A 54,811-nucleotide genomic window follows, 5' to 3' on the forward strand; every position below is an offset into this window, starting at 1 on the left:
GACATGATCTTCCAGCGAGAACTCATAGAACAGCGCAGCTTGCGCCTCTTGCTTCGGTCCCAGCATCCTCAATCCTCCCGCTCGATACGGGAATTGAATCAGCAGTCCACCTGTCGATCAAGCAGGAGTTTTTCAACAAAATAGGCTCAGAGCTGACATTGGCGCAAGGCGTCCACTCAAACCGCTTCCATTAACGCCACATGCCGATCCGTAAATGCCTGCCGCACCTCAACCGGTGGGCGCAGCTTGATCTGCAGCGCTTCCATGACCGCTCTGTCCGGGCGGCCGAAGAATTTGGTGGCCTCGGCCTCGGAAAATCCGGCGATTTGGGTGGCCTCCATCCAGGCGCTGATCTTGTCGGCCTTCTTGATCTGCCGCTTCACGATTGTGGGAACGGCGGCGGGCAGGCCGAAGCGGATGTGGATCGCGGACGCCAACCGGTCATCGAGCTTGCCATAATCGGGCCCGACGGCGGATTTCACCGGTGAGATCATGTCGCCGATCACGTATTCCGGCGCGTCGTGCAGCAATGCTGCCAAGCGCCATTTCGCGGGCGCTTTGGGGGAAATCCGGCCAAAAAGTGCCTCGACCAGCAAAGAATGTTCGGCCACGGAATAGGCAAAATCACCCTTGGTCTGGCCGTTCCAGCGGGCCACAAAGGCCAGTCCGTGGGCGATATCCTCGATCTCGATATCCACAGGGGTCGGATCCAGTAAGTCCAGTCGACGCCCCGATAACATCCGCTGCCAAGCCCGTGTTTGCGTTGCCATTCAGCCACAGCCTTTCATGGTTGCCATGTTTTTGCCACATTTCGATCGCACAATGTTCTCTATCCTGATCACGCATTGCGAACAAATTATTGAGCGCCCGTGGTTTGAAATTCGGGTACGGGATCACGATATATTAATCGAGGGGGACGCATATTTTCCTCCCTAAGCGGCCCTCTCAGACAGAAACCTGTAACGAAAGGAGCTTGCCATGTTCAAGCGTTTGTTGGGTGTTGCCCTGACTTTCGGTATGGCCGCCACCGCGCCGCCTGCCCTTGCCGCCTCTTGCGGAGCCCGCGACAATGTTGTCGCCAATCTGAAAGACAAATATGCCGAACAATTAAAGGTCGGTGGTCTTCAGAATGTACGTGGCTCACATTCGGTGATGGAGATCTGGACTTCTGAAGAAACCGGCACATTCACCGTTCTACTGACTCAGGCCAACGGCATTTCCTGTATTGTCGCCGCCGGCACTGATTTTTTCGAAGCCGTCCCGGCTGTGATTCCGGACGGTACGCCAAGTTGACCCGGGGCCAGTTTTAGCGAACGCGTCCCCTCCCCCTCTCCCCCAAACATAGGCCAATGCGGTCGTCGGCGTCCCAATCTCGTGGGGCTTGCTGCGCTTTGAGAGCTGCCGGTGCGACGATTCTATCGCAGCACGTCCAATTCGCCCTGAAAGCGGTCAAGAAACTTCGCGGTCTTTTTGCTTGATGCCAGGTGTCGGATCAACATCTTGCGCATTTTCCAGCTGTTTGGCGCCAGGGTCGCGGCCTCGGATCGGATGATGTCGGTATCCGGGAAGTACCTCGCGGCAAACCGTCTGAACGAGTTTGCGAATCTCGGACTGAGTTCGCCCTTCGGATCCTTCCACGGTTTTGTGCCACCGATGAAATGTACCAGATTGGGCTCTTGCTGCATCGCAAACAGGCGCGAAGACCAGGTGAACTGCCAGTTCCACGCCGGATTGAGCTCGGCCCATTCGCCCTGCAGTGTTGCATTATACAGATTCTGGTCATGGCGGATCATCACATCGGCCTTGGCCTTGCCCAGGGCGACGCACCGGTTAAGCAGGTCCTGTGCGTTGTAACGCGCCACATCCATCAGAATGACACCCGCGTTGAAGTACCGCGCGGTCGGCAGATCGAGGATCTTGAACTGTCTCGGCCTGCGGTTGGGTGTTCGCCACTGCATGTTGTCGCGAACCGCGGCAATCGGGTAGGGCGCGAAATCCAGCTTCAACAATGCGCCGAAATCCCCGCCCTGTATGAAGATGTCACTGTCCAGGTACAGGATGCGGTCATACTCTTCGGCAAAGGCCTCTGGCAGGGCAAGCCGCAAGTAAACGTCATGGGATTTGCCCGGGTCCAGCCGCAAGCCCTGGAACAGATCTCCGGTCTGTACGTGGCAGAGTCGGATGTCGAGATGCGCAAGGCTTTCGGGGATGGTGACTGGACGCTCGCCGTAGCACAGGCAGATGTCGAAATCGCGGTCTGGATGCAGCGCGGCGATCTGCGAGATCGCGTGCGCAGCGAAGACGAGGTAGTTCTGATCGCAGCAGAACATGATTGCCCTGCGCGCGCTTGCAGGACGCGAAGCCGTCACTTGTGGCGTTCGTGTATTAGATCCCATCAAAGATCCTGATCCAGTAACTGTCAGTTTTGGCGTGGCTGACGGTATCTCAGAATTGAGTCCGGCGGCAATATGGATTCGCGTTGTGAGGTTCTTGTTTGAATGATAGAGGGCTTTTTCAAATGAGCTGGAGTATTCCGATGAGCACAGACTACGTCGTCAAAGACATTTCGCTGGCCGAATTTGGCCGCAAGGAATTGGATATTGCTGAAACCGAGATGCCGGGGCTGATGTCTTTGCGTGCGGAATATGGCGAGGCCAAGCCCCTGAAAGGCGCGCGCATCGTCGGCTCGCTGCACATGACCATTCAAACAGCAGTTCTGATCGAAACGCTGGTGGCGCTGGGTGCGGATGTGCGCTGGGCGTCGTGCAACATCTTCTCGACCCAGGACCATGCCGCCGCGGCCATTGCCGAAGCTGGTGTTCCGGTCTTTGCCATCAAGGGTCAGACCCTGGAAGAGCACTGGGACTACCTCGACAAATCCTTCTTGTTCGACGACGGCCCCAACATGATCCTGGACGATGGCGGCGATGCAACGCTATACATCTTGCTTGGCGCACGTGCCGAAGCGGGCGAAGACATCATCCCTGTTCCCGGCTCGGAAGAGGAAGCGGCCATCAAGGCACAGATCGCCAAGCGCATGGCGGCCTCGCCCGGTTGGTTCACTAAGATGCGTGACCAGATTCAGGGCGTGTCCGAAGAGACCACCACTGGCGTGAACCGCCTGTACCAGCTGGTCAAGGACGGTCAGCTGCCCTTCCCGGCAATCAATGTGAATGACAGCGTCACCAAGTCGAAGTTCGACAACAAATACGGCTGCAAGGAATCGCTGGTCGACGGTATCCGCCGCGCCACCGACACGATGATGGCGGGCAAGGTTGCCGTCGTCTGCGGCTATGGCGATGTGGGCAAAGGCTCTGCCGCCTCGCTGCGCGGTGCCGGTGCCCGGGTGAAAGTGACTGAGGTCGACCCGATCTGCGCCCTCCAGGCCGCAATGGACGGGTTCGAAGTCACGCTGCTGGAGGACGAAGTTGCCAGCGCCGATGTCTTCATCACGACCACCGGCAACAAGGACGTGATCCGCATCGAGCATATGCGCGCGATGAAGGACATGGCCATCGTTGGCAACATTGGCCACTTCGACAACGAGATCCAGGTGGCCAACCTGAAAAACCACAAATGGACCAATATTAAGGAACAGGTGGACATGATCGAGATGCCCTCGGGCAACCGTATCATCCTGCTATCCGAGGGCCGCTTGCTGAATCTCGGCAACGCCACTGGCCACCCGTCTTTCGTGATGTCGGCGTCCTTTACAAACCAGGTATTGGCCCAGATCGAGCTGTTCACCAAAGGGGATCAGTACGACAACGAGGTTTATATCCTGCCCAAGCATCTGGATGAAAAGGTGGCCCGCCTGCATCTGGACCGGATCGGCGTCAAACTGACCCGGATGGACAGCGAACAGGCTGCCTATATCGGCGTGAAGCCCGAGGGCCCCTACAAGCCCGAACATTACCGGTACTGATCCGGTCGGCGCCGGGCGGTGTGACTGCCCGGCCCCTTAGGTGCCTCAACGCAAGGAAGGCATGAAATCGCCGCGCCCCTGCGGCGTCATGTCCAGCACATTCCAGAGCGGCCAGACCGTGTCCATGTGGCGCGGGTGCCAGGGGCTGGGTTCAAACAACATCTCTGACCCCCAGAAATGATGAATACCGTCTTCGTCACGGCAAAAGACATTCATCATCGGCATCTGACTGCCCTCGGAACTCTCTGCTAAATAGTCGCTTTGATAGGTGGTCCCCAAGGCCGAGTAGATGGGCAGCGCCTGCCAGCCCATATGCGCGGACAAAGTGGCCAGCTTTTCCGGTGTGTTCTGCGCGACGATGACAAGCGACATCCGCCGTGCCAGTTGCGCGGCATGACCACAAAACCCGTCCAGCAGCGACGAGCAGGCGGGGCAGGGCGCATCCGCATTGGGGCCATACATCAGCGAATAGATCGCCAGCGTTTCGTGATCGCCGTACAGTGATGACAGCGGCGCAACAGAGCCATCCAGAGCCGCAAAACCGTAATCCTCGGCAATGGTCCCACCCTTGGGCAAGTTGCGCCGCAGCGCCGCGACCTCTTCGGTCTTTTGGCGCAGCTCCAGTTCGGAGCGCAGCAGCGCGTTGCGCGCGTCGCGATAGGTGGGGGTCTCATTGGGAAAAGATGCGGTCATGTTCGGGCCTCCCGGTCTGTGCAGTATGTTATTTAACTAAAATGTAAAATAAAATTTATGGATTCGCAACAGCTCGAGGCGGAGCCGCTGTTAGGGGGAACCGAGCGGAATTTTCCCTTTGTGCGGTTTGGCTGGCTGATTAGCCTGCGCGGCGGGAATGACATCCCCGCTCACACACAATAACCAAGGGAGACTGGAAATGGGAAAGCGAGACGAGTTGATCGCGCAATATGCCAATGATCTGAATGACAAATGCGGGATTGACCCCGACATGGACCTGCTGACCAAGGTCACCATCGGCTGCGGCCCGGCGATCTACGACGCGGATGCCGCTACTGTTGCGTCCAGTCAGGACAGTGAACTGGAAACGGTCAAGAAGAACTTTCTGATCAAGAAGCTGGGTCTTGCCGACGGGCCTGAGCTGATGCAGGCCATCAACTCGGTTGTCGAGACCTATGGAAAATCCGAGAGAAATAAGTATCGCGCGGTTGTCTATTACATGCTGACCAAGCATTTCGGCAAGGAATCGGTCTACGGGTAAGCGTGCCCCAAGCCTGAAAGCGCCCGCCGGGGACAGTGGGCGTTTCGCATTTTAACTCAATCTGAGATGCTTTGAGTTTGCCAATTCCGGCGAGTTGTCGGATAGTGAATCCAAGGACCAGGACGGTCAAACCTTCAAATTTTTTCGCGTGTGGTGAGTAGGGAGCACGTGGGGACGGGGAAGGTTCTGTATCGTCAGGACCTTCCCCAATATACCGTCAAATCCCTCAGAACAGCGTTAGAACCAAGCCCATGATGCCGCAGGCAAGCGTGGCGTACCCGCCATCGATCAGCGTCAGCTTGAACGGCCGCATGGCATACATGTTGTTCAGCGCGATCCAGGGCGAAATGAAGAACAGTCCGACCCCGATCCCACTGACCAGACCCGCGCCAAGTGAGGCAATACCGCTCATCCGGAACACATGGCTCATCATGCCGGCCACGATCAATTGCAGGACAAAACCGAGCGCAAAGATCTTGGGGTTCATCCCGCCTTCGGGCTGTCCATCCGGCCCGCGCGGTACGCCCGAGGCCTCCATCCACGGCTCGGCCAGTTTCATGTACCAGACCGACCCGATCGCAAATGCCGCAACCGCAGCGACGAGTATGTTGAGCAGTTCCATGTGTGAATTCTCCGCTATTGGCCCTGCCCAAAGGATGCCTGATCAGTCCGCCTCTGTCTGCCCCAGGCCGCAGATTTTGCGCCATTCCGCTTCCGTCACCGGCTGCACTGACAGGCGCGAGTTCTTGACCAGCACCATCTCACCCAGCGCCTCTTCGGCTTTGATGTCGTTCAATGTGACCGGTTCAGTGAAGGGCCGGATTGCCTTGATGTTCACACATTCCCAGCGCGGATCGTCGGTGGTGCTGTCGGGATGGACCTCGGTGCAGACTTCGACGATGCCGACCACGGCCTTGTCCTTTTGTGAATGGTAAAAGAAACCGCGATCGCCCAGCTTCATCTCGCGCATGAAATTGCGGGCCTGATAGTTGCGCACGCCATCCCATTCCTCGCCCACGTCTCCTTTGGCGACCTGCTGATCCCAGCTCCAGGTCGATGGTTCGGATTTGAAGAGCCAATATGCCATCACCCGATCACCTTCTTCCACACGATCAGGTCGACCGAATGAAACAGCCCCGCCTTGGCATAGGGATCGTTGTCAGCCCAACCCTGGGCTGCCGCCATGTCCGCCACATCCAGAATAATCAGCGATCCGATCATATTGTCGCCATCCAGCAATGGACCGGCCTGCGCGACCACACCGGTGTCCTCGATATAGGCCAGATGCGCCGCGCGGTTATCCAGACGGGTTTGCAGCGCACCATCTTTGTCGCGCGCGATCAGGGCAATCAGCATGTCATTCCTCCTTGAGCGGTCGTGCCAGAAGTTGCGCCATTGCCGCATTTGGGGTCAAGGCGCCATCCAGCAACCCGGTCACACAGCGCGAGATCGGCATGTCGATCCCCATCGCATCGGCCCGCGCCACCACGGCATAGGCAGTTGCCGCCCCTTCCACCGTGACCGACGGGTCGAACGCCTCGGACTGGCCTAGCGACAAGCCAAGGCGATAATTCCGCGACAGGTCCGAGGTGCAGGTTAGCGCCAGATCGCCAAACCCGCTGAGACCGGCCAGCGTTTCCGGCTGCGCACCGCAGGTCAGCGCAAAGCGCTGCATCTCGGCATATCCGCGCGTCATCAGAGCGGCGCGAGCACTGTCGCCCAGACCGGCGCCCATCACCGTGCCGCAGGCAATCGCCATCACGTTCTTCAGCGCTCCTCCAAGCTCGGCCCCGATCGTGTCACTGGTGCGGTAGATCCGCAGATTGGCTGTGGTAAGATCGTGCTGCAGCGCCTCACACAATTCTGCGTCCGCGCAGGCGAGCGTCAGCGCTGTGGGCAAGCCAAGTGCGATGTCATCTGCAAAACTGGGACCCGTTAGAAGGGCGGTGCGACCCCCGGGCAGTAGGTCGGACATGACAGCGATCGGGCCCAGCCCGGTTTCCAACTCGATCCCCTTGCAGCAGGCGACAAGCGCGTGATCGCCCAGAACCTCCAGATGTTCGGACAGAAAGGCACGCAATTTCTGCATCGGAACCGCCAGCAGCAAAGTCCGGCTCTGCGCCGCAAGGGACAAATCATCGGTGACGCGCAGCCTCTCGGGCAGAGTTATGTCGGGCAGACGCGGCGCATTCTCGCGGCTAATCTGCATCGCATCCGCCTGCGCCCGCGATCTGGCCCAGAGCGTCACCGGCCCGTTCCCCGCAAGCGACACTGCCAAGGCGGTGCCGAAAGCACCCGCCCCCAGAACCGAAACGCTCATGCCTTTGCCCCTTTCTTGCCGCTGCCCAGCAAGGCTGGGCTTGACTTGTCCAGCGGCCAGCGGGGCCGCGCGACAAGGTCCGTGCCGTCGCGCGCGCCAGCGCGGAACCGCTCCAGCCCCGCATAAGCGATCATCGCCGCGTTATCGGTACATAGCGCGAGAGGTGGCGCCAGAAAACGCGCTCCGGCCTCCTGGCAAAGTGCCTCCAATGCTGCCCGGATCGTCCCGTTTGCGGCAACGCCTCCGGCGACGGCGACGACCGGTTCAACGGGGTTTTCCCCAATATAGAGCCTAATCGCCCGGCGAGTCTTCTCGGTAAGTGTATCCGCGACCGCCTGTTGGAACCCGGCGCACAAGTCGGCGCGGTCCTGTCTGGTCAGACCGCCCTTCTCGGCGACGATCTGATCCCGGGCGCGCAGTACCGCCGTCTTCAGACCCGAGAAGGACAGGTTGCAATCGGGCCGGTCAAGTAACGGGCGCGGCAAGCGGAACCGCTTCGGATCGCCCGTCTTCGCGTTTGCCTCCACCGCCGGGCCGCCGGGCTGGGCCAGACCTAGCAGGCGTGCTGTCTTGTCGAACGCTTCGCCCGGAGCATCGTCGATAGTGCCGCCTAGACGGGTGAACTCTTCAGCACCGCGCGCAATCAGATATTGGCAATGCCCGCCCGAGACGAGCAGCATCAGGTAGGGAAAGGCAACCGCATCGGTCAGACGCGGTGTCAGCGCGTGACCGGCCAGATGGTTTACGCCGACCAGCGGCAGCCCGGTCGCGGCGCTCAGTCCCTTGGCGCACATCACGCCCGACAGAACTCCGCCGATCAGCCCGGGCCCGGCAGTCACCGCAACAGCGTCCAGATCCGCAAGTGTCACCTGTGCTGCTGCCAGCGCATCGGCGACCGCGACATCAAGCTTTTCGGCATGTGCGCGCGCGGCGATCTCGGGCACGACGCCGCCGAAATCCGCATGTAGTTCGGTCTGGCCATAAACGATCGAGGACAGGATTTCGGGTGTGTGGCCCTCGGCCTGACGTACGATCGCCGCTGCCGTGTCGTCGCAGCTGCTTTCCAGTCCCAATATGGTCAGATGTGGTGTCATGCATCCCCGGGATTGCATCGGATATACGCTGCGGGGTAGCATCCCGCGTTCCGGCAAACAATCCCGAGGCGGAAGGCCACGACAAGATGCATCTGCTGATGACACGCCCACCCGCCGCCTCTGAACGGTTCATCGCCGGCTTGCCCGCCACGGTTTCGGCCCAGTTCTCGCCGGTCTTTTCTCCAATGATCGAGATTCGCCCGCTGGATGTTGCACCCGACCTGTCGGGCGTCGGCGCGCTTGTCTTCACATCTGCCAATGCGGTTGCGGTGGCCAGCGAATTGATCTGCAGCCGCGACCTTGTCTGTTATTGCGTTGGTCCCGCGACCACAGAAGCAGCGCGCGGCGCAGGCTGGCACGCGACACAATCGGGTGACACCGCGCAGCAGCTGATCGCAAACCTGACACGCATCAGACCCGACGTGCAACTGCTGCATTTGCGGGGTGTGCACGCGCGCGGAGATATTGCCGAAAACCTGTCGCGCGCGGGCGTTTCGTGCGACGAAAAGGCGATTTACGATCAATCCCTGCTGCCTTTGAGTGATGCCGCGGCGGGCGTTCTGGCCGGGCCTGCGCCGGTTTTGGCGCCGTTCTTCTCGCCGCGAACAGCGCGACAATTTGCCGAAACGGCCAACCCGCGCGCGCCTCTTTGGCTGACCGCGCTCAGCTCTGCAGTGGCGGAACCCCTTAAAACATTGCCCTTTCAGGATCTGGCGGTTGCCGCGGCCCCGAACAATGCTGCGATGGGAAAAACCGTCGAAATGTCCCTCAAACGGGCGAACCGGGTTGAGGGCCGCTCGGACGCGCATTAGTCTTTGCAAGGGTCTGGTGTTTAATAATTTTTAGAATCACGGGGGAAATGCTCGGTGGCCGGTAAAAAAGAGACTGAGATCAGCAAAGATACCTCATCCGAGGCTGACCCGGTGGAGGCAGCCGAAAATGCCGATGCTACAGAGCTGCCCGAAGGTGAGGCCAGCCAGGCTGTTGACGTGGATGAGGCGGTGGATGACCTGACTTCCGAAGCCGAAGCCGAAGCCGAAGCCGAAGCCGAAGCCGAAGCCGAAGCCGAAGCCGAAGCCGAAGCCGAAGCCGAAGCCGAAGCCGAAGCCGAAGCCGAAGCCGAAGCCGAAGCCGAAGCCGAAGCCGAAGCCGAAGCCGAAGCCGAGATGAGTTTCACCCCGAACTATGTGGAGAACCCCGCGGCCCAGCCAGAAAAGAAGTCAGGTGGTTTTGCTCCTGCGCTTATTGGCGGAGTGCTGGCCGCCGCGATCGGCTTTGTCGCGGGGCAGGCTGGTCTGTTCGGGTCGGGTTCGGACACAAGCGCGCTGACCACACAGGTTACTGCACTTGAAACGCAGCTAAGACAGCAGACCGACGCGCTGAGTGCGCTCGACCAGAAAGTGAGCGGGACGGATACCGCCGGTCTGAGCGACAAGATCGACGCGCTGACAGCGCAGATTGATCCGATGACAACCGATCTGGGAACGCTGAGCACTCAGATTCAGGACTTGTCGAAATCCCTGCCGAATCTGGAAACGCGGCTGAGCGATCTGGAAAAACTCCCTGTCACAGAAGGAGCCTCGAAAGAGGCGGTGGCCGCTTATGACGCGGAGTTGGCAAAGCTCAAGGACACCATGGCCAGCCAGCGCGCCGAGGTCGAATCGATGATGAAGCAGGCGCAGGACCTCAAGGCGCAGGCCAGTTCCGATGCGCAGTCCGCCGCCAATCGCACCGCCGCCGCACAGTTGCGCGGTGAGCTGGAAAGCGGTGCGCCTTATTCCAAGACGCTGGATACGCTGAAATCCGGTGGCGTCGATATCCCTGACGCGCTGACGGCATCGGCCACAGATGGCATTGCAACAATGAGCGCCTTGCAGGAGAGCTTTGCGCCCGCTGCGAGGGTGGCACTTGCTGACGCGCGCGAGACCGAGAAAGGCACCGGTTTGATGGCCTTCATTCAGCGCCAAACCGGCGCACGTTCGGTCGCACCGCGCGAAGGCTCCGACCCCGATGCGGTCCTGTCCCGGGCCGAGGCGGCGCTGACGCAGGGCGATGTCTCGACCACGCTCACCGATCTGGATGCGCTGCCCGACGCAGCCAAGGCGGCGCTGTCCGAATGGATTGCGCGCGCGACCTCTCGTCAGGAGGCGCTTAGCGCTGCTGACGCCCTGGCATCCAGCCTGAACTCGAACTGAAGGACGCGCCATGCTTTGGTCACTGCTCAAAATTCTCGTTCTGGTGGCGATTATCGCGCTGTTGGCGCTGGGTGCCGGGTATCTGATGGATACACAGGGCGGCGTGCAGGTCACGATCGCCGGGACGGAATATACACTTGGCCCGCTGCAGTCAGTGCTGGCGCTGATCGTGCTGGTCTGCCTGGTCTGGCTGGCCTTCAAACTGCTGGGCCTGCTGATCGCGACGCTGAAATTCCTCAACGGGGATGAAACCGCGATGTCGCGCTATTTCGACCGGGGCCGCGAACGCCGCGGTTATCAGGCGCTGGCCGATAGCGTGATGGCGCTGGCCTCGGGCGAAGGCAACGTGGCGATGGCAAAGGCAAGCAAGGCCGAAAAACTGCTGCAAAAGCCCGAGTTGACCAACCTGCTGGTGGCGCAGGCGGCAGAGTTGAACGGCGATACCAAGCGCGCCGCCGAGACCTACAAGAAATTGGTCACAAATGACGCGACCCGCTTTGTCGGCGTGCGCGGAATCATGAAGCAAAAGCTGGCCGACGGGGATGAAGACACCGCACGCAAGCTGGCGGAAAAGGCACTGGAACTGAAGCCGAAACATGGCGAGACTCAGGATGTGTTGCTGACCTTGCAGACCAAGGCGCAGGACTGGGCCGGTGCCCGGTCAACACTCACCGCCAAGCTGAAATCCGGAGCCCTGCCGCGCGATGTCTATAAGCGCCGCGATGCGGTGCTGGCCTTGTCCGAAGCAAAGGAGTTGCTGGACGAGGATGGAACTGTCGACCAGCAGGAACGTGCGATCGAGGCCAATCGACTGTCGCCCGATCTGGTGCCCGCTGCCGCCATGGCGGCGCGCGCGCATATCGCCAAGGGCAAGCCGCGCAATGCAACCAAGATCCTCAAGAAAGCCTGGGAGGTCCGCCCGCATCCCGACCTGGCCCACGCCTTTGCCGAGATCGTCCCCGACGAGACCCCCTCAGACCGGGTCCGCCGGTTCTCGGCACTGTCGCGTCTGCATCCCAACGATACCGAGACCCGTCTGGTCATGGCCGAGCTGAACATCGTGGCCGAAGACTTCCCAGAAGCGCGCCGCGCGCTGGGCGATCTTGTCGAGATGGAGGATGCGGATGCGCGCGTCTTCACCTTGATGGCTGCGGTCGAACGGGGCGAGGGCGCATCGGATGCGGTAGTGCAAGGCTGGTTGGCCAAGGCGCTGACTGCGCCGCGCGGGCCGCAATGGGTCTGCGATAATTGTCACGACATCCAGCCTGAATGGGCGCCGACCTGCAACAATTGCCACAGCTTCGACACGCTGACCTGGACCGCGCCGACCAAACAGGAAGTTGCAACCGCAACTGGTGCACAGATGCTGCCGCTGATCCTGGGCGCGCTGGAGGACAAGTCCGACGAAGTAGAGGACGCACCCGAAGATGTCGCGGATGAGGCAACAATTCTGGATGGTGAAGTTCAGCCGTCTGATACGTCAGAGGCCGAATCCCGACCCGCCACCTGATCGCCGCGCTCCGTTTCAGGATTTGGGGCGCATCGACCGCCCTTCGTGGAAAAGATGCACCTTGGCCGGATCGGCGGTCAGGGTGACATCAGTACCGCGCAGATCGCGCTGGATGCCCGGCAGCTTGGCGATGACCGGATCGGCCCCCGCGACCGGCTCAAAGTAGAGCAGTGTGACTTCACCCAGAGCTTCGGTGATATCGACCTTGCCCTTGAACAGGTATTCGCTGTCTGTGGGCCTCATATCCTCAGGTCGGACGCCGATATTGACTGCTTTTCCACTGTCGGCATCGCTGGTCCGGATGTCCGAGATAGCGCTGCCGCCACCGTCCAGCGTCACAATGGTGCGGGCGCCAGTGCCGGTGATCCTGCCGGGCAGCAGGTTCATCGCGGGCGAGCCGATGAACTGGGCGACAAACTCGTTCTCGGGCGTTTCATATAGCTCCAGTGGGGTTCCGACCTGAGCGATGCCCTTGTTGGCCAGCACCACGATGCGGCTTGCCAATGTCATCGCCTCGACCTGATCGTGGGTCACATAAATCATGGTGCGATCTGGCATCGCCTCTTTCAGCCGTGCGATCTCGATCCGCGTGGCGACGCGCAAGGCGGCATCGAGGTTCGAGAGCGGTTCGTCGAAGAGGTAAACTTTGGGATCGCGTACAATTGAGCGGCCGATGGCCACACGCTGGCGCTGCCCGCCGGATAACGCCTTGGGCAGACGATCCAGATACGGCTCTAACTGAAGCACTTTGGCGGCTTTTTCAACGGCTGCGTCGATCTCGGATTTCGATTTCTTTGCGATCTTCAAGGCAAAGGCCATGTTGTCGCGCACCGTCATATGCGGGTAGAGCGCGTAGGACTGGAACACCATCGCGATACCACGCTGCGCCGGTGGCACGTCGTTCATGACCTCGCCGTCAATGGTCAGCTCGCCGCCGGTGATCTTCTCCAACCCGGCGATCATCCGCAGCAAGGTGGATTTGCCGCAGCCTGACGGTCCGACAAAAACAATCAGCTCGCCGGTCGTGATATCCAAGTTGATGTTGTTGAGAACATTGACGTTTTCGGCATAGGTCTTTTCTACATCGGTGAGTTTCAGATCGGCCATGATGTCAGTTCCTCACCTGTTTCACGATCAAATAGTCCCAAGCCCCGAGCACGGCGCGCTGCCCTCCGGGTTCCGCCCTTGGGCGCACTGACTGCCATGACCCGTCGGGCAATGGGACCTCCACGGTGCCGTCACCCAGGTTGAAGGCGCAGAACAGCGTCTCGGTTGCGTTTGCGCGGGTGAAGCTCAGCAAGTCGCCATCGGCGCGCAGATCCGTTTGCGTACCGGTTTGCAACGCAGTATGAGCCCCGCGCAGCGCGATGGCACCCCGGTAATGGTGCAGCATCGCACCAGGGTCCTGTTCCTGTCGGTCCACCGCCACTTCGGCATGAACCGAGCTGACCGGAAGCCAGCTTTTGCCGTTGCCGAACCCGGCATTTTCCGCCTGGCTCTGCCAGACCATGGGGGTGCGGCAGCCGTCGCGACCCTTGAATTCGGGCCAGAACTCGATGCCATACGGGTCTTGCAGATCCTCGAAACTCACATCCGCCTCGGGCAGGCCCAACTCCTCACCCTGATACAGACAGACCGAACCGCGTAGGCACATCATCAGCGTGGTGTAGCAGCGCAGCGCCGCGTCGCTTAAACCCCAGCGGCTGGCATGGCGCTTCACATCGTGGTTCGAAAAGGCCCAGCAGGCCCAGCCATCGGGTGCTGCGGCTTCGAGGTCGTCGAAAACCCCGGCAATAAACGCCGCTGTGGCGCGCCGGCCTTCCAGAAACTCGAACGCGTAACACATATGCATACGCGCGGCGCCCGCGGTGTATTGCCCCATGATCTCAAGCCCGCGTTGGGCGTCGCCCACCTCGCCCAGACAGGCACGGGCATCATAGGCATCGGTCAGCGCCCGAAGCCGTTCCAGAAATGCCAAGTTTTCGGGCTGGCTTTTGGAATAGAGGTGGTCCTGATGGTTATAGGGGTTCACCTGCGGTGCGATGCTGTCATTGCGGTCTTCAAGCGGCAGGGGTGGGTTGTCGCGCAGTTCCTTGTCGTGGAAATAGAAGTTGATCGTGTCCAGTCGGAACCCGTCCACGCCGCGATCCAGCCAGAACCGGGCCACGTCCAGAAGCGCTTCCTGAACCTGAGGTTCATGGAAATTAAGGTCCGGCTGCGAGGTCAGGAAGTTGTGCAGGTAGTATTGCCGCCGCCGCGCGTCCCACTGCCAGGCTGAGCCACCGAAAATCGCCAGCCAGTTGTTGGGCGGCGTTCCATCGGGTTTCGGATCGGCCCAGACATACCAGTCGGATTTCGGGTTTTCGCGCGACGCCCGGCTTTCGGTAAACCACGGATGCTGATCCGAGGTATGGGACAGGACCAGATCGATCATCACTTTCAGCCCAAGTTCATGGGCGCGGGCCAGCAGCGCATCAAAATCCGCCAAAGTTCCGAACATCGGATCGACATCGCGATAATCGCTGACGTCATAGCCGAAATCCTTCATGGGCGATTTGAAGAAGGGCGAGATCCAGATCGCATCTACGCCAAGCGAAGCGACATATTCCAGCCGCTGCGTGATCCCGTCCAGATCGCCGATGCCGTCGCCATTGCTGTCCTGAAAGCTGCGTGGATAGATCTGATAGATCACCCCGCCGCGCCACCAATCCGAGGCGGTTTCGACCGGAACACCCGGTTGAGGAGCCATTTGAGCGTTCATGAATTTACCCTATTTGACAGAGCCGGCCAGCAATCCGCGGACCAGGTATTTTTGCATTGCGAAGAAGACCAGCAGCGGCACGGCAATCGACACGAAAGCCGCCGTGGCAAGGATTTCCCAGTTGCCCCCGCGCGTGCCCATCAGCTCGACGATCTGCGCGGTCATCACCGTGGTTTGGCCCGAGGCGTCGATCAGGAACACCTTGGCAACAAGCAGGTCATTCCAAGTCCACAGGAACTGAAAGATCGCGAACGAGGCCAGTGCCGGAAAGCTCAGCGGCAAGATGATCTTAGTGAAGATCTGAAAATCCGTGGCCCCGTCCACCCGCGCATTTTCGATGATGTCGCGCGGCAGACCGGCCATGTAGTTCCTGAGCAGGTAGATTGCCAGCGGCAGCCCGAACCCGGTATGAGCCAGCCAGATACCCAGATAGCTTTTGCCGATCCCCACTCCAAGATGCAGTTTCAAAAGCGGGATCAGCGCCAGTTGCAACGGCACTACCAGCAGGCCCACCACCGCCGCGATCAGTAGCGCGCGGCCGGGAAAATCCATCCAGGCCAGAGCGTATGCGGCAAAGGCGGCGACCAGAATGGGGATGATCGTGGCGGGGATGGTCACCGTCAGCGTGTTGAAGAACGCTTTGGTCATTCCGTCCGAATTGGCCGGATCGAACAGGATGTTTTTGTAATTCTGGAAGGTCAGTTCGGGCGACGTAGTTGCAGTCACAAAGACACGCGGGCCGCGCTTTCCTTCGAAGGCCTCACTGTTCACCAACCGGTAGGCGCCATCGGCCTGCACGGTAATCTCACCCCCGCGCCGCAGTTCGGCGGTTTCCCCCGGTGTATAGGCGTCGATTTCGCGCGAGGACACGCCCCAAACCGAAATTCCTGCCTTGGGACTGTCGCCAAAGAGGTTGCCCTCGATCACATACATGTCGCCTTGTTCAACCTGGGTATCGGGCGGTGCGGTGCGCAGGGTCAGGTTCTGTTCCGAGGGGAACATCGCGCGCCACCAGCCGCTTGTCGCGATCTGGTCCGCGGTGCGGAAGGACGACACGAACAGACCGAATGTCGGGAACAGCCAGAGGCAGACAAGGCCCAGCACGCAAAGATTGACGATCCAGACCAGTGCCGATCTTGAGCCAGCGATATTGTTCATCTCGGCACTCCCTATTTCATCTCTGCGCGCGCGTTGCGCACATTCCAGACCAGGATTGGCATCACCAGGATCATGATCACGATGGCCGAGGCCGACCCCACGCCCCAGTCATTGGCGCGGAACAGCTTGTCGAACATGTAATTGGCGAGAACCTGCGTCTCCCATTGCCCGTTGGTCATGGCAAAAACGATGTCGAAGACCTTGAGCACGGTGATCGTGATCGTGGTCCAGACCACCAGAATGGTGTTCTTGATCTGCGGCACCTTGATCTTAAAGAAGATCTGGAACGGGTTGGCGCCATCGACGATGGCCGCCTCGACCGTTTCTTCGGGGATGCCGCGCAGGGCGGCGGACAGGATCACCATGGCAAAGCCGGTCTGAATCCAGATCAGCACGATCATCAGGAAGAACGAGTTCCAGAACGGGGTGGTCAGCCAGGTCTGCGGTTCGGCCCCGCCCAGCGCCAAGTAGATGGCGTTCAGCACGCCGATCTGGTCCTGCTCGACGGGTCGCGTGTCATAAACCAGCTTCCAGATCACCGCCGCGCCGACAAACGAAATCGCCATCGGCATGAAGATCAATGATTTTGCCAGATTGCCCCAGCGAATCCGGTCGGTCAGCTGTGCGGCCAGCAGGCCAAAACCGGTGGACATTGCAGGCACCACGATCAGCCATAGCATGTTGTTCCGCATGGCCTCCCAGAACTTCGGCTCCTGCATCATCTGCTGGTAGTTCTGCAGCCCAACCCATCTATAGCCACCGCCGGTTACCCGCTCGGTCAGCGATAGGCGCAGGGTTTCGAAAACCGGATAGGCGAGATAAATGCCAAGCGCGAATAAAGCAGGAAACAGAAACAGCCAGGGTCGGATCAAGTTTGCACGGTTGATGTTGCGCCCTGCGTTTGGTCCGCGTGGCGGGTAGAGAATCTTGTCGAGAAACTGGTTGGAGAGGTAGAAATAGCCGATACAACCGACCACTCCGATCACGATGGTCAAAAGACCCTGCAGCGCTGGGCTCATCTCTCATGCTCCGGGAAGAGGAAAGGGGTGGGGCAGCCCGGTTGATCCCGGATTGCCCCTGCTCATGAGTGAGTGGGGGTTATTGCAGCGCGTCCCAGGAGGACTGAATTTCGCTTGCCACATCCTGCGCGGATTTCCCGCCCGTATAGTCGACCATCCCGGTCCAGAACGTGCCTGCGCCCACGGCCCCAGGCATGAGATCGGACCCGTCAAAGCGGAACGTGGTGGCACCCAGCAGAATGTCGCCCAAACCTCTCAGGGTATCATCTTTGTAAGCATCTGGGTTCACGCCCTTGTGCGGGGTCAGAAAGCCGGTCTGCGCCATCATGACCTCATGGGCGAGGGGTTGTTGGAGGAACTCCATGAATACCATCGTCGCATCAGACGGGTTCGTGACCGCCATCAGAGTGCCACCACCCAGGACCGGTTTGCCCAGATCCATGTCGGCATAGGCCGGCAAATAGAAGAAATCGGTGTCCAAACCGAACTCGACACCCTCAGGGAAGAAGGCCGGTACAAACGACGCCTGACGATGCATGTAGCATTGAGGCGGAGACGAAAAGAGACCCTTAGGACTGTCGCGGAAGTCGGTCGATGCAACCGCGCCCGCACCGCCTGAAACCTTGGCATCGTCACGCACAAACCAACCGAATTCGTCGATTGCCGCAATGACGCGCGGATCGTCAAACGGGATTTCGTTCTTTGTCCACTGGTCATAAACTTCAGGCGGCTGCGTGCGCAGCATCATGTCCTCGACCCAGTCGGTAGCGGGCCAGCCTGTCGCTGCGCCGGAACCCAATCCGATGCACCATGGCGTCTCGCCATCCGCGACCATCTGTTCGGTCAGTTCTTTCAGTTCTTCCATCGAGGCCGGCACTTCGTAACCCGCATCCTCGAAATTCTCGGGGTTGTACCAAACCAGCGACTTGACGTTGACGTTGTAAAAGAACCCGAACATCTGGTCGTTGCCGTCTGCGTCGGCATATGTTCCCAAATCGACCCAGGATTCGCCGGCTGCATAATTGTCAGCAACCCACTTGGCCATGTCTTCGCCCAGCGGTGCCAGCTGCCCCTTTGAAGCCATGACCGCCGCCAGCCCGGGTTGCGGGTAGACTGCAACGTTCGGGGCCGATCCGGCCTCGGCATCGATAACGATCTGCTGCTCGAAACTGTCCGAGCCCGTGTAGATCACGTCAGCCCCGGTTGCCTGCTCGAAATAGGCCAGCATGTTGTTGAAATTGCCATCCTCTGGGGTCAGCCACGGCCCATATACGGTGACAGTTTGACCGGTCAGATCAGGTGCAGATTCAGCCCAGGCGTTGTAGCTGTCCCAGCTAAAGGGACCTTCGCCCGGCGGGTAGATCAGCTCACCTTCCGCCTGCGCCGCCCCGGCCATCAGGGCAAACGTTGCGGCACCTGCATATAGTGCGTGTTTCATAGCTTCACCTCCCGACTGCATTTGCGCTCAAACGACTCATCTCTCAAAGCGCTTTGGTAATTATTGTTTATCCGCTAACATTAGGGGTCCTGTCAATGATCTGTTTTCGGCACTTCGAAAATCTCATATTTTATGGAGGTTTTGGTCAGATTGGCGAAAAATGTTGACGAAAGACCGATTTGCCCACAAAACATGTTCTAGGATATGTTTGAAAGCGCTTTGAATCCGATATGAACCTGAAAGCCCTCGCCAAAAAACTGCAACTGTCGCAGACCACCGTCAGCCGTGCGTTGAACGGCTACCCCGAAGTGAGCGAGGCAACACGACGGCGTGTGGAAGAAGCCGCGCGCGAACATAACTATCGCCCCAACAGCCGCGCCAAGGGGCTGGCAACCGGGCGGGCGATGGTGATCGGCCATGTGATCCCGGCCTCGACCCAGCACGAGATGGTCAATCCGGTATTTGGTGATTTTGTCGCCGGCGCCTCGCGCGCCTATGCAACCTTCGGCTATGACATGATGTTCACCCGCGTCGATGACGGGGATGAGGAGCAGGTCTATCACGCGCTGGTCGCGAAGGGTTCGGTCGACGGGGTCATCCTGCAGGGTCCCCGGGTGAACGACGCGCGTATCCCGCTGCTCAACCGCATTGGATTACCCTTTATCGTGCACGGCCGCTCTTCGGGGATCGAGGAAAGCTATGACTGGGTGGATGTGAACAACAAACGTTCGTTCCAGCGGGCGACGAAATTTCTGATTGATCTGGGGCATCGCCGAATTGCACTGATCAACGGGCTGGAGCAGATGGATTTCGCGCACCGCCGCCGCGAAGGCTATGTCGAAGCGTTGAAGTCGGCTGGAATAGAGCCTAATCCTGCCCTGATGCGCAGCGCCGAGATGACCGAGGTCTACGGCCACCATGAGACCCGCGCGATGCTGAAGATGGAGGATCCGCCCACCGCGATCCTCGCCGCGTCGATGATCTCGGCCATCGGCGTGCGCCGGGCCATCGACGAGGCGGGGCTGACGCTTGCGCGCGACGTGTCGGTCATTACCCATGACGATGATCTCTCCTATCTGCGCAACGGCTCGGACGTTCCGATCTTCACCGCCACTCGATCTTCGGTGCAGCACGCTGGTGAGATCCTGTCTCGCATGCTGATCGAAAAGATCGAGCAACCCGATGCGCCCAACCAGAACCACATGTTGGAGGCTGAGCTGGTGGTTGGCCGCTCGACAGGACCAGCACCGGAGACGAGACGATGATGCGCCACTCACGGCAGGACTTTCCACTTGGCTTTACATTTGGCACAGCCACCTCAGCCTATCAGATCGAAGGTCACGCGTTGGGCGGTGCCGGGCAGACCCACTGGGACAGCTTCGCCGCTACACCGGGCAACGTGGTGCGCGCGGAAAACGGCGCGCGGGCCTGCGAGCATTTTCTGCGCTACGAAGAAGACCTTGATCTGGTAGCGGCGGCAGGGTTTGACGCCTACCGCTTTTCCACCAGCTGGGCGCGGGTACTGCCCGAAGGGCGAGGTGCGGTGAACGTCGAGGGGCTGGATTTCTATGATCGTCTGGTCGACGCGATGCTGGCCCGTGGGATCAAGCCGCTTGCGACGCTCTATCACTGGGAGCTTCCCTCACCGCTGGCGGATCTGGGTGGATGGCGCAATCGTGACATCGCTGGTTGGTTCGCCGATTTCGCCGAGATCATCATGGGCCGGATCGGCGATCGGGTGCACTCGGTCGCACCGATCAATGAGCCGTGGTGCGTAGGCTGGTTGAGCCATTTCCTTGGCCATCATGCACCCGGCCTGCGCGACATTCGCGCCACCGCCCGCGCCATGCATCACGTGATGCTGGCGCATGGCAGCGCCATTCAGGCAATGCGTGCGCTGGGCATGGACAACCTTGGTGCGGTATTCAATCTGGAATGGGCCGAACCCTCCAATGCCTCGCCCGAGGCGCGGCGCGCGGCCGATCTATATGACGGCTATTACAACCGCTTTTTCCTGAGTGGGGTGTTCAAAAAGTGCTACCCTGAGCATGTGCTCGCCGGGCTGGGGTCGCATATGCCCGAGAACTGGCAAGACGATTTCGACATCATCGGTACGCCGGTCGACTGGTGTGGCATCAACTATTACACTCGCAAGCTCATCGCGCCCGATGACGGGCCCTGGCCGCACCATCACGAGGTGCCGGGCCCGCTGCCCAAAACACAGATGGGGTGGGAAATCTATCCGCAGGGCCTGTATGATTTCCTCAGGCGCACGGCGCAGGACTACACCGGCAACCTGCCGATCTTTGTGACCGAAAACGGCATGGCCAATGATGACAGCCTCAAAGATGGCGCAGTGCCGGATCAGATGCGGATCGACTATCTGAACGAACATCTGAATGCGGTCAAAGCCGCCATCGCGGATGGCGTTCCGGTCGCGGGCTATATGGTCTGGTCATTGCTGGACAATTACGAATGGGCGTTGGGATATGAAAAACGTTTCGGTCTGGTGCATGTGGATTTCGAGAGCTTGACGCGCACGCCCAAGGCTTCTTACCACGCGTTGGCGGCGATGCTGCGCTAGGCCGCGCGGCACACGTCCTTGCGAGCGGTGTGTAACACCTCTTTGCTTTGCGCCGATGCGCCCCATTTGTTAGTCAAACCTGACACGACATCGGGGGTACCATGAGTCGATTTTTCAAAGACCCGGACGCGATTGCCGCGCTTTCGCCCGAGGAATTCCACGTCACCCAACGCAGTGGCACCGAACGCCCCGGAACCGGCAAACACCTTAGCAACAAGGAGCCGGGTATCTATGTCTGCATCGTATCGGGCGAGCCGCTGTTTGCCTCGGCGCACAAGTACGAATCCGGCTGCGGCTGGCCCAGCTTTACCAAACCCATCGAACCCGCCCATGTGCAGGAGTTGGAAGACAAGACGCTGGGCATGATCCGCACCGAAGTGCGCTCGACCCATGGCGACAGCCATCTGGGCCATGTCTTTCCGGACGGGCCGCGCGAACATGGCGGGCTGCGCTACTGCATCAACTCGGCCTCGCTGCGCTTCATCCATCGCGATGAGATGGAGGCGGAAGGCTATGGGGATTACCTGGACCAAGTGGAGGATATCGCATGAGGACCGAACGTGCCGTTCTGGCAGGCGGATGTTTCTGGGGAATGCAGGACCTGATCCGCAAGCTACCCGGAGTATCCAAGACACGCGTCGGATATACCGGTGGGGATGTGCCCAACGCCACTTACCGCAATCACGGCACCCATGCCGAGGGGATCGAGATCGTCTTTGATCCCGCGGTGATCAGCTATCGCGATCTGCTGGCCTTCTTTTTTCAGATCCACGACCCCACAACGCCAAACCGGCAGGGCAACGATATCGGCCTCAGCTATCGCTCGGCGATTTTTTACGAGGACGAGGCGCAGAAGCAGACGGCGATCGATACCATCGCTGACGTGAACGCCTCGGGTCTCTGGCCCGGTGTGGTGGTGACTGACGTGGAGCACGTTGGTGAATTCTGGGACGCCGAGCCAGAACATCAGGACTATCTGGAACGTGTCCCCAACGGCTATACCTGCCACTTCCCACGCCCCGGCTGGGTGTTGCCGAAACGCGTGGATGCCGCTGAATAGACTCTATTTCAGCCTGAGGCCACGCGCGGTCGCCCGCTGGCCTCGACTGTCAGGGTTGCCTCGACAAACACATCGCGGGCCTCAACGCGGGCGGTGCGGACATCGCGCGCAACCAGCAGGCGGATATCCTCGGCCCCTGCCGCGCGCGCTTCAGCCTCGGCGATGTCCCGCAGCTTGTCCTCAAGCATCGACATGGCCGCATCAGGATCGCCGAAATCACGCGGCCCGCTGTCCAGATGTACCCGGTATTTGCCCTCTGACGGCGAGGTGACGACGCCGCTGCGGCGAAAAGTTACGCGACCCACCACCGCGCCGATTGCATTCGCGACACCCGCATATTCCGGCAGCACCATCCGGCAGCGCAGGCGCTTGCCGACTGCCGGATAGTAGGTCGGAGCCGAGGCGCCCAACCCGATCACATCCACGTTCAGCGCCGCATCAAGCGCAAGCAGCCCGCGATGCGCCAACAGCCCTTTGCGGGTCAGGACATGGCGCGCCAATGTGCTGGCTGGGATGCCAAATTCCGATTCTTCTTCGGCAAAGGCGGCTTCCAGCAAGGTTTCCACCGTCTGTTCGGTCAACTGATCGACGATCATCCGGGCCAGATCATGGGGAGTTTCTGCCAGCCGGTTGCCCGAGCCAACCCGCTTGCGCGCAAACAGCGTCAGCGCCTTTTCAGCCGCTTCTTTGTCCCAGGAAGACAGTGTGCCAAGAACATGACAGGCATCCGAGGGCGTCACGCCGCAAACCTGCACCACCCCGCGATCCACCAATCTGTTAAGCGCCGCATGATCCATCCGCGTCCGCAACAGCGCACCCAGCGGATGCACCACATTGCCGATCCGGTCCAGCAACGCCTGTTCTCGCGCGCCGAGTCCATCGGTATCCAAACCCGGCACGGCGCGGACAAAGCGGGCGTCATGTTCGCCCGGTGTGGTGGCCCGTAGCTGAACCTCAAGGCTGTCATGCACCAGTTTAGGGGCTTCGCGCGCGATGAGCGCAATCGGCAGCACCCGGCGCGGGCCAAGCTGGACGCCTCCGCGCAACCCTTCTGCCTGCACGTGTACCTGGCTGTCACCGCCCAGCCCGCTGGTGCGCATCGCAACCGCCTCGACCATGGTGCGGAACCCTCCCACCCGCGCGCCTGCCGGGTCGATGGCGGGCTTGCCGTCGCGGATCAGGGCGACATCCGTGGTCGTGCCGCCAATATCCGAGACCAGCGCATCCTGCGCGCCGGTCAGCCAGCGCGCGCCGACGATCGAGGCTGCCGGCCCGCTGAGAATGGTCTCGATCGGTCGCGCCCGCGCCTGTTCGGCCGACATCAGCGCGCCGTCGCCGCGCACCACCATCATCGGCGCGGTGATGCCCAACTCGCCCAGCACATCCTGCGCCCGTCCGATCAAACGGTCGATCATGCCGATCAGTCGCGCATTCAACACCGCGGTCACCGCCCGTTTCGGCCCGTTCAGCTTGGCCGATAGCTGGTGCGAGCAGGTCACCGGCGCGCCGGTGCGTTCGCGTATGATGCGCGCCGCTTCCAACTCATGCGCCGGATTGCGGGTGGCGAACTGCGCCGCGACCGCATAGCCGGATACACCGTTTTCAGTCTCTAAAAAGGCAAAAAGCGCATCCTTGTCGAAGGCTGTGGCCTCATTGCCCGCATGGCTGTGCCCGCCCGCAACCACCAGCGCCGGATCGCCCTTCAGGGCGTCACGCAAACCATGCCGATCCAGATCGCTTTCGCGGAACCCGATATAGATCAAGGCGACCCGCCCACCTTGGCCTTCGACCAGCGCGTTGGTGGCAAGAGTGGTCGACAGCGACGCCATCGATATCTGATCCGCGCCGACACCGGCACTGTCCAGCACCGCGCGCACGGCTTCGCCGACGCCAATGGCCAGATCGGACCGCGTGGTCAGCGCCTTGGCGCTTGCCACCACCTCGGTCTCGTCCCGTACCAGCACTGCGTCGGTATAGGTACCACCCGTATCCACCCCCAAAGCTAGGGTCATGCTTGCCTCCCGCATCCTGCGACCCGAGAGGTAGAGCGCGAGAACCCAAACATCCAGCCTGTTTGCGTCATCTATGGCAAGCGCCCGACAGCCCAGGACGCCGCGTCTGACACCGCCGGGTCCGGATCGTTCAACAGGGCCAGCGCCACCGGCTTCAACGCGGCGTTATCCGAATTGCCGATGGCGTAAAGTACGTTGCGCACAAACCGGTCGCGCCCAATCCGCTTGATCGGCGAGCCCGAGAACTTCGCGCGAAATCCGGCATCATCCAGCGCCGCAAGCTCCGCCAGATCGGGGGCGAGCAGATCGTCGCGCGCGGCATAGCGCAGATCGCTGGCGGTTACCGCGAATTTGTTCCAGGGGCAGGCGGCAAGGCAGTCGTCGCAGCCATAGATCCGGTTGCCCAACTTGCTGCGCAAGTCCACATCGACCGGGCCTTTGTGCTCGATCGTCAGGTAAGAAATACAGCGCCGGGCATCCAACTGGTAGGGCGCTGGAAACGCGTCCGTCGGGCAGGCGTCCAGACAAGCGCGGCACGACCCGCACCGATCCGGCTCGGCTGGATCAGTGGGCAGGTCAAGCGTGGTAAAAACAGAGCCTAAAAAGGCCCAATTCCCCCAATCGCGACTGACAAGATTGGTGTGCTTGCCCTGCCAGCCCAGCCCGGCGGCCTGCCCCAAGGATTTCTCCGGCACCGGCGCTGTATCGACAAACACCTTCACCTCGCCACCGGCTTCACCAATCAGCCACCTCGCCAGCCGCTTGAGCCGTTTCTTGACCAGATCGTGGTAGTCCTTGTTCTGCGCATAGACCGAGATCGCGCCTTTGTCTCGCTGCTCTAGAATATCGCGCGGATCGTGATCCGGGGCATAACTTTCGGCCAGCATGATCACGGTTTTCGCCTCGGGCCACAAAGCTTGCGGATCGCCGCGCCAATGCGTTCGCTCGGCCATCCAGCCCATTTGCCCGTGATACCCGGCCTCGACAAACTGCGCCAATCGCCCCGGCACTTCGGGCACATCCCATGGCCGGCAAAGGCGGCAGGAGACGAACCCCTCGGTCCGGGCCTGTTGCACCAGTCTTGCCTTTAACCCAGGTCCGATTTTCATCTGGCTAAAATATCTACCGCGTTGCCTTGGTCAACACCTGTTCCCGAGGCCAGCGCGCGCGAAGTGGAACCCCCTCGGTTTCGTGGCCGACTACGCGCTATATCTCTCTGGCCGTTCGAGGGCCTCTTCTCCTTGGACGCGGTCAGTCATAGCTGAGCGACAGGGTTTTCGACATTGGCAGCGACTGGCAGGTCAGGATCGCCCCGTTTGCAATGTCCGCGTCCTCCAGCGCCATACGGGCGCGCATGTGGACCTCGCCTTTGGTCAACTTGGCGCGGCAGGCGCCGCAAACTCCAGACTGGCAGGAAAAAGGGGGTTTCAGTCCGGCGGAATTGGCCGCTTCGAGAACCGTTTTCCCCTTGGCCACGTTGATTGAGTGTTGAAAGCCGTCCAGCGTGATCTCTGCCGTTGCGGCCATGCCTTCGACGCTGGCGTCAAGCTCTGCCGCGCCGCCATAGCTTTCCATGTGGATGCGTATTGCGGGCACGTCGAGCGACATGAGTGCGGCCTTCACCGCCATGTTCATCCCACCCGGCCCACAGATGTAATACTGCGCATCCTGCGCATAGGGCGGGTTCTCGGCGATCAGCGCCTCGATCGCGGGTTTGTCGATGATGCCCTTGCGCCAGTAGTTGGCAGAAGACCAAAAGCCTGGTTTGGAAAAGATGTGGTGGATCGTCATCCGGTCGGGGTTCGTTTCCCGAACGGCGTTCAGCTCATCCTGCAACAGAATGGATTTTTCATTGGTGTTGCCATAGGCCAGATGAGCGAAGGAGCTGGGCTCTGCTGCCATGACCGCGCTGAGCATCGCATAAAGCGGAGTGATGCCCGAGCCCGCTCCAAAGAAGTAATGCGTGCGTCGCGCCGTCGCGCCGGGATCGAGGCAAAACCCACCAAAGGGTGGCATCACGTCGATCACGTCACCTTCTTGTACATTGTCATTGATGTAGTTGCTGATCACGCCATCCCTGACACGCTTCACGGTGATCCGCAGCGGATCACCGGAAAAGGGCGACGAAGAAATCGAATAGCTGCGGCGATGGTTCTCTCCGTTTACCGTGAAGCGGAACGACAAATGCTGGCCTGGTCGCCAAGCGAAGGTTTCGCGCAGCGCTTCGGGCACATCGAACATGACCGTCCTGGCCTTGCTGCCGATTTCGTCGCGGGTGTCCAGAACGGTCAGAGGGTGGAAATCGCGCAGGTTCAATTGCTTACTCCCAACCATTCAAGAACGACCCTTTGATGGTCCAGAACCGGGCTTTCGCCGACGGCGGCGGGACCGGTTTCGAAATAGGGGGATTTCAGCGATTTCTGCTGCTGCTCACAGGCATAGACGTCCTCGCCGGTGAAGTCGCCCGCGACCATCGGGTCGTCCTCGCTCATCGCGTCATGGTCCGCGTATTTTCCACTGAGGCCGAACTTGGTCCAGAACATCGAGGATTTCATCGCCTGCTTGGAAAACTCCCAGCCGGAACTGTTCGAGACCCGTCCCCGGTTGCTGACCCGGGTCAGTTCCGGGCCGAGTGGTTCGATGATGAAAATGTTCCAGCCGTCTTCTGATCCGGCCAACCCTATGCCAGGGAACAGCATCGGCACCCAGGCGCCGTTCATATCCTTGGGGATCACCCGCGGCGCAATCAGCTTGCTCTCCTGATTCTTCAGAAAGTCGCCCACTGGTGGCTCCCAAAACACATAGTGGGGTCCTTCCCAATGGTATTTCGCCGCCTTGTGATCGTACATCTGCAGCGTGTTCGAATGCAGGTGGCTCAGGTGGTAGACGTCGATATAATTCTCGACCACCACCTTCCAGTTGGCCTTGATCTCGTAGCTGTTGTTCAGCTCTTCATATTCGACCAGTTCTTCGGGAGCATGCGGACCGATATGCGGTTCCACCGGCCCGAACCATTCGGTGATGGTCGGGGCGCCGGGGTCCGGGTGCACAAAGATCATCGATTTCCATATGTCGACCTTGGCGGGTTTCAGACCCAGACAGGATTTGTCGACCTGACCAAACTCTTCGTGCTCTTCGGGCACCGAGATCAGGTTGCCTTCCAGGTCATAGGTCCAGTCGTGATAGGGGCAGGTCAGTGCCTTTTGTGTCTTGCCGACGGCGCGGATCAACTGCGTGCCCCGGTGGCGGCAGATATTGTGGAAGGCGCGCAGGCGGCGGTCGCGGCCCATCACGACGAATATATTGTTCAGCCCGGCCTGAACGGTAATGAACTGGCCGGGTTCGCTGACATCCTCCATGAATCCCGCATACCGCCAGGTTTTCGAGAAGATGTCGCGCATTTCGCGATCGAACCACTCCTGCGAGGAATAAGCATCAACAGGCAGCAGGTGCAGCATTCGGGTCATTTGGGTACTCCTCAGGTGGCCGGATCAGGCCGGAACTGGAAAGAAATCAAGGGTGACAAGCATCAGGCCCAGCACGATCCAGGCGATCTGGATCAGCCAGAACAGGACCGGGTCCTCGGCTCGTGTCACGTCAGAAATCAGGAAGGCATGGCCCGAGTAGAAGTTCGGGATCGTCCAATAGAGGAACAGTAGCCCCCAGAGCGACTGATAGCCCAACGCCGTGGCGATCATCAGCGCCGCGAAGATCAAGTAGTTGAGAGAACGGGCCTGCGTCATGACCCACCGTCCAATCCTTCCAGCAGCTTACGCGCGATGGTTTGCGCGGTCTGCGTCCAGCCATGCGGCATATCCAAAGGCGCAAGAGACGCCACATTCAGATAAAGCGCTACGATGCCATGGGCCGCGGCATTGATCGCGTGATCGCCGGCTTGCGGGTTGTCTTGACGCAGAACTCTGGCGATCGCCGCCTCGAACCCCAACAGGGACTCGCGACAAGCGGTGCGCAGGTCCGCGTCTTCGGCGGCGCGTGCTGTCAGTGCGGCGAAGGCCAGCACCATGTCCGGTGACGACCCGGTCGTGTCTGAAAACAGATATTCCACCAAGGCCGCTCCGGGCGCGTCCCCGGGCAAGGCGGCGATCAACGCCTCGGTCTGTTCGGCAAAGCTGTGCAGAACATGATCCTGCAGTGCCGCGATCATGTCTTCCCGGTTGCCCAAGTGATGCCGGATCAATGGTCGGGTCAGCCCGGCCTCGGCTGCGATCTGGGTCAGAGAGGCGCCCTCCAACCCAAAGCGTGCCACACATCGAACCAATGCCTGCATCACCTGCGCATAGCGTTCGTCGCGGTTTGAAGGACGCCCAGCCATGTCAGTTCCAGTATTTCAGCCGCAACGTCGACCCAGCCGTCTCGCCGGTGGCGACAGCCGCGTCTTCGAATTTTGACGGCAGGCCACGGCGTCCCATGGCGGCAAAGGCATAGCCCTCGGTCGGCACCTCGCCATTCATACCCAGATCGCCGTCCAGATCTTCGTCATGCAGGGCGGCAAAGGCATAAGTTCCGTGGGGTAGGTCGTGAAAGGTGACCGAAACCTTTGTGTTGGCAGCTGGGATTTGGGCCAGCGCGACAGCTTTGGCCACGTCCATCGCCTCAAAGGCGTCGGCCTGATCAAAGGCTGCCACGATCACCGCGCCATTCCCATTGCGAACCCCGTCGACGGTTACCGAAAGCGGCGCGGTTTCAACCGCTTGGGCGAAGGCCGCGCAGCTGGTAGCAGCGGTAAGAGCCGTGAGTGAGAGGAGTTTGAAAGATCGCATCTAGTCACCTTAAGTTGTCAGCCATGACAGCATTTAGGCGCGTATGCATTAGTTGTCAATAGAGACAGCTTATTGTTTGGAAAGCACCCCTGCACGAGCGTACCTAGCCGGCTGTTGCTGTAGCGGAAGCCTTGCACCGCTCGGCCATCTTTTCGGGATGAAAGGTCAGCCCCCCGAACAAAGCCTGCGCCCAGTGCAAGGCTCCGGATGTCAGCAGGAACACCTCGGGTATGATCACCCATTCTCCGATCCATGCGCCGCCAGACCTTTCGTGTTCATGCAAGGTGAACTCTCCGAACTGTTCGGCTTTCTGTCGGCCAAGACGGGAAACCGCTTCCATGAACTCGGAGGCTCGCTGATTGCGCTTGTGGTGCATGGAAGAGGACGCGCCCTTGCCGTTCGCAGACGCCTCCGAGGCTTCGGCAATATCGGACGATGACAGCAGATTGACGTTGTGAGCGATCTTGCAGAGTGTGGCGCACAGGGCACCCAGAGCGGTCACTACATCTGCAATCCCGTCCCGCGCGTTTTGCCAATGGGGCGCTACAACACCGAGCCCGAGCCGTTTCGCAACTGCGGCTTTGACCCGTTCTCCTGACCCATTCTCATAGCCGCGCAGATCTCCGACCGGGCCACCGACCTGCACGTTGAGCCCACGATTGGCCGCCTGTTCCAAGGCCTCAACGCGCCGTACCAGTTCCGAACGCCACACAGACAGCTTGGTTGTCAGTTGCATGGGGACAGCGTGCTGTCCATTCGTGCGCCCCAGAAGCATGGTCGAAGGGTGGGCACGCATATGGCTGTCCAGAAGACCGATCAATTGACCCGTAAAGGTCCCTACCTCGGTCAGGCCGAGGTTCATCTGCATGACCATCGCGGTATCCATGATGTCCTGCGTGGTCGCCTTGTGGTGCACGTGGCAGCCATGCTCTCCCACCAGTGCCCGAAGCTGTTTCACCAGTCCAACGATGGGCCGCCCGACAAGCTCCATCTCGGTGGCCAGAGCGTCTATGTCCAGATCAGAGATGCTGATCGTTTCGACGGCGGCCGCCGCATCCAATGGGATCAGAGTCAGATCGGCCTGACAGCGGGCGAGAGTCTGTTCGACTTTCAGCCAGGCGGAGATCGTTGCGTGTTCGGACCAGATCATCCGCATTTCCGCGGAAGAGAAGCAATTGCGGTAGATACGGAAGTCAAGCATCGCCAAGCCCTCCCTCGGCGATACGGCGTTCTTTCATGATCGACCGGATGCGAAATCCCATGGCGGCAAGTCCGAGCAGCAGAAAACTGGCGGCGATGGGGCGTTCAACGAAGATCAGCGCGCCGCCATCGGACATCAGCAAAGACTGCCGGAGTGTTTCCTCGGCCCCTTTGGCCAGCACGAACGAGATCACGAAAGCCGCGACGTTGAAGTCAAACTTGCGCATTAGCCAGCCGACGAACCCGGCTACAGTCATGACGGTGACATCGAACATCGACCCACGGGCGGAATATGCAGCGACAAAGGCGGTCAGGAAGATCAAAGGGTACAACACGTTTACTGGAACCTTCAGGATCAGGCGCGCAACCTGCGTGGCGCCGAAATAGCCGATGATCCCATAGGCGAAGATACCCAGCATCCCGCAGGCAAAGAGTTGATAGACCAGTTCTTTGTCCGTGAGGAACAGCGTGGGACCGACCTGAATGCCGTGGATCAGAAAGACGCCAAGCAGGATGGCTCCGATGGTCGAGCCCGGAATGCCGAGGGTCAGAAGCGGTGCCATCGACGGGCCAGACACCGCGTTGTTGGCGGCCTCAGGCGCGGCAACGCCTTCCAATGCGCCCTTGCCCCATTGTTCGGGGTTCTTGGCGCGACGCTTGCCTTCACCATACGAGATGAACGCCGCGATGGCCGAGCCAAGACCCGGCAGAACGCCGATACCGGCGCCGATGAATCCGCCGCGAATGACATGCGGGATACAGGGTTTGAATTCCTCATAGGTGAGGGTGTGCCCGCTTGGATCGCTTTCGTTTTCCCTGACCTCGCCCTTGGCTTTCTTGCGCTCTTCAAGCTGCGCAAAAACTTCGCCAAGAACAAAAACACCGATCATGAGCGGCACCAGACCGATGCCATTGGACAGTTCGAAAGAGCCGAACGTGTACCGCTCCTCGCTCGAGATCGGATCGAGACCGACCATGGCCACCAGGATGCCAAGCAGGGCCGAGATCAGACCTTTGGTAACGGATTTACCGATCACCGAACCGATCACCACGAAGGCAGCGAAATAGATGGCAAACGTTTCTGGTGGTCCGAGTTTCAATGCGATGGCGGCGATGAATCCAACACCGACCACGAGCATTATATCGCCCATGAAATCGCCGATAACCGACGAGATCGTTGCCACCTTCATCGCTTTTCCGGCTTTGCCTGCGCGGGCCAGCGGATAGCCATCGATCTGCGTTGCGGCACTTGCCGCTGTACCGGGAGTGTTGAACAGGATCGCGGCAACCGAGCCGCCGTAGCGCCCGGATTTGCCAATCACGTAGAGAAACGCCAGCGCGAAAAGAGGTGGCATGTAAAAAGTGATGGGCAGAAGCATCGCAATGGCTGCGGATGCGGTAAGCCCGGGCGTGGCGCCAACGATCATGCCGACAGCGGCGGCCAGGACGATTGCGAACAGAAGTGTCGGATCGGTGATGACCGACAAAAGGGCGGGAAAGATCTCCATCGGTTTACCCCCGAAACCAGTCGAGCAGGTCGAACACTTCGCCATAAGGCGGAAAGACACCGAGCAGCTCGAAGAAAATGATGTGGAAGATGAGCGGGCAGACGACCACAGATGCGGCCATCCCGATCCAGTTACGGACGCCGAAGATATAGAGAACCACCGGCGCAACGATGGCCGTGGGCAGGACATAGCCAAACCAGCGGAAGGATTGCTGATAGATCAGTGCAACGGCAAACAGGATCAGAATATCCAGGGTACCTGTGCCACCCCCTTCGGCGACATCGTGGCCTGTCTGCGTGGCACGCAACCCGCCCAGCAGCAGCAGGCCCGACAGTGCCAGCAAGGCAACCGAGGCTGCGAAAGGCACAATCCCTGCCCATGTGTCGCCGGGGCTTGCCGCCGGCACCTGCCAGGCACCCCAGATCGCGACCAAAGAAAACAGGGCGAGTACAATTCCTTCGACCACATCTCGCATGGCGTCCTCCCTAGGAAATAGGTGCGATGAGTCGGGTGGTCCGGATTTGAAACCGGCCCACCCGGCACCCGCCTCAGTTGTTCAGGTTCTGAACCAATGGAGCGGCATCCGCTTGCATCGCGGTCAATGCGGCCCTTGCATCGGCCCCGTTGGCAAAAACCGGCCCGGTGCCGCGTTCGGCCAAAAGCTCTGCAAACTCAGGCTTGGCGGCGATCTCTGCCAGCGCCGTTTCCATGGTGGAAATGACTTCGGCCGGCGTGTCCTTGGGTGCGAACACGATTACCGGAGACGATACTGCTGCGAACGGAACGCCCAACTCGCCGAAGGACGGAACATCGGACATGATGGTGTCCCGGTCGGCGCTGTTGACGGCCAGAGCGCGCAACTGCTCTTCAAAGCCTCGAAGCTGCTGCACACCGAGGAACCCAAAATCGGCCTGTTCACCGATCAGCGCGGCGCGGGTCGGTCCGCCACCTTTGAAGGGGACGTCCTGTGCCTCGATCCCGTTGTTTGCAAGGAAGCCCAGACCGCCCACGTGATGGAACCCGCCACGACCGGAATGGGCCCAACGCAGCGAACCGGGGTCCGCTTTTGCCGCGTCAATGATATCCTGTACGGACTGATAGGGGCTGTTGACCGGTACCATGAGCGAGGTACGCAACTGACCGACCTGCGCAACGAAGTCGAAGCTGTCCAGCGCGTCGATCTTGGTGTCGCGCGTCATGGTCGAAAGCAGGAACGATCCACCCGAGGTCATCATCATCGTGTATCCGTCGGGCCGGGCTCCAACCACGGCGTTGGCGCCGTTGAGGCCACCCGATCCGGGCTTGTTCACGACGACGACCGGTACGTCCAGCACACCTTCTGCAGCGGCGGAGATAGCGCGCGCATAGGCGTCAGTACCGCCCCCGGCTTTATAGGGCACGACCAGGTTGATGGGGCGTTTGGGCCAGTCAGCCGCGTAACCGCTGGCCGTGGTCGCAACCAGCGCGGCTGCTGCCGTTATCGCACCAAGGAATGCTCTGCGTTTCATTTGGGCTCCTCCAAAATAGTGACGCAGCCTTTCTAGCAGGTGCTTAGATTGTGATTTCTGCAAATATAGCATCTAATGCTGCAAAATGGTAAAGAGTCGAGATCATGAACATCAAAGCTCTTCGGGCCTTTCGTCATGCCTTTTCCGAAGGCTCCGTTGCCGCGGCGTCTGAGGTCATGCATCTAAGTCAGCCTGCCATCAGCAGATTGATCAGCGGTCTGGAGGCAGAGCTGAAGCTCAAGCTCTTCGATCGGAGCGGACGCAGTCTCTCTCCTACTACAGAGGGGATCGCGTTCTATCGGGAAGCCGGCCGCATCCTCGATAATCTCGATGAAATCCCCCGGATTGCAGGGGAAATCCGGGCAGGCCGAACGGAGAGCCTCAGAATCGTGACGATGCCAAGGATCGCCCAGTTCCTGTCCGCCCCGGCCGTCGCGCAATTCATTCAAGATCACCCAGACGTCAACGTAACCCTCGATGTGCGTGCCCGTCGCGAGGCCGGAAAATGGCTGGCCGGGCAGGAATATGATATCGGCATCGCGGCCCTGCCGGTCAGCCATCCGGATATTCGGACGACACCTCTTGTCCGTGTCAGGGCCTTGGTGATTCTGCCTAAAAGCCATCCATTGTCAGATGCGGATCATGTGACTGCCGATCAGCTCGCAAATGACACGATCATTCGACTGATGCACGGGCTGCTGCTGCGCGATCAGCTTGACGACACGTTCAACTCGGCTGGCGTGACGCCGCACAAAACGCACGAAGTGTCTTCGTCGCAACTGGCCTGTGCTCTGGTCGCGGAGGGCGCGGGGATCACAATTGCGGACGAAATGGTTGCCCACCAATTCCGCGACCGGATCGCAGCGGTTCCAATTGAGCCCGAGAAATGGATGACATTTGGCTTGTTGTTGCCGAAGACGCAGAAGCACAACGAAGCGGCAGATCGATTCCGAGAAATTCTGACCTGGCATGTCGACCGCGTATGCTCGTCGAGCGAAACCATGCACAGTCTAACCCGAAGGCCAGATGGTTGAACTGGTTTCCACCGGTGCCTTGCTGGGCGCGAATTCCACTATCCGCTGCTGATCGTCCAGGCTGTAGACGTAGCCAATAGTGGCAAGTAACTCTCGGATCTGGTTTGACCGCAGGCCAAGAGGACGCAGACAGCGCCTCTGCCGCTCAACATCAAAAATCCAGATCGGCGTAATGGGCAGGCGGGCGGAAACCGGGGATCTGATCGGCCAGGATCGAGCGGAAGGCAGGGCGGGACTTGATCTTGGCGTACCAGTCCTTGACCGGCTGGCTGCGGTGCCAGTCCACATCCGAGATATAGTCCAGCGACGACAGATGCGCAGCGGCGGCGAAATCGGCAAGCGACATGGCATCGCCCGCCAGCCAGCGACGGTGATCCAGCAGCCAGGTCATGTAATCCAGGTGGTATTTGATCGCCTTGGCGCCGTCCTTGACATTGCGGCTGTCGGGATAGCCCTGCTTGGTGACCTTCTTGTTCACCCGCTCATAAAGCAGTTTTGCGGTCACCTCGTGATGAAACTTGTCGTCGAACCAGCTGATCAGTCGCCGGACCTCATAGCGGCCTTCGGCGGTTTTTGGCATCAGGGCCGGTTCCGGGCGGGTCTCTTCGATATATTCGCAGATCGCCGCGCTTTCGGCCATCATCCGTCCATCCAGTTTCAACACCGGAACCTTGCCCGCAGGATTGCGGCGCATAAAATCAGGGTCACGCTCCCAATAGCGTTCTTCGATCAGTTCGACCTCGATCTTCTTTTCCGCCAGCGACAGGCGGACTTTCCGGCAGAAGGGCGAGAGGGAAACATGAAACAAGCGCGCCATGGTATTCCAATTTCAAAGATAACAGGGTGGACCAGAGATGCCTTGCCGCGCGACGTTTTTCAATCCTCGAAACACGCGGCGCGCCCGTCTGCGCGAATCGTGGCCGCTCCATCCATGATCGAGGCGGTGCGACGGCGCACAAAACTGGTTGGTTTCGAGGCAGAGCGTGTCTTGGGAGCGGGCAGCACCGCTGCAATGCGCGCGGCCTGCAGCGGGCTCAGATCCTGTGCATCCACCTTGAAATAGGTTTGCGCCGCCGCTTGCACCCCAAAGACGCCTTCATCCATTTCGGCCACGTTCAGATAGACCTCGACGATACGCTGCTTTGACCAGACGGCTTCGACCGCCGGGGTCAGCGCGGTTTCCAGCGCCTTGCGAACCCAGCTGCGGCCCTGCCAAAGAAAGACGTTTTTGACCACCTGTTGCGACAAGGTCGAGGCACCGCGCGTGCTGCCATCTTCAATCGCATCGCGGATCGCCTCGACATCAAATCCCCAATGCAGGCAGAAATTGGCATCCTCGGCCGCCACGACCGAGCGGGCCATAACCGGTGAGATCTGTTCAATCGTCACCCATTCGCGATCCACGGACCCCAACCGGCGCCATTCCGACCAGATCGTATGGGTGACGGGCGGGTTCACAAAGGCGAAGAGAAAGATCAGCGCCGTAAACAGGGCCACCACCGCCAGACCGGCGCGCACCACAATAGTACCCACCCTATTGAGGAGGGATTTGCGGGCTTTCTGGCGCGATTTGCTCGATTTTTTGCCGGATTTACGGGCTGCCTGTTTCGCCATGGAGGGATGTATAGGCGAGCGCCGCGCGTCTGCAAAGGTGATCTTGTGGAAGAAGAGCTTGTTTCACACTTGATGAAGTGGAGCACCTATGTAGGAGAGCGGCTCCCAAGAATTGCACAAGCTGACCTCCGGCCTAAGGTTTTGGGTGACGGCAATGCGGACAAGACCTCAGGAACCGATCAGTTTCTACAGTGTAGCCGGGAGGTCTGGGAGTCGAACCCAAGCTGCCAGTAACGGCGACCGCACCTCGGCCAACCTCCAAGCAAGCAAGAGGCTAACGTTATTCTGACAGTTAGCAAATAACGGATTTGCTCAGAGGCTTTGAGCGGTTGAAAACCCCTCGAAATGTAATGGCGGATTACGAGTGCTGCGTAGTTAGGGCTCATTGCCGTCATTAAACTCTTTTGTTGGATAATGCTCTCTCGCAATCACCCCGGGCAGACTGCTAAGTAGATGAACAGTCTCCAATCAGCCCAAAGAAAAAGGGCCGCCGGATGGCAGCCCTCGACAACACGTGCTGAGGTTAATCAGCCGTTCACGCTGTCTTTCAGCGCTTTTGCGATGGTCATCTTGACAACCTTGTCGGCCTCTTTGGTGAAGGTTTCACCTGTGGCCGGGTTGCGGACCTGACGCTCGGGGCGTTCGCGGCAATAGATCTTGCCAACGCCCGGCAGGGTCACGGCGCCACCGCCCGACACTTCGCGGGTGATCAGGCCGGTGATGGCCTCCAGCGCGGCGCCGGCGGATTTCTTGTCAGTATCCATCTCATCAGCAAGTGCTGCGACGAGCTGGGTTTTGGTCATAGGCTTTGCCATTTCTTGGTCTCCTTACAATGCCCGCACTCTTGGGCCTCACTGCGTAACAATAACGGCATCTAGTGTCACAACACAACGAATAGTAGCGTGATAAACCATAAAAATAGGCGATTTTTGGGTTTTTTTTGCATCACAGAAAGGCTGTTTCGTCAAATGAGCGCAATTTCCGGCTGTGTAAGCGCTCCAAAGGCATCCCGCGCACCATCTCCATAGCCCGGATTCCGATCGCCAGATGGCGCTGAACCTGGGTCGTATAGAACTCTGACGCCATGCCGGGCAGCTTCAATTCGCCATGCAGCGGCTTGTCGGACACGCAGAGCAGGGTGCCATAAGGCACACGGAACCGATAACCGTTTGCGGCAATGGTGGCGCTTTCCATGTCCAGCGCAATGGCGCGGGACTGGCTGAGCCGCTGCACCGGGCCAGACTGGTCGCGAAGCTCCCAGTTGCGGTTGTCGATCGTGGCCACGGTGCCGGTGCGCATGATGCGTTTCAGGTCATAGCCCTCAAGCTGTGTGACCTCTGCCACCGCCTGTTCCAGCGCGATCTGAACCTCGGCCAGTGCGGGGATCGGGACCCAGACCGGCAGGTCGTCATCCAGCACGTGATCCTCGCGCAGATAGCCATGAGCCAGCACGAAATCACCCAGTGCTTGCGTGTTGCGCAGACCCGCGCAATGGCCGACCATTAGCCAGGCATGCGGGCGCAGCACCGCAATGTGATCGGTGGCGGTTTTGGCGTTCGATGGTCCGACGCCGATATTGACCAGCGTGACCCCCGACCCATCCGGCCGTTTCAGGTGATAGGTCGGCATCTGCGGCAGTTTCGGCGCCTGTTCCAGCGGGTCGTCGGCCAGCGTGATCTCGGCGTTACCTGTGCTGACAAAGCTGGTATAGCCGCTGTCCGGATCGGCCAGTTGAGCCCGCGCATAGGCTTCGAACTCGGACACGTAGAACTGGTAGTTGGTGAACAGAACATGGTTCTGGAAATGCTCGGCATCGGTTGCGGTATAATGGGCCAGCCGCGCCAGGGAGTAATCGACCCGCTGCGCCGAAAACAGGGCCAGCGGCCCGGTGCTGTCGGGCGCGGCGTAGGTGCCGTTGACGATGTCGTCATTGGTGGTTGCTAGATCCGGTACATCGAACACGTCGCGCAAGGTAAAGCCGGCCGCGCCCTCTTGCGGGACCACCAGGTCGGACCGGTTGGCAACCGCGAAATGAACCGGCATCGGCGTGTCCGAACAGCCGATCGTCACGGGTTGCCCGTGGTTGCGGATCAGCAGACCGATCTGCTGTGTCAGGTAAGAGCGGAACAGGTCCGGTCGCGTGATCGTGGTCGCATGGGTGCCGGGGTGCGAGACATGGCCATAGCTGAGCCGGCTGTCCACCTGCGCGTAGCTGCGGGTCTTGATGCGGATTTCCGGGTAGAAAGCGCGGTGATGGACGTCCGAGGCACCATTGCGCATCACCTCGGCAAAGCGGTCGCACAGGAACCCTGTCGCCAGATCATACAGCTCTTCCAGCCGTTGAACGGCGGCGACGGGGTCGGTGAATTCTTCGGGCTTGGGGGCGTCCGGTGTTATTGTTCTTGTCATCTGGTCGCTTTCAGGGGGTCTTCGGCTTGCCTGTCAAAGTACCTGCCCGGGCCTCAGGCTGCGCAGGGCCAATGGGCGAATGCGCCAGGCGGGGTCGGGATAGGGATGCGGCAAGACGGGTCTGCATAAGCTACACTTTCCCAAAGCCCCGACCTGCGCAACCCCACACCGGACGTGTCACCAAAGTTTTGCGGCGCCAGTTCGTGCTTGACCGCCGCGCGGTGCGTGATGAGTGTGGGGTCATGGACTATGACACGATAGATGCAGACAGGTTCGGACGGTCGCTACGCGGTATCGGTCTGAACCTACTTGTGCGCGACGTCAAGGCGGAATGCGCCTTTTTAGAGGCTGTTTTTGGCATGTCTTCCCACCAGGCGACCGCCGATTTCGCCATCGTGACCTATGGCGAGCAGGTGTTTCAGCTGCATAGTGACGGCACCTATCATGCGCATCCGCTGCTCGGGCTTTTGCCGGAATCTCCTCCGCGCGGTGCGGGGGTGGAGATTCACCTGTATGACAGCGATCCTGACGAGGCCGCCCGCCGGGCCGAGGCGTTGGGGGCGATGGTGCTGAAGCCCCCCGCCGACAAACCGCATGGCCTGCGAGAGGCTTATATCCTGTGCGAAAACGGGTACGCTTGGGTCCCCAGCCGCCCCAAGGACTGAACCCTCAGCCTGCTTCTGCCGCGATTTCCCGGCGTATCCAATCGGCAAAGGCAACCGCGCCCGGCGTTTCCTCAGCCTGGGGCGAGAGCAGCAGGTAATAGGCCTCGGGCATCGGTTCGCGGTGTTCGAACGGGGCGACAATGCGGCCCTCGTCAATCAGATGCCGGACGATCGTGTCATGGGCAATGCACAGGCCCCCACTCGCCATGGCAACCGACAGGCTGACCAGGTAGGTGGTAGCATAGGTGATGGGCGGGTTTGGCCAGGGCAACTCGCTTGCCTCTGCCCAGTTTGCCCAGTTCGAAAGCAGGTTCGAGCAATCGTAGAGCGGTTGATCCGCCAGAGTGTCTAGCGTTACCGGGTAACCTGGTGCGCAGACCGGGTAATAGTGATCGCTGCGCAGCAACTCGGTACGCACGGTATCGGCGGGGCGCAGGGAATACCTGATCTCGACTGAGGCCCCCTCGGCCATTTCGCGCGGCTCCCACAGCTCGGTGAATATGTTCAGCCGCACTTGTGGGTTTTTGGCGTGAAAATCGGGCAGGCGCGGGGCCAGCCAATTGGCCGCAAAGGTTATATTGCTTTGTACCTGAACCGTGTTTTGCTGATCGCCGGTGACCGCGCGGGTCCCTTGCAACAGGGTGCGAAACGCCTCGCGCACCACGGGCAGATAGGTGATCCCCGCCTCGGTCAGTTCCAGTGCGCGCGGTCTGCGGTGAAACAGCGGCTGGCCCAGATACCCTTCCAGCGATTTGATTTGCTGGCTGACCGCGCTCTGCGTCATGTTCAGATCGCGCGCGGCACCGGTAAAGGACAGATGCCGGGCCGCGGCCTCGAACGTGCGCAACCAGCCGAGTGGGGGGAGGGCGGATCTCATGACATAATCTTGCCATAAGCTCAACTACTGCGATAGGTCGAATTTTTTCGTTGGTCAAACGCCCACGCCGGGTTCAGGCTTTGCCGCAGCAAAAGGAGGTTTGACATGAGCGTTACCAATTTGCGACCAAACATGGATCACTGGTCCGAGCGTGTGAACCTGGCCGCCACGTTCCGCTGGACGGTGCGGCTGGACATGCATGAAGGCGTGGCGAACCATTTCAGCCTTGCGGTGAATGAGGATGGTACGCAATTCCTGATGAACCCAAACCAGATGCATTTCGGGCGCATCCGTGCCTCGGACCTGTTGCTGCTGGATGCGAACGACCCGGACACGATGGCGCTGCCCGGCGCACCGGATCCGACTGCCTGGGGCTTGCACGGATCGATCCACCGCCACTGCCCGCATGCGCGCTGCGTGATGCATGTGCATTCGATCTTTGCCACCGTTCTGGCCTCGCTGGCCGATAGTTCCCTGCCACCGATCGACCAGAACACCGCAACCTTCTTCACCCGCTACGTGGTGGACGATGAATTTGGCGGGCTGGCGTTCGAGAGCGAGGGCGAACGCTGTGCCTCAATGCTCAGCGATCCGAAAAAGCGGGTCATGATCATGGGAAATCATGGCGTACTGGTGATCGGCAGCAACCCGGCAGATGCCTTTAATAGGCTCTATTACTTCGAACGCGCGGCCGAAACCTATATCCGCGCGCTGCAGACCGGGCAGGCGCTGCGCGTCCTGTCCGACGAGGTTGCCGAAAAGACCGCGCAAGAGCTGGAGGATTATCCTGATCAGGCCGAGGCGCATCTGCGCGAGATCAAGGCGATTCTGGATAGCGAAGCCTCGGATTACGCCAGCTGAACGCCGCAACAGGCATCGGGACCAGACGCTATGACGGACACGCCACGGCACGAAGAGATGAGCCGCGAGTGGAATTACCACCCGGACTTGCCGCTGCATAACCCCTCGATATTTCGCTGGCCGCCCGATCCGGCCTTTCTGGCGCGGTGGCTGGTCATAAACTGGCTGACGCTGAGTGAGCGGGTGCTGATGTTGGCACTGGCCATCGCGCTCTGGGCGTTCCTCTATCCCTCGCTAGAGTCCGCGCGCGCATTTGCGTTCGGGTGGATCTTTCAGGTCTGGCTGGTGAACCTTGCGATGATCTTTGCGGTCTCGGGTGGGCTGCACTGGTATTTCTACATGAGCAAGGCGCAGGGCAAAAAGCTCAAGTTCGAGCGGCGCGAGATGGGTACGAAGAACAAGCTGTGGGATTTCAGCGATCAAGTACATGACAACATGTTCTGGTCGCTTGGCTCGGGCGTGCTGCAATTGACCGGGTTTCAGGTGGTGACCATGTGGCTGATGGCCAACGGTTATGCGCCCGTGATCACCTTTGCTGAACACCCGATCTGGTTTGTGCTGTGGCTGATCTTGTTGCCGATCTGGTCGGCCTTTCATTTCTATTGGGTGCACCGGTTGTTACATCAGCCAGCCCTTTATCGCCGGGTCCACAGCCTGCATCACCGCAATGTCAACATCGGCCCGTGGTCGGGGTTCTCGATGCATCCGGTGGAACATCTGCTCTATCTCACCACGCTTTGTATCCACTGGGTCGTCCCCAGCCACCCTATTCACCTCTATTTCCATATCGTGTTTCAGGGACCGGGCGCAGCGATGACCCATACCGGGTACGAAGACCTTCTGATCAAGGATAAGCGGCGACTGGCCCTTGGTACGTTTTACCACCAACTCCATCACCGCTACTACGAGTGCAATTACGGCAATCAGGAAATGCCCTGGGATCGCTGGTTCGGCACTTTCCACGATGGCTCGGTCGATGCAACCACCGAGACCCGTGCGCGCAAGAAACGAATGTATGGAAAAAATCCCTAGTTAGAGCCACTTTTGCGCATCTCACTCGGTGATTGACCGAACTCGCTGCCAAAGGCACGCGTCATCGCGCTGGCATTCTCATAACCTGCGCGAACGGCGATCTCGGACACCGGCAGATCGGTTTCGCTGACCAGTTTGCGCGCCAAGTTCATCCGCATCCGTCGATAGACCTGCGCTGGCCCCGCCCCAAGTTCGGCCTTCATGCGCGCCTCTAGCGCTTTCTGCGCCAGTCGCGCTGCGCGGGCGATGGAAGGGATCGACAATGGTTGTTCCAGATTGGCCTGCATCGCGGCCAGCGCCCGGTTGACCGGCGCACTGGTGCCGCTGCCTGCATGGGATCGCGCGGAGTCGCGCGTCATGAACAGTTGCGCCACCTCCAGCGCCAGCGCCTGGCCTTGGTCACGCCCGATCAGGTGCATGACTAGATCGAAGGCCGCCATCGCGCCAGAACAGGTGATGCGGTTGCCATCAATCACAAACCGCTCGCGCAGCACCTCGGTTTCCGGAAACCGCTCGGCAAAACCGGTCAGCTCTTCCCAGTGAATGGTGGCCTTGCAATTGGTCAGCAGGCCCGACTCGGCCAACAGCCAACTGCCCGTGTCCAGACCGGCCAGCGTCGAAAACCGGCCTGCCGCGCTGCGCAGGGCAGCACCGATGGGCCAGTTCAGGTAGTTCCGAAATCCATAAGATGGCATCACCATCAGCATATCGCCGCCCTCATGGCTCAACCGCGCATGTGGCGCGACGCGCAGCCCGCTAGACGAGGTTACCGGTCCGGCATCCAGCGACAGGAACCGCCAATCATAGAGTTGCTTGCCCGACAACATATTCGCCGCGCGCAGCGGCTCGATACTGTTTGCCAGGCAATGGTTTGAGAACCCGTCAAACAGCAGAACACCAAAATATTGACATCGCGTCGATGTTTTTTGCCATACCTGCATGACAAACGTCTAACGCTGCACGACGCCGACAGCAATACACGCAACCATCCTCTAAACGGAATTTCGGAGCGTACGATGCAGTTTGGCCTGAGTGATGAGCAAGAGATGATCGTCTCGACAGTCCGCAGCTTTGTGGAAAACGAGATCTATCCGCATGAGGCCGAGGTCGAACGCACCGGGCAGGTGCCGCAGGCACTGGGCGAAGCGATCAAGCAGAAAGTCCTCGATCTGGGCTTTTACGCCTGCAACTTTCCAGAAGAAGTCGGCGGCGCAGGGCTGAGCCATCTGGATTTCACGCTGGTGGAACGTGAACTGGGGCGCGGGTCGATGGCGCTGACGCATTTCTTTGGCCGCCCGCAGAACATCCTGATGGCCTGTAACGACGAACAGCGCGAACGCTATCTGCTGCCTGCCGTACGGGGCGAGCGGATGGACGCGCTGGCCATGACCGAACCCGATGCGGGATCGGATGTGCGTGGCATGAAATGTCAGGCGCAGCGCGATGGTGGCGATTGGGTGATTAATGGCTCGAAGCACTTCATCTCGGGCGCGGAACACGCCGATTTCTTTATCGTGTTCATCGCCACCGGGGTGGACGAGACCCCCAAGGGCCCGAAAAAGCGCATCACTACCTTTCTGGTGGATCGCGGCACGCCGGGCTTTGAAGTGCGCGAGGGGTATAACTCGGTCAGCCATAAGGGCTACAAGAACTACATCCTCTATTTCGACAATTGCCGAATGCCGGATGCGCAGGTGTTGGGCGAGGTCGATGGTGGCTTTGCGGTGATGAATGAGTGGCTCTACGCAACGCGATTGACGGTTGCGGCCTTCAGCGTCGGCCGCGCGCGCCGGTGCTTCGATTATGCATTGAACTACGCCGCCGAGCGCAGGCAATTCGGCCAACCCATCGGCAAGTTTCAAGGCGTGAGCTTCCAGATTGCCGACATGATCACCGAAATCGACGCTGCGGATTGGCTGACCCTTGCGGCTGCCTGGCGGCTGGATCAGGACCTGCCCTCGAACCGAGAGATCGCCTCGGCCAAACTTTACGCGTCTGAGGCGTTGGCACGGGTGACCGACACCACCCTGCAGATATTTGGGGGTATGGGGCTGATGGATGACTTCCCGATCGAAAGGTTCTGGCGCGACGCGCGGGTCGAGCGGATTTGGGACGGCACCTCGGAAATCCAACGTCACATCATCAGCCGCGATCTGCTGCGGCCCCTGGGGGCATAAGAGATGGGGAAACCAAACATCCGCATCACCTATTGCACCGGATGCAACTGGATGCTGCGCGCGTCCTGGATGGCGCAGGAACTGTTGTCGACCTTCGGTGATGACATAGGATCGGTCACGCTGATCCCCGACGCCTCGGGCGGTGTGTTCGAGATCAATGTCGATGACCGCCTGCTATGGGAGCGCAAGCGTGATGGCGGCTTCCCGGATGCGCGCGAGCTGAAATCTCGCCTGCGCGACAAGATCGCGCCGGAGCGCGATCTGGGCCACCTCGACCGGAATTAGGGGCGAAGATGGCGCGCGAGTTGTCCCGTTTGCTCAACCCGTCCTCGATTGCGGTGATCGGCGGCGGCGCGTGGTGCGCGTCGATCATCGAAGCCGCCCGCCGGATCGGGTTCGAGGGCGAAATCTTTCCCGTGCATCCCTCGGGCAAAGAGATTGCTGGCCTGCCCTCCTACTGCCGGATCGAAGACTATCACGGCCCAATTGATGCGGCATTTGTCGGGGTCAATCGCCACGCGACGATCGACATCGTGCGGGCGCTCAACACGCGCGGTGCGGGGGGCGCGATCTGCTTCGCTTCGGGCTTTACCGAAGCGGTGGCCGAGGATCAGTCGGGGTCCGATCTACAATCCGCGCTGGTCGCGGCAGCGGGGGGCATGCCGATCCTCGGACCGAACTGCTATGGCTTCGTCAACGCACTGGACAGGGTGGCGATCTGGCCCGACCAACACGGGATGCAGCCGGTGGAGCGGGGCGTTGCGATCCTGACCCAAAGTTCGAACATGGCCATCAACCTGAGTATGCAGAAACGCGGGTTGCCGTTGGCTTATATGGTCACGGCTGGCAATCAGGCGCAGACCGGATTGGCCGAGATGGCTACGGCTTTGTTGGAAGACGACCGTGTAACTGCGGTGGGCCTGCATATCGAAGGCTTCGGCGATCTGCGAGCCTTCGAGGCGATGGCTGCACGCGCGAGCGGACTTGGCAAACCTATCGTGGCGCTCAAAGTCGGCAAATCGGCGCAGGCCCGTGCAGCGACCGTGTCCCATACCGCCTCGCTGGCGGGCGGTGATGCGGGGGCAGAAGCGTTTTTGGCGCGGCTCGGTATCCCGCGGCTGAACAGTCTGCCCGAGTTTCTGGAAACGTTGAAACTGCTGCATGTAACGGGCTGGCTGTCCGCCAACACCCTTGCGACCATCAGTTGCTCGGGGGGCGAGGCGAGCCTTGCCGCTGACAGTGCACTGACCCGCGATCTGATATTTCCGCCGCTCAATGATCGCCAGCGCAGCGATCTGCGGGCCGCACTGGGGCCAATGGTGGCGCTGGCCAACCCGCTGGATTATCACACCTATGTCTGGCGCGACGTGCCAGCGATGACAGCCGCCTTTGCCGCGATGCTGGACCCAGGTCTGGCGATGACATTACTGGTCGTGGATTTTCCCCGCGATGACCGCTGTTCTGCCCGGGATTGGGATTGCGCCATCGACGCTGTGATCGGCGCGCAGGATCGAACCGGTCTGCCGATTTCTATGGTGGCGACCTTGCCCGAACTGATGCCCGAGGAGGTTGCCGAACGCCTGAGGGCGCATGGAATTGTCGCGTTTCACGGGTTGGACGAGGCGCTCGCCGCGCTCGAAGCCGCCAGTCGAACGCGCCCGACAAGGCCTGCGCCTATCCTGCTGCCCGGTCCGGCGCGGGACGTGGTTCTGATCCCCGAAGCCGAAGCCAAGCATCGGCTGGCACAGCACGGGTTGCGCGTGCCGGGATCAGAGCGCTGCGATAGTGCAGCCACTACAGTGCTGGCCGCGGAGCGCATTGGCTTTCCGGTAGTCCTGAAGGGTGAAGGCGTGGCGCATAAGACCGAAGCGGGCGCCGTGGCATTGAACCTAGGAACCTCCGATGCGGTCGCGGAAGCCGCAGCCCAAATGCCCGCCACGCGCTTTCTGGTCGAGGAAATGATCAACGGAGGCGTCGCCGAACTGCTGGTCGGTGTGCTGCGCGACCCGGCGCATGGCTTTGTCCTGACGCTGGCGGCGGGCGGAGTGCTGACCGAGCTGCTGCAGGACAGCGTGACACTGCTTCTGCCTGCAAGTGACGACATGATTGTGAAAGCGCTGGACAGTTTGCGCATCGGTCAGGTGATCGCGGGCTATCGCGGACAGGCGGGCGCTGATAAACAGGCTCTGATAAAGGCTATTCACGTGATTTGTGAATACGTTCAGCGCCATCAGAATGATCTGGAAGAAATTGAGGTCAATCCGTTGATCTGCACGCCGGTTGATGCGGTGGCAGCGGATATATTGCTGCGGCAAAAGGAGTGAAAGATGACTGACGCACCCGTCAAAACACAGCGCGATGGCCCCATTCTTGAGGTTACGCTTGACCGCCCCAAGGCTAATGCGATCGACCTTGCGACCAGTCGGATCATGGGCGAGGTGTTTCGCGATTTCCGCGACGATTCGGAACTGCGGGTCGCCATCCTGACCGGCGGTGGTGACAAGTTCTTCTGCCCCGGTTGGGACCTGAAGGCGGCAGCCGATGGCGATGCGGTGGATGGAGATTACGGCGTCGGCGGCTTTGGCGGGTTGCAGGAACTGCGCGAAATGAACAAGCCGGTGATCGCTGCGGTGAACGGCATTGCATGTGGCGGCGGGCTGGAACTGGCACTGAGCGCCGACATGATACTGGCGGCAGATCACGCGAGTTTTGCCTTGCCGGAAATTCGGTCCGGCACCGTCGCGGATGCGGCCAGCGTGAAACTGCCCAAGCGTATTCCCTATCACATCGCGATGGAGCTGCTGCTGACCGGGCGCTGGTTCGACGCGGAAGAGGCGCATCGCTGGGGGTTGGTGAATGAAATCGTTCCCGCCGATCAGCTGATGGACCGGGCCCGCGAATTGGCGCAACTACTCGCCAGTGGCCCACCGTTGGTTTATGCCGCGATCAAGGAGATCGTGCGAGACGCAGAGGACGCGAAGTTTCAGGACGCCATGAACCGGATCACACAGCGCCAGCTACACAGCGTCGATACGCTTTATGCCTCCGAAGATCAGTTGGAAGGAGCCCGCGCCTTTGCCGAGAAACGCGATCCGGTCTGGAAAGGGCGTTAGGCTTTTTCGAACAGCGCGATGAACGCGGTGTCGTCCTTGTTCTCGCCGGTGGCCAGATCGCCGAATATCCGAACCTCGACAAGCGATGGTTGCCCGATCCGTGCGACTTGCTCCAGCGCGTCCAGCTTTGTGGAAAACCCTTTGGCAGCGAAGTGCCTGGCGTTGATCGACAGGGCAAACTGTGCCCCGGGTCGCGCAATGCGCAGCAGTTCGTCCAGGGCCTCGGGCCCCACATGCCCATGGGTGAAAGTGCCAGATGAGACGATGCCGGAATAGCTGTTGCGCGAAACCGGCACCCCTTCGTTCAGATCGGCCTCGATGGCGTCGCGATAGACATCCTTGCGCATTGCGCGGTTCAACATCTCGGTGCTGATATCGGTGGCGTCGATCGGCCCGACGCCCATATCGGCCAGCACCGCACCGCACAGCCCCGTCCCCGCGCCGACATCCAGAACCGGCCCCTGGCCACCGGCAAGGCCAAAAGCGCGGGCGGTGTGGATATGCAGCTGATAATCCTCGTTAAGAGCGAACATCCGGTCATAGTCGTCGGCCCATTCCGCATAGAGTCGCCGCGAGTCGTCGGACGTTTTCAAACTATATGCGATGCGCAGGTCGGGTGGTTTTGGGGTCATACTCAATTGAAAAGCCCTTGAGGGATTCGAATCAAGAAAAGATGACAAATACTTGCATCCCGCCCGCCCGCGGATCATCAAGGGCGCATGGCAGGAACTTTGTTATCTTTCGGGCATGGGTACACGGCGCAGGCGCTGGCGCGGGACCTGTTGCCTCAGGGTTGGGCCGTGACCGGTACAACCCGGTCTCAGGGCGCGCTGGGTGCTATAGCCGGGCAGGGCACTACGCCGCTGCTCTGGCCCGGTGCAGAGCCGGATTTTGCGGGCGTTACCCATTTGTTGATCTCGGTGGCACCAAATACCGACGGTGACCCGGTGTTGAACGCTTTGGCGAAGGAAATCGCCGCGCGCGCCGGGCAATTCGAATGGGTTGGGTACCTGTCCACAACGGCTGTTTATGGCGACCATGGCGGCAACTGGGTGGACGAGGCCACGCCGCCCGCCCCCACCGCCGAAAGAGGCCGGTGGCGACTGGCCGCCGAACGCCACTGGGCTGCTATTCCGGGCCTACCGCTGCATATCTTCCGGTTGGCGGGCATCTACGGGCCGGGGCGCGGACCGTTTTCCAAGCTGCGCCGGGGCGGGTTGCGGCGGATTGTCAAGCCGGGGCAGGTGTTCTCGCGCATCCACGTGGACGATATTTCGAAGGTGCTGCAGGCCTCGATTGCGAGACCCGATCCGGGCGCGGTTTACAACGTTTGCGACGATGAACCGGTGCCACCGCAAGACGTAATCGCCTATGCGGCCGAGCTTCAGGGCCTGCCTCTTCCCCCTGCTGTGTCCTTTGACGAAGCCGAGCTGACCCCCATGGCGCGCAGTTTCTATTCCGAGAACAAGAGGGTGCGGAATGACCGGATCAAGGATGAGTTAGGCGTCAAATTGACGTACCCGGATTACCGGGTGGGGCTGCAGGCTCTGGCCGACGGAGGTTTCTAGGCCCGCTGCTCGCCGATTGTGGCAACGCCCAGAACCTCCAGAACTTTGGCCTCAATCTGTTCGGCATTCATGGCGGCTGTGCTGTACATATCCGCCGGACTGGACTGGTCGATAAAGATATCGGGCAGCACCATCGAGCGGTATTTGAGGCCGCTGTCAAAGACCGCCTCCTCGGCCAGCAGCTGCGCTACGTGACTGCCGAACCCGCCCACGGCGCCCTCTTCGATGGTGATCAGTGCCTCGTAACCTGCGGCGAGGTCCAGGATCAGGTCGCGGTCCAGAGGTTTGGCGAAACGGGCATCGGCAATCGTAGGCCGGATGCCGCGCGCCTCCAGCGCTTCGGCGGCTTTCTGAACCTCGGACAGGCGGGTGCCGAAGGACAGCAGCGCCACGCGCGATCCGGTCTGGATCATCCGGCCCTTGCCGATCTCAAGCACTTCGCCGCGTTCAGGCAGGTCGACGCCGACCCCCTCGCCGCGCGGGTAGCGGAACGCAATCGGGCCGTCGTCATGGGCGGCGGCGGTGGCGACCATATGCATCAGCTCGGCTTCGTCGGCGGCGGCCATGACCACCATGCCGGGAAGATTGGCCATATAGGCGATGTCGAAACTGCCCGCGTGGGTGGCGCCATCGGCCCCCACCAGCCCGGCACGGTCAATGGCGAAACGTACCGGCAGACGCTGAATGGACACGTCATGCACGACCTGATCGTAACCACGCTGCAGGAAGGTCGAGTACATTGCGCAGAACGGCTTCATCCCGCCCGCCGCCAGCGCGGCGGAGAAGGTCACGCCATGCTGTTCGGCGATGCCCACATCGAAACAGCGCGACGGAAAACGCTCGGCAAAGAGGTTCAGCCCGGTGCCATCGGGCATCGCGGCGGTCACGGCAACGATCTTGTCATCGCGGCCGGCTTCCTCGACCAATGTCTTACCAAAGACCGAGGTGTAGCTGGGCGCGTTCGAGGGCGATTTTTTCTGCTCGCCTGTCACCATATCGAATTTTGCGGTGGCATGGCCCTTGTCTCGTGCGGTCTCGGCAGGGGCGTATCCCTTGCCCTTCTTGGTCAGCGCATGGATCAGGATCGGCCCGGTGGCGCGTGCCTTGACCGTGCGCAGCACTGGCAGCAACTGATCCATGTCGTGCCCGTCAATCGGGCCTATGTAAGAAAAGCCCAGTTCCTCGAACATGGTGCCGCCCATGGCCATACCTTTTAGCATGTCCTTGGCGCGTTTCGCCCCCTCGCGGAAGGGCTCAGGCAACAGCGACACCGCGCCTTTGGCGGCCGCCTTCAGATCCTGAAACGGTTCCTCGGCATAGAGTCGCGAAAGGTAACTGGACAGGGCACCGACTGGCGGCGCGATACTCATTTCATTGTCGTTCAGGATGACGATCAGACGCTTTTTCAGATGGCCCGCATTGTTCATCGCCTCGAACGCCATGCCTGCCGACATCGATCCGTCGCCAATGACGGCGATGGCGTCACCCAGCCCTTCGGGTGTCACCCCGCCCAAGTCGCGGGCCACGGCAAACCCCAGCGCGGCGCTGATCGAAGTCGAGCTATGAGCCGCCCCGAATGGGTCATAGGGGCTTTCGCTGCGTTTGGTGAACCCGCTCAGTCCGTCCTTCATCCGTAGGGTACGGATGCGATCACGGCGCTCGGTCAGGATCTTGTGCGGATAACATTGGTGGCCCACATCCCAGACGATCTTGTCGCGGGGAGTGTCGAAAACCGCATGCAGCGCCACGGTCAGTTCCACCACACCCAGGCCTGCGCCCAGATGCCCGCCGGTCACCGAGACCGCCGAAATGGTTTCGGACCGCAGCTCGGACGCAAGCTGCGTGAGCTGCACATCGCTGAGCCGCATGAGATCCGCGGGGCGGTTCACAAGATCCAGCAGGGGCGTGTTCGGGCGGTCAGACATGGCGCCTCCAAGCGCGTATTAGCTGTCGCGGGCAATAACGAAGCGCGCGGCCTGCTTCAAGGTCTCGGCGGAAAATCCGTAGCCGTCTAACGCGGCGTTGGCCTGATCGACCAGGTCTGCCGCGCGAGATTTGGCCTTATCCAGACCCAGCAGCGACACAAATGTCGCCTTGCCCGCCGCATCGTCCTTGTTCAGCCGCTTGCCTGCTTTTTTGGCATCACCCTCAACATCCAAAATGTCGTCAGCGATCTGAAAAGCAAGCCCAAGCGCCCGGGCATATTGGCGCAGCGGGGCGGGATCGGTCCCTGCAAGTACCGCGCCCACGCTTGCCGACCATTCGATCAGCGCCCCGGTCTTGCCCGCCTGCAGGCGCGTGATCTGATCCAGATTGAGCGGCTTCGGCGCGGCTTCGGCCGCTATATCCAGCGCCTGTCCCAGAACCATGCCTTTGGCACCGCTGGCCTCGGACAGGCTCTGTACAAGGGAAATTCGTGTCTCTGCCGGCCCAACTTCTGGGCGCGCCACCAGATCAAAAGCCAGCGTCTGCAAAGCGTCGCCTGCAAGTACGGCAGTGGCCTGGTCCCACTTCACATGCACTGTGGGCCGCCCGCGCCGCAGATCGTCGTCATCCATACAGGGCAGGTCGTCATGGACAAGACTATAGGCATGCAAAGCCTCGATCGCGGTGGCGGGCCAGATCGCGCGAGTTGGATCGACCGCTAAGAGTCGCGCGCTTTCCAGCACCAGAAAACCACGCAACCGCTTGCCGCCCTGCGTGGCGTAGCCCATGGCCTGCGTCACGGGCAGATCGTCATACGGGGACAGAACCAGATCGAACTGATCCTGTATACGCGCCGCGTCTTTCGCCAACTGGTCGCGGAACATCACATGCCTTCGACAGGTTTCGTCCCGGTCGGGGTGCCGTCGCCATCCAGAGTGATGGCAGCAACCTTTTCCTCGGCACGCTTCAGCTCATCTTCGCAGCGTTTCTTGAGCAATGCACCGCGTTCATAGAGCGTGATCGACTGATCCAGCGCCACATCCCCACGTTCCAACTGGCTGACGACAGTTTCCAGTTCCTTCATCGCCTGTTCAAAGCTCATCTGGTCCACGGGCGTGTCAGTCATTGTGCTGCCTTTATCAATTCTTCCACATGCGCCTTGGTCGAGGCGGCCAGCGCGTTCAGATCATATCCGCCTTCCAGAGTCGAGACGATACGACCTTTGCACAGCTCTGCCGCGATGGCGCAAATCTCGCGTGTCAGCCAGGCAAAATCCGCCGTCGCCCAGTTGAGCGCGGCCAGCGGATCATCCTGATGCGCGTCGAACCCGGCAGAAACTATGACCAGTTCCGGCTTGAACGCGCGCATCCGGGGAAAGGCCAGCCGCTCATAAGCGTCCCGCATCTCGGCCCCGCCCGTGCCCGGGCTAAGCGGAATGTTCAGGATCGTGTCGAAATCCCCTGTCTCGTCCGGGCGACCCGAACCGGGCCAAAGCGGCATCTGCTGCGAGGTGATGACCAGTGCCCGGCTTTCGTCCCAGAGCAGGTCCTGTGTTCCATTGCCGTGATGCACGTCGAAATCCACCACCGCCACCCGAGACAACCCATGATGATCCAGCGCGTGCTTGGCCGCCAGAGCCGCGTTTCCGAACAGGCAAAACCCCATCGCCGTGTCCCGCTCGGCGTGGTGGCCGGGCGGGCGGATGGCGCAAAAGGCATTGCTGGCCTCGCCGGCCAGCACCATGTCGACAGCGCGCGTCACCGCCCCCGCCGCACGATAGGCGGCATCTACCGAGCCCGGTGACATGAAGGTGTCACCGTCGATCTGGGCAAAGCCGTCCAAGGGACGCCCGGCGCGTATCTGGGCGATGTAGTCAGCCGGATGAATTCGCAGCAGATCGTCATCCGCCGCCAAGGGCGCCGTCACCCGTTCCAGCGCAAGCGGTTCCAGCGCATGCAGGATATGTTCCAGCCGCGCCACTCGCTCGGGATGCCCGGTGGGCGTCACATGGGCAAGACAATCGGCATGGGTCAGCAGGGCAGTTTTCATCGGGGTCCGTTCTTCATCTGGCCAAAATGTCCTCACCGAAGGCAAAATAACGCCGCGCAGCGGCCCATCTCAGTCGGGCGCCAGCATATAACCCGCGCCACGCACTGTCTGCAAATAGCGCGGTTGCTTCGGATTAGGCTCGATTTTGCGCCGTAACCGGGTGATCTGCACATCGACTGCGCGTTCCTGCGCCTGGCCTCGGTCGCGGCCTAGATCCTCGACCAGTTTGGTGCGGCTGACGGCCTCACCGGGTTGGGCCGAAAAGATCTTCATCAACTGGCTCTCTGTAGCGGTCAGCCGAACCAGGTCCTCACCCTGCCACATCTCGCCGCGTTCGATATCATAGCGGATCGGCCCCAGATGCAGGATTTTCGGAACGGTATCCTCGGCGGGGGTGTCCGGCATGCGCCGCAGGATCGCACTGATCCTGAGCAGCAACTCCTTGGGCTCGAACGGTTTGGCCAGATAATCGTCGGCCCCGGCTTCCAGTCCCGCGATACGGTGTTCGGTCTCGCCGCGTGCGGTCAGCAGCAGGATCGGCGTGGAATGGGTCTCGCGCAGGCTGCGGGTCAGGCTGACGCCATCCTCTCCCGGCATCATCACATCCAGCACGATCATATCAAAATCCAGCCCCGACAGCACCCGTCGCGCATGGGCGGCGTCGCGGGCGGCGGTGACCAGGAACCCGTTGCGCATCAGGAATTTCTTGAGCAGATCGCGGATGCGTTCATCATCATCAACGATCAGCAGATGCGCGTCCAGATCGCTCATGTGGGTCCGTCCTTAAGGTTTCTGTAGGCCCGTCGCATGCTTGTATCCATCATTGCCTCAAGCACCTGTTTAAACCCGGCGACCGCCTCGGGGCCAGCATCCTTGTAGGCGGCGCGCATCCGGGCCCGTTGCGCATCCGACAATTTTGTCTCAAGCGCGCGGCCCGCATCGGTCAGGAACAGATGCCGCTCACGCTTGTCCACCGTGCCGACGCGGCTTTCCACCAGACCGTCGGCGATCAGCGTCCGCAGCACCCGGTTGAGCGACTGTTTCGTGACCCCAAGGATGCTGAGGAGGTTGTTCACAGTGGTGCCCGGCGCCCGGTTGATGAAGTGGATTGCCCGGTGATGGGCGCGGCCATAAGCCATTTCAGCCAGAATCCGGTCGGGATCAGCGGTGAAGCCGCGATAGGCAAAGAACATCGCCTCGATCCCCTGCCGCAATTGCTCGTCGGTCAGGAACAACAGGCTTTCACCGCCATAAACAGGGGCGCTGCGCGCTTCCGACATCAGAGGCCTCCCGATTGCTTTCACGCAGTTTATGTCAGTCTTGTTGACATTCCAAGAGCAAAGCGGTATCGAGTCACAGTTTTGGCGCAACATTATGTCCGCAGCGGCCCTAATTTGCGCAACTTTTTGTAAATTCGTCCTATTTGGGAGGCACCCCATGGCGGGATATGATGATCGCGACGGCGTGATTTGGATGGATGGCGAGTTGGTCGACTGGCGGAGTGCGAAGGTGCATGTCCTGTCCCATGCGATGCACTACGCCTCGTCGGTGTTCGAGGGCGAGCGCGCCTATAACGGCAAGATCTTCAAAAGCCGCGAACATTCTGAGCGGCTGATCGCCTCGGCGCAGGCGCTCGACATGCCGATGGAATGGTCGGTCGATGACATCGAAGCGGCAAAATCCGCAGCACTCAAGGCCAGCGGGCTGGAAGACGCCTATGTGCGCGCCGTTGTCTGGCGCGGATCGGGTGAAGATATGGGCGTGGCCTCGGCCCGCAACCCGGTACATATGGCGGTCGCTGTCTGGCCCTGGGGCGCCTATTACGGCGATGCCAAGATGCAGGGCGCCAAGTTGGACATCGCGGAATGGAAGCGGCCCAGTCCGGAAACCATCCCGGTTCACGCCAAAGCGGCGGGGCTCTATATGATCTGTACCATTTCCAAGCACAAGGCCGAGGCCAAGGGATGCTCGGACGCGCTGTTCATGGACTATCGCGGCTATGTTGCCGAGGCGACGGGCGCGAACGTGTTTTTCGTCAAGGATGGCGAGGTGCACACGCCCAAGCCCGATTGCTTTCTGAACGGCATTACCCGGCAGACGGTGATCCAGATGCTGAAGGATCGCCAGATCCCGGTGCATGAGCGCCATATCCTGCCCGAAGAGATGTCTGGGTTCGAAC

Annotated in this window: 59 protein-coding genes (1 of these 59 cut by a window edge); 22 read left to right on the top strand and 37 right to left on the bottom strand. The window is 60.4% G+C overall.

Translation table 11 applies throughout. The features are described from left to right. A partial coding sequence (locus AB1E33_RS24410) for a hypothetical protein (protein WP_372579851.1) occupies positions 1-194 on the top strand: 194 nt, incomplete at its 5' end. Here the strand turns inward: AB1E33_RS24410 and AB1E33_RS24415 are convergent. Further along, complete coding sequence (locus AB1E33_RS24415; protein ID WP_372579852.1) at positions 177-770, bottom strand: HD domain-containing protein; 594 nt, start codon at positions 768-770, stop codon at positions 177-179. The genes AB1E33_RS24410 and AB1E33_RS24415 overlap by 18 nt on opposite strands. Before the next feature lie 208 nt (positions 771-978). Here AB1E33_RS24415 and AB1E33_RS24420 point away from each other — a divergent pair, with 208 nt between their 5' ends. Beyond that, positions 979-1,293: a hypothetical protein gene (locus AB1E33_RS24420; RefSeq protein WP_372579853.1), complete on the top strand. Its 315-nt coding sequence runs from the start codon at positions 979-981 to the stop codon at positions 1,291-1,293. 122 nt (positions 1,294-1,415) lie between these two features. Here AB1E33_RS24420 and AB1E33_RS24425 read toward each other — a convergent pair whose 3' ends face one another. Further along, complete coding sequence (locus tag AB1E33_RS24425; protein WP_372579854.1) at positions 1,416-2,330, bottom strand: glycosyltransferase family 8 protein; 915 nt, start codon at positions 2,328-2,330, stop codon at positions 1,416-1,418. Here AB1E33_RS24425 and AB1E33_RS24430 point away from each other — a divergent pair. Together AB1E33_RS24430 and ahcY are read left to right on the top strand one after the other, a co-directional pair. Continuing rightward, on the top strand, positions 2,329-2,502 hold the full coding sequence (locus AB1E33_RS24430; protein ID WP_372579855.1) for a hypothetical protein: 174 nt from the start codon (positions 2,329-2,331) through the stop codon (positions 2,500-2,502). The two genes, AB1E33_RS24425 and AB1E33_RS24430, sit on opposite strands and share 2 nt — an antisense overlap. 34 nt (positions 2,503-2,536) lie before the next feature. Further along, positions 2,537-3,925: an adenosylhomocysteinase gene (gene ahcY, locus AB1E33_RS24435; RefSeq protein ID WP_372579856.1), complete on the top strand. Its 1,389-nt coding sequence runs from the start codon at positions 2,537-2,539 to the stop codon at positions 3,923-3,925. 45 nt (positions 3,926-3,970) lie between these two features. On the opposite strand, the gene AB1E33_RS24440 is transcribed toward ahcY, so the two are convergent. After that, positions 3,971-4,618, bottom strand: coding sequence for a DUF899 family protein (locus AB1E33_RS24440; RefSeq protein WP_372579857.1), 648 nt, complete (start codon positions 4,616-4,618; stop codon positions 3,971-3,973). Between the two features lie 199 nt (positions 4,619-4,817). Between AB1E33_RS24440 and AB1E33_RS24445 the strand changes: the two genes are divergently transcribed. Further along, positions 4,818-5,159, top strand: coding sequence for a DUF2853 family protein (locus tag AB1E33_RS24445; RefSeq protein WP_372579858.1), 342 nt, complete (start codon positions 4,818-4,820; stop codon positions 5,157-5,159). 226 nt (positions 5,160-5,385) lie between these two features. Here AB1E33_RS24445 and AB1E33_RS24450 read toward each other — a convergent pair whose 3' ends face one another. The 5 genes from AB1E33_RS24450 to tsaD are packed head-to-tail and all read right to left on the bottom strand — an operon-like array spanning position 5,386 to position 8,573. Then, on the bottom strand, positions 5,386-5,781 hold the full coding sequence (locus AB1E33_RS24450) for a DUF1761 domain-containing protein (protein ID WP_372579859.1): 396 nt from the start codon (positions 5,779-5,781) through the stop codon (positions 5,386-5,388). A 42-nt stretch (positions 5,782-5,823) separates the two neighbouring features. Beyond that, on the bottom strand, positions 5,824-6,246 hold the full coding sequence (locus AB1E33_RS24455) for an EVE domain-containing protein (RefSeq protein WP_372579860.1): 423 nt from the start codon (positions 6,244-6,246) through the stop codon (positions 5,824-5,826). After that, positions 6,246-6,515, bottom strand: a complete 270-nt coding sequence (locus tag AB1E33_RS24460) for a YciI family protein (protein ID WP_372579861.1) — start codon at positions 6,513-6,515, stop codon at positions 6,246-6,248. Before AB1E33_RS24460 ends, AB1E33_RS24455 begins: the two co-directional genes overlap by 1 nt. A 1-nt stretch (position 6,516) precedes the next feature. Next, positions 6,517-7,479, bottom strand: a complete 963-nt coding sequence (locus AB1E33_RS24465; RefSeq protein WP_372579862.1) for an NAD(P)H-dependent glycerol-3-phosphate dehydrogenase — start codon at positions 7,477-7,479, stop codon at positions 6,517-6,519. After that, positions 7,476-8,573, bottom strand: coding sequence for a tRNA (adenosine(37)-N6)-threonylcarbamoyltransferase complex transferase subunit TsaD (gene tsaD, locus AB1E33_RS24470; RefSeq protein WP_372579863.1), 1,098 nt, complete (start codon positions 8,571-8,573; stop codon positions 7,476-7,478). The genes AB1E33_RS24465 and tsaD overlap by 4 nt, the downstream gene beginning before the upstream one ends. 98 nt (positions 8,574-8,671) lie before the next feature. Here tsaD and AB1E33_RS24475 point away from each other — a divergent pair, with 98 nt between their 5' ends. Genes AB1E33_RS24475 through AB1E33_RS24485 form a run of 3 tightly spaced genes read left to right on the top strand, consistent with a single transcriptional unit; the run spans position 8,672 to position 12,278 of the window. Continuing rightward, positions 8,672-9,385 (top strand): uroporphyrinogen-III synthase, encoded by a 714-nt coding sequence (locus AB1E33_RS24475; RefSeq protein WP_372579864.1) that lies wholly within the window; start codon positions 8,672-8,674, stop codon positions 9,383-9,385. A gap of 54 nt (positions 9,386-9,439) precedes the next feature. Continuing rightward, complete coding sequence (locus AB1E33_RS24480; protein ID WP_372579865.1) at positions 9,440-10,768, top strand: COG4223 family protein; 1,329 nt, start codon at positions 9,440-9,442, stop codon at positions 10,766-10,768. Positions 10,769-10,778: 10 nt separating this feature from the next. Further along, a complete protein-coding gene (locus AB1E33_RS24485; RefSeq protein WP_372579866.1) occupies positions 10,779-12,278 on the top strand; it encodes a heme biosynthesis protein HemY in 1,500 nt (499 codons plus the stop codon). A 15-nt stretch (positions 12,279-12,293) separates the two neighbouring features. On the opposite strand, the gene AB1E33_RS24490 is transcribed toward AB1E33_RS24485, so the two are convergent. From AB1E33_RS24490 to AB1E33_RS24510, 5 genes are all read right to left on the bottom strand, one after another. After that, positions 12,294-13,385, bottom strand: a complete 1,092-nt coding sequence (locus AB1E33_RS24490; RefSeq protein ID WP_372579867.1) for an ABC transporter ATP-binding protein — start codon at positions 13,383-13,385, stop codon at positions 12,294-12,296. Between the two features lie 4 nt (positions 13,386-13,389). Further along, on the bottom strand, positions 13,390-15,039 hold the full coding sequence (locus tag AB1E33_RS24495) for an alpha-amylase family glycosyl hydrolase (protein WP_372579868.1): 1,650 nt from the start codon (positions 15,037-15,039) through the stop codon (positions 13,390-13,392). A gap of 9 nt (positions 15,040-15,048) precedes the next feature. Further along, positions 15,049-16,197: a carbohydrate ABC transporter permease gene (locus AB1E33_RS24500; RefSeq protein WP_372579869.1), complete on the bottom strand. Its 1,149-nt coding sequence runs from the start codon at positions 16,195-16,197 to the stop codon at positions 15,049-15,051. A gap of 11 nt (positions 16,198-16,208) precedes the next feature. Continuing rightward, positions 16,209-17,216, bottom strand: a complete 1,008-nt coding sequence (locus AB1E33_RS24505; protein WP_372579870.1) for a carbohydrate ABC transporter permease — start codon at positions 17,214-17,216, stop codon at positions 16,209-16,211. Between the two features lie 79 nt (positions 17,217-17,295). Continuing rightward, positions 17,296-18,654, bottom strand: a complete 1,359-nt coding sequence (locus AB1E33_RS24510; RefSeq protein ID WP_372579871.1) for an ABC transporter substrate-binding protein — start codon at positions 18,652-18,654, stop codon at positions 17,296-17,298. Between the two features lie 230 nt (positions 18,655-18,884). On the opposite strand from AB1E33_RS24510, the gene AB1E33_RS24515 reads away from it, so the two are divergent. From AB1E33_RS24515 to msrA, 4 genes are all read left to right on the top strand, one after another. Beyond that, on the top strand, positions 18,885-19,919 hold the full coding sequence (locus AB1E33_RS24515; protein WP_372579872.1) for a LacI family DNA-binding transcriptional regulator: 1,035 nt from the start codon (positions 18,885-18,887) through the stop codon (positions 19,917-19,919). Then, on the top strand, positions 19,916-21,238 hold the full coding sequence (locus AB1E33_RS24520) for a GH1 family beta-glucosidase (protein WP_372579873.1): 1,323 nt from the start codon (positions 19,916-19,918) through the stop codon (positions 21,236-21,238). The genes AB1E33_RS24515 and AB1E33_RS24520 overlap by 4 nt, the downstream gene beginning before the upstream one ends. 101 nt (positions 21,239-21,339) lie before the next feature. Continuing rightward, positions 21,340-21,789 carry a peptide-methionine (R)-S-oxide reductase MsrB gene (msrB, locus tag AB1E33_RS24525; protein ID WP_372579874.1) on the top strand — a complete coding sequence of 150 codons (450 nt, stop codon included), beginning with the start codon at positions 21,340-21,342 and terminating at the stop codon, positions 21,787-21,789. Further along, a complete protein-coding gene (msrA, locus tag AB1E33_RS24530; RefSeq protein WP_372579875.1) occupies positions 21,786-22,298 on the top strand; it encodes a peptide-methionine (S)-S-oxide reductase MsrA in 513 nt (170 codons plus the stop codon). The genes msrB and msrA overlap by 4 nt, the downstream gene beginning before the upstream one ends. An 8-nt stretch (positions 22,299-22,306) precedes the next feature. Here msrA and AB1E33_RS24535 read toward each other — a convergent pair whose 3' ends face one another. The 11 genes from AB1E33_RS24535 to AB1E33_RS24585 all read right to left on the bottom strand — a co-directional run bounded on the left by AB1E33_RS24535 (position 22,307) and on the right by AB1E33_RS24585 (position 33,307). Beyond that, positions 22,307-24,310 (bottom strand): hydantoinase/oxoprolinase N-terminal domain-containing protein, encoded by a 2,004-nt coding sequence (locus AB1E33_RS24535; protein ID WP_372579876.1) that lies wholly within the window; start codon positions 24,308-24,310, stop codon positions 22,307-22,309. Between the two features lie 71 nt (positions 24,311-24,381). After that, on the bottom strand, positions 24,382-25,419 hold the full coding sequence (gene queG, locus AB1E33_RS24540; RefSeq protein ID WP_372579877.1) for a tRNA epoxyqueuosine(34) reductase QueG: 1,038 nt from the start codon (positions 25,417-25,419) through the stop codon (positions 24,382-24,384). 142 nt (positions 25,420-25,561) lie between these two features. After that, positions 25,562-26,626 carry a 2Fe-2S iron-sulfur cluster-binding protein gene (locus tag AB1E33_RS24545; protein WP_372579878.1) on the bottom strand — a complete coding sequence of 355 codons (1,065 nt, stop codon included), beginning with the start codon at positions 26,624-26,626 and terminating at the stop codon, positions 25,562-25,564. Next, positions 26,623-27,777, bottom strand: coding sequence for an aromatic ring-hydroxylating oxygenase subunit alpha (locus tag AB1E33_RS24550; RefSeq protein ID WP_372579879.1), 1,155 nt, complete (start codon positions 27,775-27,777; stop codon positions 26,623-26,625). The genes AB1E33_RS24545 and AB1E33_RS24550 overlap by 4 nt, the downstream gene beginning before the upstream one ends. A 24-nt stretch (positions 27,778-27,801) precedes the next feature. Further along, on the bottom strand, positions 27,802-28,053 hold the full coding sequence (locus AB1E33_RS24555) for a hypothetical protein (RefSeq protein ID WP_372579880.1): 252 nt from the start codon (positions 28,051-28,053) through the stop codon (positions 27,802-27,804). Continuing rightward, on the bottom strand, positions 28,050-28,643 hold the full coding sequence (locus AB1E33_RS24560; RefSeq protein WP_372579881.1) for a TetR/AcrR family transcriptional regulator: 594 nt from the start codon (positions 28,641-28,643) through the stop codon (positions 28,050-28,052). Before AB1E33_RS24560 ends, AB1E33_RS24555 begins: the two co-directional genes overlap by 4 nt. Before the next feature lies 1 nt (position 28,644). After that, complete coding sequence (locus AB1E33_RS24565; RefSeq protein WP_372579882.1) at positions 28,645-29,091, bottom strand: DUF2141 domain-containing protein; 447 nt, start codon at positions 29,089-29,091, stop codon at positions 28,645-28,647. A gap of 103 nt (positions 29,092-29,194) precedes the next feature. After that, the gene (locus tag AB1E33_RS24570) at positions 29,195-30,292 is read right to left on the bottom strand and encodes a lyase family protein (RefSeq protein ID WP_372579883.1); all 1,098 of its coding nucleotides are present in this window, start codon (positions 30,290-30,292) and stop codon (positions 29,195-29,197) included. Continuing rightward, positions 30,285-31,799 (bottom strand): tripartite tricarboxylate transporter permease, encoded by a 1,515-nt coding sequence (locus AB1E33_RS24575; RefSeq protein ID WP_372579884.1) that lies wholly within the window; start codon positions 31,797-31,799, stop codon positions 30,285-30,287. Before AB1E33_RS24575 ends, AB1E33_RS24570 begins: the two co-directional genes overlap by 8 nt. A 4-nt stretch (positions 31,800-31,803) precedes the next feature. Next, positions 31,804-32,274 (bottom strand): tripartite tricarboxylate transporter TctB family protein, encoded by a 471-nt coding sequence (locus AB1E33_RS24580; RefSeq protein WP_372579885.1) that lies wholly within the window; start codon positions 32,272-32,274, stop codon positions 31,804-31,806. Positions 32,275-32,347: 73 nt separating this feature from the next. Beyond that, positions 32,348-33,307 (bottom strand): tripartite tricarboxylate transporter substrate binding protein, encoded by a 960-nt coding sequence (locus AB1E33_RS24585; protein WP_372579886.1) that lies wholly within the window; start codon positions 33,305-33,307, stop codon positions 32,348-32,350. A 104-nt stretch (positions 33,308-33,411) separates the two neighbouring features. Between AB1E33_RS24585 and AB1E33_RS24590 the strand changes: the two genes are divergently transcribed. Beyond that, positions 33,412-34,341 (top strand): LysR family transcriptional regulator, encoded by a 930-nt coding sequence (locus tag AB1E33_RS24590; protein ID WP_372579887.1) that lies wholly within the window; start codon positions 33,412-33,414, stop codon positions 34,339-34,341. A 151-nt stretch (positions 34,342-34,492) separates the two neighbouring features. Here the strand turns inward: AB1E33_RS24590 and fzlA are convergent, their stop codons facing one another. The 4 genes from fzlA to AB1E33_RS24610 all read right to left on the bottom strand — a co-directional run bounded on the left by fzlA (position 34,493) and on the right by AB1E33_RS24610 (position 38,364). Beyond that, positions 34,493-35,158, bottom strand: a complete 666-nt coding sequence (fzlA, locus tag AB1E33_RS24595; protein WP_372579888.1) for an FtsZ-binding protein FzlA — start codon at positions 35,156-35,158, stop codon at positions 34,493-34,495. Positions 35,159-35,217: 59 nt separating this feature from the next. Continuing rightward, the gene (mtgA, locus tag AB1E33_RS24600; RefSeq protein WP_372579889.1) at positions 35,218-35,955 is read right to left on the bottom strand and encodes a monofunctional biosynthetic peptidoglycan transglycosylase; all 738 of its coding nucleotides are present in this window, start codon (positions 35,953-35,955) and stop codon (positions 35,218-35,220) included. 527 nt (positions 35,956-36,482) lie between these two features. Further along, the gene (locus tag AB1E33_RS24605) at positions 36,483-36,770 is read right to left on the bottom strand and encodes an HU family DNA-binding protein (RefSeq protein ID WP_372579890.1); all 288 of its coding nucleotides are present in this window, start codon (positions 36,768-36,770) and stop codon (positions 36,483-36,485) included. Positions 36,771-36,900: 130 nt separating this feature from the next. Beyond that, positions 36,901-38,364 carry an AMP nucleosidase gene (locus tag AB1E33_RS24610; protein WP_372579891.1) on the bottom strand — a complete coding sequence of 488 codons (1,464 nt, stop codon included), beginning with the start codon at positions 38,362-38,364 and terminating at the stop codon, positions 36,901-36,903. A gap of 242 nt (positions 38,365-38,606) precedes the next feature. On the opposite strand from AB1E33_RS24610, the gene AB1E33_RS24615 reads away from it, so the two are divergent. Further along, positions 38,607-39,029, top strand: coding sequence for a VOC family protein (locus AB1E33_RS24615; protein ID WP_372579964.1), 423 nt, complete (start codon positions 38,607-38,609; stop codon positions 39,027-39,029). A 4-nt stretch (positions 39,030-39,033) separates the two neighbouring features. Here the strand turns inward: AB1E33_RS24615 and AB1E33_RS24620 are convergent, their stop codons facing one another. After that, entirely contained in the window at positions 39,034-39,906 is an 873-nt protein-coding gene (locus AB1E33_RS24620; protein ID WP_372579892.1) for a LysR family transcriptional regulator, read from the bottom strand. A gap of 105 nt (positions 39,907-40,011) precedes the next feature. Between AB1E33_RS24620 and AB1E33_RS24625 the strand changes: the two genes are divergently transcribed. Both AB1E33_RS24625 and AB1E33_RS24630 read left to right on the top strand, forming a co-directional pair. Then, positions 40,012-40,767, top strand: coding sequence for a class II aldolase and adducin N-terminal domain-containing protein (locus tag AB1E33_RS24625; RefSeq protein ID WP_372579893.1), 756 nt, complete (start codon positions 40,012-40,014; stop codon positions 40,765-40,767). Positions 40,768-40,797: 30 nt separating this feature from the next. Beyond that, positions 40,798-41,799: a sterol desaturase family protein gene (locus tag AB1E33_RS24630; RefSeq protein WP_372579894.1), complete on the top strand. Its 1,002-nt coding sequence runs from the start codon at positions 40,798-40,800 to the stop codon at positions 41,797-41,799. Here AB1E33_RS24630 and AB1E33_RS24635 read toward each other — a convergent pair. Beyond that, positions 41,796-42,740 carry a GlxA family transcriptional regulator gene (locus AB1E33_RS24635; protein WP_372579895.1) on the bottom strand — a complete coding sequence of 315 codons (945 nt, stop codon included), beginning with the start codon at positions 42,738-42,740 and terminating at the stop codon, positions 41,796-41,798. The genes AB1E33_RS24630 and AB1E33_RS24635 overlap by 4 nt on opposite strands. 75 nt (positions 42,741-42,815) lie before the next feature. Between AB1E33_RS24635 and AB1E33_RS24640 the strand changes: the two genes are divergently transcribed. From AB1E33_RS24640 to AB1E33_RS24655, 4 genes are read left to right on the top strand one after another with little or no spacing between them, the layout of a single operon-like run. After that, the gene (locus AB1E33_RS24640) at positions 42,816-43,976 is read left to right on the top strand and encodes an acyl-CoA dehydrogenase family protein (protein ID WP_372579896.1); all 1,161 of its coding nucleotides are present in this window, start codon (positions 42,816-42,818) and stop codon (positions 43,974-43,976) included. A 3-nt stretch (positions 43,977-43,979) separates the two neighbouring features. Continuing rightward, positions 43,980-44,261 (top strand): Rdx family protein, encoded by a 282-nt coding sequence (locus AB1E33_RS24645; RefSeq protein WP_372579897.1) that lies wholly within the window; start codon positions 43,980-43,982, stop codon positions 44,259-44,261. Between the two features lie 8 nt (positions 44,262-44,269). Further along, positions 44,270-46,300: an acetate--CoA ligase family protein gene (locus tag AB1E33_RS24650; protein WP_372579898.1), complete on the top strand. Its 2,031-nt coding sequence runs from the start codon at positions 44,270-44,272 to the stop codon at positions 46,298-46,300. A 3-nt stretch (positions 46,301-46,303) separates the two neighbouring features. Then, the gene (locus tag AB1E33_RS24655; RefSeq protein WP_372579899.1) at positions 46,304-47,089 is read left to right on the top strand and encodes a carnitinyl-CoA dehydratase; all 786 of its coding nucleotides are present in this window, start codon (positions 46,304-46,306) and stop codon (positions 47,087-47,089) included. On the opposite strand, the gene AB1E33_RS24660 is transcribed toward AB1E33_RS24655, so the two are convergent. Then, positions 47,086-47,721 carry a class I SAM-dependent DNA methyltransferase gene (locus AB1E33_RS24660; RefSeq protein WP_372579965.1) on the bottom strand — a complete coding sequence of 212 codons (636 nt, stop codon included), beginning with the start codon at positions 47,719-47,721 and terminating at the stop codon, positions 47,086-47,088. The two genes, AB1E33_RS24655 and AB1E33_RS24660, sit on opposite strands and share 4 nt — an antisense overlap. 87 nt (positions 47,722-47,808) lie before the next feature. Here AB1E33_RS24660 and AB1E33_RS24665 point away from each other — a divergent pair, with 87 nt between their 5' ends. After that, the gene (locus AB1E33_RS24665; protein ID WP_372579900.1) at positions 47,809-48,657 is read left to right on the top strand and encodes an SDR family oxidoreductase; all 849 of its coding nucleotides are present in this window, start codon (positions 47,809-47,811) and stop codon (positions 48,655-48,657) included. Here AB1E33_RS24665 and dxs read toward each other — a convergent pair. From dxs to AB1E33_RS24695, 6 genes are all read right to left on the bottom strand, one after another. Further along, positions 48,654-50,582: a 1-deoxy-D-xylulose-5-phosphate synthase gene (gene dxs / locus AB1E33_RS24670; RefSeq protein WP_372579901.1), complete on the bottom strand. Its 1,929-nt coding sequence runs from the start codon at positions 50,580-50,582 to the stop codon at positions 48,654-48,656. The genes AB1E33_RS24665 and dxs overlap by 4 nt on opposite strands. An 18-nt stretch (positions 50,583-50,600) precedes the next feature. Further along, entirely contained in the window at positions 50,601-51,467 is an 867-nt protein-coding gene (locus tag AB1E33_RS24675; RefSeq protein WP_372579902.1) for a polyprenyl synthetase family protein, read from the bottom strand. Next, on the bottom strand, positions 51,467-51,709 hold the full coding sequence (locus tag AB1E33_RS24680; RefSeq protein ID WP_372579903.1) for an exodeoxyribonuclease VII small subunit: 243 nt from the start codon (positions 51,707-51,709) through the stop codon (positions 51,467-51,469). The genes AB1E33_RS24675 and AB1E33_RS24680 overlap by 1 nt, the downstream gene beginning before the upstream one ends. Then, a complete protein-coding gene (locus AB1E33_RS24685) occupies positions 51,706-52,632 on the bottom strand; it encodes a histone deacetylase family protein (RefSeq protein WP_372579904.1) in 927 nt (308 codons plus the stop codon). The genes AB1E33_RS24680 and AB1E33_RS24685 overlap by 4 nt, the downstream gene beginning before the upstream one ends. Positions 52,633-52,701: 69 nt before the next feature. Then, positions 52,702-53,403: a response regulator gene (locus tag AB1E33_RS24690; RefSeq protein ID WP_372579905.1), complete on the bottom strand. Its 702-nt coding sequence runs from the start codon at positions 53,401-53,403 to the stop codon at positions 52,702-52,704. Then, positions 53,400-53,912 (bottom strand): MarR family winged helix-turn-helix transcriptional regulator, encoded by a 513-nt coding sequence (locus tag AB1E33_RS24695; protein WP_372579906.1) that lies wholly within the window; start codon positions 53,910-53,912, stop codon positions 53,400-53,402. The genes AB1E33_RS24690 and AB1E33_RS24695 overlap by 4 nt, the downstream gene beginning before the upstream one ends. A 157-nt stretch (positions 53,913-54,069) precedes the next feature. Here AB1E33_RS24695 and AB1E33_RS24700 point away from each other — a divergent pair, with 157 nt between their 5' ends. Then, positions 54,070-54,811, top strand: partial view of a branched-chain amino acid aminotransferase gene (locus tag AB1E33_RS24700; protein WP_372579907.1) — the 5' portion only. The gene runs 125 nt beyond the window's last position; the window shows 742 of its 867 coding nt (coding positions 1-742); its start codon is at positions 54,070-54,072; its stop codon lies beyond the right edge, outside the window.

It is taken from the genome of Ruegeria hyattellae, from assembly GCF_041537925.1.
Lineage (GTDB): Bacteria > Pseudomonadota > Alphaproteobacteria > Rhodobacterales > Rhodobacteraceae > Ruegeria_C.

Bases quoted from the DNA above. Each gene is read 5' to 3' on its own strand.
- AB1E33_RS24415 (WP_372579852.1), bottom strand. From the start codon at position 770: ATGGCAACGCAAACACGGGCTTGGCAGCGGATGTTATCGGGGCGTCGA.
- AB1E33_RS24420 (WP_372579853.1), top strand. From the start codon at position 979: ATGTTCAAGCGTTTGTTGGGTGTTGCCCTGACTTTCGGTATGGCCGCC.
- AB1E33_RS24430 (WP_372579855.1), top strand. From the start codon at position 2,329: ATGATTGCCCTGCGCGCGCTTGCAGGACGCGAAGCCGTCACTTGTGGC.
- AB1E33_RS24425 (WP_372579854.1), bottom strand. From the start codon at position 2,330: ATGTTCTGCTGCGATCAGAACTACCTCGTCTTCGCTGCGCACGCGATC.
- ahcY (WP_372579856.1), top strand. From the start codon at position 2,537: ATGAGCACAGACTACGTCGTCAAAGACATTTCGCTGGCCGAATTTGGC.
- AB1E33_RS24440 (WP_372579857.1), bottom strand. From the start codon at position 4,618: ATGACCGCATCTTTTCCCAATGAGACCCCCACCTATCGCGACGCGCGC.
- AB1E33_RS24445 (WP_372579858.1), top strand. From the start codon at position 4,818: ATGGGAAAGCGAGACGAGTTGATCGCGCAATATGCCAATGATCTGAAT.
- AB1E33_RS24450 (WP_372579859.1), bottom strand. From the start codon at position 5,781: ATGGAACTGCTCAACATACTCGTCGCTGCGGTTGCGGCATTTGCGATC.
- AB1E33_RS24455 (WP_372579860.1), bottom strand. From the start codon at position 6,246: ATGGCATATTGGCTCTTCAAATCCGAACCATCGACCTGGAGCTGGGAT.
- AB1E33_RS24460 (WP_372579861.1), bottom strand. From the start codon at position 6,515: ATGCTGATTGCCCTGATCGCGCGCGACAAAGATGGTGCGCTGCAAACC.
- AB1E33_RS24465 (WP_372579862.1), bottom strand. From the start codon at position 7,479: ATGAGCGTTTCGGTTCTGGGGGCGGGTGCTTTCGGCACCGCCTTGGCA.
- tsaD (WP_372579863.1), bottom strand. From the start codon at position 8,573: ATGACACCACATCTGACCATATTGGGACTGGAAAGCAGCTGCGACGAC.
- AB1E33_RS24475 (WP_372579864.1), top strand. From the start codon at position 8,672: ATGACACGCCCACCCGCCGCCTCTGAACGGTTCATCGCCGGCTTGCCC.
- AB1E33_RS24485 (WP_372579866.1), top strand. From the start codon at position 10,779: ATGCTTTGGTCACTGCTCAAAATTCTCGTTCTGGTGGCGATTATCGCG.
- AB1E33_RS24490 (WP_372579867.1), bottom strand. From the start codon at position 13,385: ATGGCCGATCTGAAACTCACCGATGTAGAAAAGACCTATGCCGAAAAC.
- AB1E33_RS24495 (WP_372579868.1), bottom strand. From the start codon at position 15,039: ATGAACGCTCAAATGGCTCCTCAACCGGGTGTTCCGGTCGAAACCGCC.
- AB1E33_RS24500 (WP_372579869.1), bottom strand. From the start codon at position 16,197: ATGAACAATATCGCTGGCTCAAGATCGGCACTGGTCTGGATCGTCAAT.
- AB1E33_RS24505 (WP_372579870.1), bottom strand. From the start codon at position 17,216: ATGAGCCCAGCGCTGCAGGGTCTTTTGACCATCGTGATCGGAGTGGTC.
- AB1E33_RS24510 (WP_372579871.1), bottom strand. From the start codon at position 18,654: ATGAAACACGCACTATATGCAGGTGCCGCAACGTTTGCCCTGATGGCC.
- AB1E33_RS24515 (WP_372579872.1), top strand. From the start codon at position 18,885: ATGAACCTGAAAGCCCTCGCCAAAAAACTGCAACTGTCGCAGACCACC.
- AB1E33_RS24520 (WP_372579873.1), top strand. From the start codon at position 19,916: ATGATGCGCCACTCACGGCAGGACTTTCCACTTGGCTTTACATTTGGC.
- msrB (WP_372579874.1), top strand. From the start codon at position 21,340: ATGAGTCGATTTTTCAAAGACCCGGACGCGATTGCCGCGCTTTCGCCC.
- msrA (WP_372579875.1), top strand. From the start codon at position 21,786: ATGAGGACCGAACGTGCCGTTCTGGCAGGCGGATGTTTCTGGGGAATG.
- AB1E33_RS24535 (WP_372579876.1), bottom strand. From the start codon at position 24,310: ATGACCCTAGCTTTGGGGGTGGATACGGGTGGTACCTATACCGACGCA.
- queG (WP_372579877.1), bottom strand. From the start codon at position 25,419: ATGAAAATCGGACCTGGGTTAAAGGCAAGACTGGTGCAACAGGCCCGG.
- AB1E33_RS24550 (WP_372579879.1), bottom strand. From the start codon at position 27,777: ATGACCCGAATGCTGCACCTGCTGCCTGTTGATGCTTATTCCTCGCAG.
- AB1E33_RS24555 (WP_372579880.1), bottom strand. From the start codon at position 28,053: ATGACGCAGGCCCGTTCTCTCAACTACTTGATCTTCGCGGCGCTGATG.
- AB1E33_RS24560 (WP_372579881.1), bottom strand. From the start codon at position 28,643: ATGGCTGGGCGTCCTTCAAACCGCGACGAACGCTATGCGCAGGTGATG.
- AB1E33_RS24565 (WP_372579882.1), bottom strand. From the start codon at position 29,091: ATGCGATCTTTCAAACTCCTCTCACTCACGGCTCTTACCGCTGCTACC.
- AB1E33_RS24570 (WP_372579883.1), bottom strand. From the start codon at position 30,292: ATGCTTGACTTCCGTATCTACCGCAATTGCTTCTCTTCCGCGGAAATG.
- AB1E33_RS24575 (WP_372579884.1), bottom strand. From the start codon at position 31,799: ATGGAGATCTTTCCCGCCCTTTTGTCGGTCATCACCGATCCGACACTT.
- AB1E33_RS24580 (WP_372579885.1), bottom strand. From the start codon at position 32,274: ATGCGAGATGTGGTCGAAGGAATTGTACTCGCCCTGTTTTCTTTGGTC.
- AB1E33_RS24585 (WP_372579886.1), bottom strand. From the start codon at position 33,307: ATGAAACGCAGAGCATTCCTTGGTGCGATAACGGCAGCAGCCGCGCTG.
- AB1E33_RS24590 (WP_372579887.1), top strand. From the start codon at position 33,412: ATGAACATCAAAGCTCTTCGGGCCTTTCGTCATGCCTTTTCCGAAGGC.
- fzlA (WP_372579888.1), bottom strand. From the start codon at position 35,158: ATGGCGCGCTTGTTTCATGTTTCCCTCTCGCCCTTCTGCCGGAAAGTC.
- mtgA (WP_372579889.1), bottom strand. From the start codon at position 35,955: ATGGCGAAACAGGCAGCCCGTAAATCCGGCAAAAAATCGAGCAAATCG.
- AB1E33_RS24605 (WP_372579890.1), bottom strand. From the start codon at position 36,770: ATGGCAAAGCCTATGACCAAAACCCAGCTCGTCGCAGCACTTGCTGAT.
- AB1E33_RS24610 (WP_372579891.1), bottom strand. From the start codon at position 38,364: ATGACAAGAACAATAACACCGGACGCCCCCAAGCCCGAAGAATTCACC.
- AB1E33_RS24615 (WP_372579964.1), top strand. From the start codon at position 38,607: ATGGACTATGACACGATAGATGCAGACAGGTTCGGACGGTCGCTACGC.
- AB1E33_RS24620 (WP_372579892.1), bottom strand. From the start codon at position 39,906: ATGAGATCCGCCCTCCCCCCACTCGGCTGGTTGCGCACGTTCGAGGCC.
- AB1E33_RS24625 (WP_372579893.1), top strand. From the start codon at position 40,012: ATGAGCGTTACCAATTTGCGACCAAACATGGATCACTGGTCCGAGCGT.
- AB1E33_RS24630 (WP_372579894.1), top strand. From the start codon at position 40,798: ATGACGGACACGCCACGGCACGAAGAGATGAGCCGCGAGTGGAATTAC.
- AB1E33_RS24635 (WP_372579895.1), bottom strand. From the start codon at position 42,740: ATGCAGGTATGGCAAAAAACATCGACGCGATGTCAATATTTTGGTGTT.
- AB1E33_RS24640 (WP_372579896.1), top strand. From the start codon at position 42,816: ATGCAGTTTGGCCTGAGTGATGAGCAAGAGATGATCGTCTCGACAGTC.
- AB1E33_RS24645 (WP_372579897.1), top strand. From the start codon at position 43,980: ATGGGGAAACCAAACATCCGCATCACCTATTGCACCGGATGCAACTGG.
- AB1E33_RS24650 (WP_372579898.1), top strand. From the start codon at position 44,270: ATGGCGCGCGAGTTGTCCCGTTTGCTCAACCCGTCCTCGATTGCGGTG.
- AB1E33_RS24655 (WP_372579899.1), top strand. From the start codon at position 46,304: ATGACTGACGCACCCGTCAAAACACAGCGCGATGGCCCCATTCTTGAG.
- AB1E33_RS24660 (WP_372579965.1), bottom strand. From the start codon at position 47,721: ATGACCCCAAAACCACCCGACCTGCGCATCGCATATAGTTTGAAAACG.
- AB1E33_RS24665 (WP_372579900.1), top strand. From the start codon at position 47,809: ATGGCAGGAACTTTGTTATCTTTCGGGCATGGGTACACGGCGCAGGCG.
- dxs (WP_372579901.1), bottom strand. From the start codon at position 50,582: ATGTCTGACCGCCCGAACACGCCCCTGCTGGATCTTGTGAACCGCCCC.
- AB1E33_RS24675 (WP_372579902.1), bottom strand. From the start codon at position 51,467: ATGTTCCGCGACCAGTTGGCGAAAGACGCGGCGCGTATACAGGATCAG.
- AB1E33_RS24680 (WP_372579903.1), bottom strand. From the start codon at position 51,709: ATGACTGACACGCCCGTGGACCAGATGAGCTTTGAACAGGCGATGAAG.
- AB1E33_RS24685 (WP_372579904.1), bottom strand. From the start codon at position 52,632: ATGAAAACTGCCCTGCTGACCCATGCCGATTGTCTTGCCCATGTGACG.
- AB1E33_RS24690 (WP_372579905.1), bottom strand. From the start codon at position 53,403: ATGAGCGATCTGGACGCGCATCTGCTGATCGTTGATGATGATGAACGC.
- AB1E33_RS24695 (WP_372579906.1), bottom strand. From the start codon at position 53,912: ATGTCGGAAGCGCGCAGCGCCCCTGTTTATGGCGGTGAAAGCCTGTTG.